At 70.0% G+C, this 56,379-nt stretch carries 54 protein-coding genes and 2 tRNA genes (1 of these 56 only partly in view); 27 read left to right on the forward strand and 29 right to left on the reverse strand.

Annotated features, from left to right (window positions below):
- Together AB0J39_RS05705 and AB0J39_RS05710 are read right to left on the reverse strand one after the other, a co-directional pair.
- Positions 1-2,301: transglycosylase domain-containing protein (locus AB0J39_RS05705; RefSeq protein ID WP_363462214.1), on the reverse strand; the 2,301-nt coding region annotated here is incomplete at its 3' end.
- 162 nt (positions 2,302-2,463) lie between these two features.
- The gene (locus tag AB0J39_RS05710) at positions 2,464-2,931 is read right to left on the reverse strand and encodes an Lrp/AsnC family transcriptional regulator (RefSeq protein ID WP_363462216.1); all 468 of its coding nucleotides are present in this window, start codon (positions 2,929-2,931) and stop codon (positions 2,464-2,466) included.
- A gap of 96 nt (positions 2,932-3,027) precedes the next feature.
- On the opposite strand from AB0J39_RS05710, the gene hppD reads away from it, so the two are divergent.
- From hppD to AB0J39_RS05725, 3 genes are all read left to right on the forward strand, one after another.
- Positions 3,028-4,131: a 4-hydroxyphenylpyruvate dioxygenase gene (hppD, locus tag AB0J39_RS05715; RefSeq protein WP_363462218.1), complete on the forward strand. Its 1,104-nt coding sequence runs from the start codon at positions 3,028-3,030 to the stop codon at positions 4,129-4,131.
- A 67-nt stretch (positions 4,132-4,198) separates the two neighbouring features.
- The gene (locus tag AB0J39_RS05720; protein WP_363462220.1) at positions 4,199-4,705 is read left to right on the forward strand and encodes an RDD family protein; all 507 of its coding nucleotides are present in this window, start codon (positions 4,199-4,201) and stop codon (positions 4,703-4,705) included.
- 122 nt (positions 4,706-4,827) lie between these two features.
- Entirely contained in the window at positions 4,828-6,321 is a 1,494-nt protein-coding gene (locus AB0J39_RS05725) for a M1 family metallopeptidase (RefSeq protein WP_363462222.1), read from the forward strand.
- An 18-nt stretch (positions 6,322-6,339) separates the two neighbouring features.
- Here the strand turns inward: AB0J39_RS05725 and ilvA are convergent, their stop codons facing one another.
- The 3 genes from ilvA to AB0J39_RS05740 are packed head-to-tail and all read right to left on the reverse strand — an operon-like array spanning position 6,340 to position 9,837.
- Positions 6,340-7,554, reverse strand: coding sequence for a threonine ammonia-lyase (gene ilvA, locus AB0J39_RS05730; protein ID WP_363462224.1), 1,215 nt, complete (start codon positions 7,552-7,554; stop codon positions 6,340-6,342).
- Positions 7,555-7,582: 28 nt separating this feature from the next.
- Complete coding sequence (locus tag AB0J39_RS05735) at positions 7,583-8,551, reverse strand: ROK family protein (protein WP_363462226.1); 969 nt, start codon at positions 8,549-8,551, stop codon at positions 7,583-7,585.
- Positions 8,548-9,837 (reverse strand): FIST N-terminal domain-containing protein, encoded by a 1,290-nt coding sequence (locus AB0J39_RS05740; RefSeq protein WP_363462228.1) that lies wholly within the window; start codon positions 9,835-9,837, stop codon positions 8,548-8,550. The genes AB0J39_RS05735 and AB0J39_RS05740 overlap by 4 nt, the downstream gene beginning before the upstream one ends.
- 196 nt (positions 9,838-10,033) lie before the next feature.
- On the opposite strand from AB0J39_RS05740, the gene AB0J39_RS05745 reads away from it, so the two are divergent.
- The 5 genes from AB0J39_RS05745 to AB0J39_RS05765 all read left to right on the forward strand — a co-directional run bounded on the left by AB0J39_RS05745 (position 10,034) and on the right by AB0J39_RS05765 (position 15,991).
- Positions 10,034-11,443, forward strand: a complete 1,410-nt coding sequence (locus AB0J39_RS05745) for a sigma 54-interacting transcriptional regulator (protein ID WP_363462230.1) — start codon at positions 10,034-10,036, stop codon at positions 11,441-11,443.
- On the forward strand, positions 11,440-13,383 hold the full coding sequence (locus tag AB0J39_RS05750) for a hypothetical protein (protein WP_363462232.1): 1,944 nt from the start codon (positions 11,440-11,442) through the stop codon (positions 13,381-13,383). Before AB0J39_RS05745 ends, AB0J39_RS05750 begins: the two co-directional genes overlap by 4 nt.
- A 60-nt stretch (positions 13,384-13,443) precedes the next feature.
- Positions 13,444-13,848: an SdpI family protein gene (locus AB0J39_RS05755; RefSeq protein ID WP_363462234.1), complete on the forward strand. Its 405-nt coding sequence runs from the start codon at positions 13,444-13,446 to the stop codon at positions 13,846-13,848.
- Positions 13,849-14,270: 422 nt separating this feature from the next.
- Positions 14,271-14,702 carry a hypothetical protein gene (locus AB0J39_RS05760; RefSeq protein WP_363462236.1) on the forward strand — a complete coding sequence of 144 codons (432 nt, stop codon included), beginning with the start codon at positions 14,271-14,273 and terminating at the stop codon, positions 14,700-14,702.
- Positions 14,703-14,773: 71 nt separating this feature from the next.
- The gene (locus AB0J39_RS05765) at positions 14,774-15,991 is read left to right on the forward strand and encodes an MFS transporter (RefSeq protein WP_363462238.1); all 1,218 of its coding nucleotides are present in this window, start codon (positions 14,774-14,776) and stop codon (positions 15,989-15,991) included.
- 123 nt (positions 15,992-16,114) lie between these two features.
- On the opposite strand, the gene AB0J39_RS05770 is transcribed toward AB0J39_RS05765, so the two are convergent.
- Both AB0J39_RS05770 and AB0J39_RS05775 read right to left on the reverse strand, forming a co-directional pair.
- Positions 16,115-17,254, reverse strand: a complete 1,140-nt coding sequence (locus AB0J39_RS05770; RefSeq protein WP_363462240.1) for a cystathionine gamma-synthase — start codon at positions 17,252-17,254, stop codon at positions 16,115-16,117.
- A 129-nt stretch (positions 17,255-17,383) separates the two neighbouring features.
- Positions 17,384-18,754 carry a cystathionine beta-synthase gene (locus AB0J39_RS05775; RefSeq protein WP_363462242.1) on the reverse strand — a complete coding sequence of 457 codons (1,371 nt, stop codon included), beginning with the start codon at positions 18,752-18,754 and terminating at the stop codon, positions 17,384-17,386.
- Between the two features lie 120 nt (positions 18,755-18,874).
- Between AB0J39_RS05775 and AB0J39_RS05780 the strand changes: the two genes are divergently transcribed.
- The 3 genes from AB0J39_RS05780 (at position 18,875) to AB0J39_RS05790 (ending at position 22,778) form a co-directional block, all read left to right on the forward strand.
- Positions 18,875-19,849 (forward strand): SGNH/GDSL hydrolase family protein, encoded by a 975-nt coding sequence (locus tag AB0J39_RS05780; protein ID WP_363462244.1) that lies wholly within the window; start codon positions 18,875-18,877, stop codon positions 19,847-19,849.
- 71 nt (positions 19,850-19,920) lie between these two features.
- Positions 19,921-21,261: a PQQ-binding-like beta-propeller repeat protein gene (locus AB0J39_RS05785; RefSeq protein ID WP_363462246.1), complete on the forward strand. Its 1,341-nt coding sequence runs from the start codon at positions 19,921-19,923 to the stop codon at positions 21,259-21,261.
- Between the two features lie 299 nt (positions 21,262-21,560).
- On the forward strand, positions 21,561-22,778 hold the full coding sequence (locus tag AB0J39_RS05790; RefSeq protein WP_363462248.1) for an acetyl-CoA C-acetyltransferase: 1,218 nt from the start codon (positions 21,561-21,563) through the stop codon (positions 22,776-22,778).
- A gap of 48 nt (positions 22,779-22,826) precedes the next feature.
- Here AB0J39_RS05790 and AB0J39_RS05795 read toward each other — a convergent pair whose 3' ends face one another.
- The 3 genes from AB0J39_RS05795 to AB0J39_RS05805 all read right to left on the reverse strand — a co-directional run bounded on the left by AB0J39_RS05795 (position 22,827) and on the right by AB0J39_RS05805 (position 24,586).
- On the reverse strand, positions 22,827-23,237 hold the full coding sequence (locus tag AB0J39_RS05795) for a PPOX class F420-dependent oxidoreductase (RefSeq protein WP_169983439.1): 411 nt from the start codon (positions 23,235-23,237) through the stop codon (positions 22,827-22,829).
- 158 nt (positions 23,238-23,395) lie between these two features.
- The gene (locus AB0J39_RS05800) at positions 23,396-23,614 is read right to left on the reverse strand and encodes a DUF4287 domain-containing protein (RefSeq protein ID WP_169983440.1); all 219 of its coding nucleotides are present in this window, start codon (positions 23,612-23,614) and stop codon (positions 23,396-23,398) included.
- Positions 23,615-23,800: 186 nt separating this feature from the next.
- Positions 23,801-24,586, reverse strand: a complete 786-nt coding sequence (locus AB0J39_RS05805; RefSeq protein WP_363462251.1) for a Bax inhibitor-1/YccA family protein — start codon at positions 24,584-24,586, stop codon at positions 23,801-23,803.
- Positions 24,587-24,992: 406 nt separating this feature from the next.
- On the opposite strand from AB0J39_RS05805, the gene AB0J39_RS05810 reads away from it, so the two are divergent.
- Positions 24,993-26,498, forward strand: a complete 1,506-nt coding sequence (locus AB0J39_RS05810) for a HAMP domain-containing sensor histidine kinase (RefSeq protein WP_363462253.1) — start codon at positions 24,993-24,995, stop codon at positions 26,496-26,498.
- A gap of 6 nt (positions 26,499-26,504) precedes the next feature.
- Here AB0J39_RS05810 and AB0J39_RS05815 read toward each other — a convergent pair whose 3' ends face one another.
- From AB0J39_RS05815 to AB0J39_RS05840, 6 genes are all read right to left on the reverse strand, one after another.
- Positions 26,505-27,476, reverse strand: coding sequence for an asparaginase (locus AB0J39_RS05815; RefSeq protein WP_363462255.1), 972 nt, complete (start codon positions 27,474-27,476; stop codon positions 26,505-26,507).
- Entirely contained in the window at positions 27,473-28,303 is an 831-nt protein-coding gene (locus AB0J39_RS05820) for a Clp protease N-terminal domain-containing protein (RefSeq protein ID WP_363462257.1), read from the reverse strand. The genes AB0J39_RS05815 and AB0J39_RS05820 overlap by 4 nt, the downstream gene beginning before the upstream one ends.
- Positions 28,304-28,357: 54 nt before the next feature.
- Positions 28,358-29,026, reverse strand: a complete 669-nt coding sequence (locus AB0J39_RS05825; protein ID WP_363462259.1) for a trypsin-like serine protease — start codon at positions 29,024-29,026, stop codon at positions 28,358-28,360.
- Between the two features lie 290 nt (positions 29,027-29,316).
- On the reverse strand, positions 29,317-29,925 hold the full coding sequence (locus AB0J39_RS05830) for a hypothetical protein (RefSeq protein ID WP_363462261.1): 609 nt from the start codon (positions 29,923-29,925) through the stop codon (positions 29,317-29,319).
- A gap of 376 nt (positions 29,926-30,301) precedes the next feature.
- Positions 30,302-30,383: transfer RNA gene (locus tag AB0J39_RS05835), tRNA-Leu, on the reverse strand.
- A gap of 84 nt (positions 30,384-30,467) precedes the next feature.
- Positions 30,468-30,752, reverse strand: a complete 285-nt coding sequence (locus AB0J39_RS05840; protein ID WP_363462263.1) for a winged helix-turn-helix domain-containing protein — start codon at positions 30,750-30,752, stop codon at positions 30,468-30,470.
- 601 nt (positions 30,753-31,353) lie between these two features.
- On the opposite strand from AB0J39_RS05840, the gene AB0J39_RS05845 reads away from it, so the two are divergent.
- From AB0J39_RS05845 to AB0J39_RS05855, 3 genes are read left to right on the forward strand one after another with little or no spacing between them, the layout of a single operon-like run.
- Positions 31,354-33,249 (forward strand): site-specific DNA-methyltransferase, encoded by a 1,896-nt coding sequence (locus tag AB0J39_RS05845; protein ID WP_363462265.1) that lies wholly within the window; start codon positions 31,354-31,356, stop codon positions 33,247-33,249.
- Positions 33,250-33,251: 2 nt separating this feature from the next.
- Positions 33,252-35,783 (forward strand): DEAD/DEAH box helicase family protein, encoded by a 2,532-nt coding sequence (locus AB0J39_RS05850; RefSeq protein ID WP_363462267.1) that lies wholly within the window; start codon positions 33,252-33,254, stop codon positions 35,781-35,783.
- Complete coding sequence (locus tag AB0J39_RS05855; RefSeq protein WP_363462269.1) at positions 35,780-36,109, forward strand: helix-turn-helix transcriptional regulator; 330 nt, start codon at positions 35,780-35,782, stop codon at positions 36,107-36,109. The genes AB0J39_RS05850 and AB0J39_RS05855 overlap by 4 nt, the downstream gene beginning before the upstream one ends.
- Before the next feature lie 597 nt (positions 36,110-36,706).
- Here the strand turns inward: AB0J39_RS05855 and AB0J39_RS05860 are convergent.
- Together AB0J39_RS05860 and AB0J39_RS05865 are read right to left on the reverse strand one after the other, a co-directional pair.
- A complete protein-coding gene (locus tag AB0J39_RS05860; protein ID WP_363462271.1) occupies positions 36,707-37,411 on the reverse strand; it encodes an HAD hydrolase-like protein in 705 nt (234 codons plus the stop codon).
- Positions 37,408-38,253: a GntR family transcriptional regulator gene (locus AB0J39_RS05865; protein ID WP_363462273.1), complete on the reverse strand. Its 846-nt coding sequence runs from the start codon at positions 38,251-38,253 to the stop codon at positions 37,408-37,410. The genes AB0J39_RS05860 and AB0J39_RS05865 overlap by 4 nt, the downstream gene beginning before the upstream one ends.
- A 133-nt stretch (positions 38,254-38,386) precedes the next feature.
- Here AB0J39_RS05865 and AB0J39_RS05870 point away from each other — a divergent pair, with 133 nt between their 5' ends.
- The 10 genes from AB0J39_RS05870 to AB0J39_RS05915 all read left to right on the forward strand — a co-directional run bounded on the left by AB0J39_RS05870 (position 38,387) and on the right by AB0J39_RS05915 (position 45,612).
- On the forward strand, positions 38,387-38,716 hold the full coding sequence (locus AB0J39_RS05870; RefSeq protein WP_363413527.1) for a hypothetical protein: 330 nt from the start codon (positions 38,387-38,389) through the stop codon (positions 38,714-38,716).
- Positions 38,717-38,813: 97 nt separating this feature from the next.
- Positions 38,814-40,211 carry an FtsK/SpoIIIE domain-containing protein gene (locus AB0J39_RS05875; RefSeq protein ID WP_363462275.1) on the forward strand — a complete coding sequence of 466 codons (1,398 nt, stop codon included), beginning with the start codon at positions 38,814-38,816 and terminating at the stop codon, positions 40,209-40,211.
- Positions 40,212-40,290: 79 nt separating this feature from the next.
- The gene (locus AB0J39_RS05880; RefSeq protein WP_363462277.1) at positions 40,291-41,016 is read left to right on the forward strand and encodes a DUF2637 domain-containing protein; all 726 of its coding nucleotides are present in this window, start codon (positions 40,291-40,293) and stop codon (positions 41,014-41,016) included.
- 53 nt (positions 41,017-41,069) lie between these two features.
- Positions 41,070-41,531 (forward strand): transcriptional regulator, encoded by a 462-nt coding sequence (locus tag AB0J39_RS05885; RefSeq protein WP_363462279.1) that lies wholly within the window; start codon positions 41,070-41,072, stop codon positions 41,529-41,531.
- 14 nt (positions 41,532-41,545) lie between these two features.
- On the forward strand, positions 41,546-42,016 hold the full coding sequence (locus tag AB0J39_RS05890; RefSeq protein WP_363462281.1) for a hypothetical protein: 471 nt from the start codon (positions 41,546-41,548) through the stop codon (positions 42,014-42,016).
- Between the two features lie 202 nt (positions 42,017-42,218).
- Positions 42,219-42,341 carry a hypothetical protein gene (locus AB0J39_RS05895; RefSeq protein WP_259400865.1) on the forward strand — a complete coding sequence of 41 codons (123 nt, stop codon included), beginning with the start codon at positions 42,219-42,221 and terminating at the stop codon, positions 42,339-42,341.
- A 115-nt stretch (positions 42,342-42,456) separates the two neighbouring features.
- The gene (locus AB0J39_RS05900; RefSeq protein WP_363462283.1) at positions 42,457-42,603 is read left to right on the forward strand and encodes a hypothetical protein; all 147 of its coding nucleotides are present in this window, start codon (positions 42,457-42,459) and stop codon (positions 42,601-42,603) included.
- Positions 42,600-44,048, forward strand: a complete 1,449-nt coding sequence (locus AB0J39_RS05905; RefSeq protein ID WP_363462285.1) for a replication initiator — start codon at positions 42,600-42,602, stop codon at positions 44,046-44,048. The genes AB0J39_RS05900 and AB0J39_RS05905 overlap by 4 nt, the downstream gene beginning before the upstream one ends.
- On the forward strand, positions 44,045-44,245 hold the full coding sequence (locus AB0J39_RS05910) for a helix-turn-helix domain-containing protein (RefSeq protein ID WP_363462287.1): 201 nt from the start codon (positions 44,045-44,047) through the stop codon (positions 44,243-44,245). The genes AB0J39_RS05905 and AB0J39_RS05910 overlap by 4 nt, the downstream gene beginning before the upstream one ends.
- The gene (locus AB0J39_RS05915) at positions 44,242-45,612 is read left to right on the forward strand and encodes a tyrosine-type recombinase/integrase (RefSeq protein ID WP_363462289.1); all 1,371 of its coding nucleotides are present in this window, start codon (positions 44,242-44,244) and stop codon (positions 45,610-45,612) included. Before AB0J39_RS05910 ends, AB0J39_RS05915 begins: the two co-directional genes overlap by 4 nt.
- 130 nt (positions 45,613-45,742) lie before the next feature.
- Here the strand turns inward: AB0J39_RS05915 and AB0J39_RS05920 are convergent.
- From AB0J39_RS05920 to AB0J39_RS05930, 3 genes are all read right to left on the reverse strand, one after another.
- Positions 45,743-45,815, reverse strand: a tRNA-Leu gene (locus tag AB0J39_RS05920).
- Positions 45,816-46,057: 242 nt separating this feature from the next.
- Positions 46,058-47,416: an NAD(P)/FAD-dependent oxidoreductase gene (locus tag AB0J39_RS05925; RefSeq protein WP_363462291.1), complete on the reverse strand. Its 1,359-nt coding sequence runs from the start codon at positions 47,414-47,416 to the stop codon at positions 46,058-46,060.
- Positions 47,417-47,567: 151 nt separating this feature from the next.
- Positions 47,568-48,365: a uracil-DNA glycosylase gene (locus tag AB0J39_RS05930; RefSeq protein WP_363462293.1), complete on the reverse strand. Its 798-nt coding sequence runs from the start codon at positions 48,363-48,365 to the stop codon at positions 47,568-47,570.
- A 163-nt stretch (positions 48,366-48,528) separates the two neighbouring features.
- Between AB0J39_RS05930 and AB0J39_RS05935 the strand changes: the two genes are divergently transcribed.
- Entirely contained in the window at positions 48,529-49,734 is a 1,206-nt protein-coding gene (locus AB0J39_RS05935) for a cytochrome P450 (RefSeq protein ID WP_363462295.1), read from the forward strand.
- Positions 49,735-49,795: 61 nt separating this feature from the next.
- Here the strand turns inward: AB0J39_RS05935 and AB0J39_RS05940 are convergent, their stop codons facing one another.
- The 3 genes from AB0J39_RS05940 to AB0J39_RS05950 form a co-directional block, all read right to left on the reverse strand.
- Positions 49,796-50,803, reverse strand: coding sequence for a hypothetical protein (locus AB0J39_RS05940; protein ID WP_363462297.1), 1,008 nt, complete (start codon positions 50,801-50,803; stop codon positions 49,796-49,798).
- Positions 50,800-51,129 carry a PadR family transcriptional regulator gene (locus tag AB0J39_RS05945; protein WP_346226905.1) on the reverse strand — a complete coding sequence of 110 codons (330 nt, stop codon included), beginning with the start codon at positions 51,127-51,129 and terminating at the stop codon, positions 50,800-50,802. The genes AB0J39_RS05940 and AB0J39_RS05945 overlap by 4 nt, the downstream gene beginning before the upstream one ends.
- A 69-nt stretch (positions 51,130-51,198) precedes the next feature.
- Positions 51,199-52,179 carry a zinc-binding dehydrogenase gene (locus AB0J39_RS05950; protein WP_363462299.1) on the reverse strand — a complete coding sequence of 327 codons (981 nt, stop codon included), beginning with the start codon at positions 52,177-52,179 and terminating at the stop codon, positions 51,199-51,201.
- A gap of 56 nt (positions 52,180-52,235) precedes the next feature.
- On the opposite strand from AB0J39_RS05950, the gene AB0J39_RS05955 reads away from it, so the two are divergent.
- Positions 52,236-52,607, forward strand: coding sequence for a helix-turn-helix domain-containing protein (locus AB0J39_RS05955; protein ID WP_363462301.1), 372 nt, complete (start codon positions 52,236-52,238; stop codon positions 52,605-52,607).
- A gap of 51 nt (positions 52,608-52,658) precedes the next feature.
- Here AB0J39_RS05955 and AB0J39_RS05960 read toward each other — a convergent pair whose 3' ends face one another.
- The 5 genes from AB0J39_RS05960 to AB0J39_RS05980 form a co-directional block, all read right to left on the reverse strand.
- Positions 52,659-53,591 carry a Ppx/GppA phosphatase family protein gene (locus tag AB0J39_RS05960; protein ID WP_363462303.1) on the reverse strand — a complete coding sequence of 311 codons (933 nt, stop codon included), beginning with the start codon at positions 53,589-53,591 and terminating at the stop codon, positions 52,659-52,661.
- A gap of 2 nt (positions 53,592-53,593) precedes the next feature.
- The gene (locus tag AB0J39_RS05965) at positions 53,594-54,190 is read right to left on the reverse strand and encodes a DUF501 domain-containing protein (protein ID WP_363462305.1); all 597 of its coding nucleotides are present in this window, start codon (positions 54,188-54,190) and stop codon (positions 53,594-53,596) included.
- Between the two features lie 10 nt (positions 54,191-54,200).
- Positions 54,201-54,653 carry a septum formation initiator family protein gene (locus tag AB0J39_RS05970; protein ID WP_363462307.1) on the reverse strand — a complete coding sequence of 151 codons (453 nt, stop codon included), beginning with the start codon at positions 54,651-54,653 and terminating at the stop codon, positions 54,201-54,203.
- Positions 54,654-54,803: 150 nt separating this feature from the next.
- Positions 54,804-56,084, reverse strand: coding sequence for a phosphopyruvate hydratase (gene eno, locus AB0J39_RS05975; protein WP_346226900.1), 1,281 nt, complete (start codon positions 56,082-56,084; stop codon positions 54,804-54,806).
- An 82-nt stretch (positions 56,085-56,166) separates the two neighbouring features.
- A protein-coding gene (locus AB0J39_RS05980; protein ID WP_363462309.1) for a MazG family protein crosses the window boundary here: on the reverse strand, positions 56,167-56,379 show its 3' portion. It continues 777 nt past the right edge of the window; only the last 213 of its 990 coding nucleotides appear in the window; the start codon falls outside the window, past its right edge — the gene reads right to left on this strand; the stop codon is at positions 56,167-56,169.

Here is a 56,379-nt window from a genome sequence, read left to right on the forward strand (position 1 = left end):
GCCCGTGGTGCCCGCGTCGGATCTGTCGTTCCCCGCCCCGGGGGCGGCGTCCGCGGCACCCGTGTCGCGGGCACGGGCCGCGCCGGCCGGGCCTGTCATCCCGTCGACTCCGTTCGCGCCGCCTCGCGGGCCGGTCTCGCGGTCCTGGCCGGTCGTGCCCTGCTGCTCCTCCTCCGCGTCCGTGGTCGCGCCGGGCACGTCCTGGCCCGGCACCCCCGCGCCCCCCGGTCCGTACGGCCCATGCGGGCCGTCGGCGCCGGGCGGACCTGACGGGTAGGGACCACCGGACGGGTAGGCGGTGGGAACGCCGCTCGGCTGGGGCATGGCCATGCCGTAGGTGTCCCAGTTGTAGGGATTCCATGTGACCGGGTCGGGGAACTCCCGGACCGGCTTGCCCTCCATGGCGGTGCTCATGAAGGTCTTCCAGATCTCGGCGGGCAGTGTGCCGCCGTACAGCTCGCCGTAGCCGGGAACGGTCACCGGTTTGTTGTCGTCGCGGAACATGTCGACCGCGACGGCCAGTTGGGGGACGTAGCCGGAGAACCAGACCGCGGCGGACTCGTCGGTGGTGCCGGTCTTGCCCGCCACCGGGCGGTCCCACAGCCCCGCGGCGCCGCCGGTGCCGCTGCGCACCACCTGCTCCAGCGCGTACGTCGTGTCGGCGGCGGTGTTCTCGCTGAAGGCCCGGGTGCCGGGCGGGGCGAACCTGCGGGTGAGTCCGGTGCCGTCGGTGACCGCCCGGATCACGTGCGGCTCGTGATGGATTCCCCCGGCGGCGAACGTGGCGAACCCGGAGGCCTGCTGCACGGCGCTCACCGACGCCACGCCGAGGGGCAGCGTGGCGGCGCCCTGGTGCGGGGCGAGTTGCGCCGCGGGAATCCCGGCGGCCCGCGCCGCGGCGACGACCTTGTCGATGCCGATCCGCTGGCCCAGGTCCACGAAGGCGGTGTTGACCGAGTACTGCGTCGCCTCGAGCAGCGTGATCGCCGAGCCGTACGACTTGCCGCCGGAGTTGGGGATGTCGGTGGAGCCGATACGGATGGGCGAGTTGCCGTAGACGAGCGCGTCGAGCCCGTAGCCGGCTTCGAGCGCGGCGGCCAGCGTGTAGGGCTTGAAGGTCGAGCCCGCCTGGACCTTGGCGGAGAAGGCGTTGTCGTACTGGTTGGTCTCGTACCGCCCGCCGTAGAAGGCGACGACCTCGCCGGTCGCGGGATCGACGGCCGCCAGGCCGGTGCGGACCTTCTTGGGGGTGTCGTCCGGCAGGACCGACTTGACCGCCTGCTGGGCCTGCGCCATCAGCTTCTTGTCGAACGTCGTGGTGACCTTCAGACCGCCGTGGTTGATGTCCTCGTCGGTGAAGCCGAGCCGGTTCAGCTCGGCGCGCACCTGCGCCAGCATGTAGCCGTTCTGGCCGCCGAGGGACAGCGGGGCGCGCTGCTTGGCGAGCGTGGGGAACACCAGCGCGCCGGCCTCCTCGCGGCTGATCGCGCCGATCTCGCGCATGCCCCGGACCACCGACGCCCATCTGGCCTTCACCGCGTCGAGCGCGGCCCCGGCCGGATTGGCGAAACGGGTGGGCTGCTGGATCACGGCGGCGAGGTAGGCGCCCTCTGCCGCCGTCAGGTTCTGCACGTCCTTGTCGAAGTAGGCCCGCGCGGCGGCCTGGACGCCGTACGCGCCCCGGCCGAAGTAGATGGTGTTGAGGTAGCGCTCCAGCACCCAGTCTTTCGTCTTGGATCGATCCACCTTCAGCGCGATCATGACCTCTTTGAGCTTGCGCGCGATGGAGCGTTCCTGACCGAGGCCGCTGTAGTAGTTGCGGACCATCTGCTGGGTGATGGTCGAGCCGCCCTGGAGCTGGCGGCCGGTGATCGTCGACCAGACGGCGCGGGCCGTACCGGACACGGAGACGCCCTGGTCCTGGTAGAACGTCCGGTTCTCCGCCGCGATCACCGCGCTTCTGACGACCTGCGGGACCTGCGCGAGCGGCACGTTCTTGCGGTTGACGCCCTCGTTGGCGAGCACGGTCCTGCCGTCCCGGTAGTAGATCACCGAGCCCTGGGCCGTCGCCAGTTCCTGGGTGCTGTCCGGGATGGGGGTCAGCGCCCACACCACGGCGAGGAACACGACGAGCCCGGCGATCGCGGTGGCCAGGCTCACGAGCAGGACGCGCGGCAGCCGTCTTCGCCGGCGAGGCTCCGGCGCGCGGCCGCCCTCGCCGCCTCCCCCGTTCGGGCCGCCGAGTGACGCCTGTGGCTCCACGGCGCCCTCCTCGATCGGGCCCTCCTCGGCGCTGTCCACGCTGTGACCCCCGATAAGTCCGATACCCCCGCTACGCCCGTTTGTGCCCCTGAGCTGGGCGGATAGGACCACGGTAAACGATGGCCATCGATGGTCCGGCACTTCCCGCGACGTCTGTGGAAAAGCCTGGCCCACGGCAGGACGTTGTGGATAACCGCCCGGTCAGCCCCCGGCCGCGCGGACGAGCGGAAGGGTCCGGTACGGCACCGGCGTGTCGAGCGCGATCACCGATTCGGTCCGTACGACCCCCTGCACGTCCACGATGCGGTCGATGACGCGCTGGAGGTCGGCGTTGCTGCGGGCGACCACGCGGCAGAACATGTCCCCGCCACCGGTGATCGTGTGGACCTCCAGGACCTCGGGGATGAGCGCGAGCTGGTCGGCCACCGGCACGTGCCCCGCGACCTGCCTGATGTGCAACGTCACGAACGCCGTCACGTCGAAGCCGAGCGCGGCCGGATCGATGTCCGGGCCGTAGCCGGTGATGACCCCCTTCGCGGCCATCCGGTCGAGCCGGGCCTGCACCGTGCCCCTGGCGACGTTCAGCCTGCGGGAGCACTCGAGCACGCCGATCCTGGGCTCGGCGGCCAGCAGGGCGACAAGACGGGCGTCGAGGTGGTCAATCGTCATAACGATTTCCCCTTGTACGAAGCGGAGACTGAGCACATTGTCCACCTGTTTGAGTCACTGTTGCACAAATTGGCCATGCGAACGGACGCTTGTCACATGAACGATGTCTTTCCGGTTCACGGCATGGACGCGGTGGTCTTCGCCGTCGGCAACGCGAAGCAGGCCGCCCACTACTACTCGACCGCCTTCGGGATGCGCCTGGTGGCTTACCGGGGGCCGGAGACGGGCAGCCGCGACGAGGTGGCGTACGTCCTCGCGTCGGGCTCGGCCCGGTTCGAGCTGCGCGGAGCCGTGCGGGCGGGCACGCCGCTCGCGCGGCACGTGGCCGAGCACGGCGACGGCGTCATCGACCTCGCGCTGGACGTGCCGGACGTGGAGACGGCCTACCGGCACGCGCTGGAGAGCGGGGCCCGGGGGCTGGAGGAGCCCCACGTGGTCGAGGACGAGCACGGCAAGGTCGTCGTCGCGGCCATCGCGACCTATGGCGAGACCCGGCACACGCTGATCGACCGCGCCAACTACGCCGGCGCCTACCTGCCGGGATACGTCGCGGCCGAGCCCATCGTCGCGCCGCCCGCGGTGAAGAACGGCCGGCTCTTCCAGGCGATCGACCACTGCGTCGGCAACGTCGAGCGCATGGAGGAGTGGGTGGAGTTCTACGAGAAGGTCATGGGCTTCACCAAGATGGCCGAGTTCATCGGCGACGACATCGCCACCGAGTACTCGGCGCTGATGTCCAAGGTCGTCGCGGACGGCACCCGCAAGGTCAAGTTCCCGCTGAACGAGCCCGCCGAGGGCAAGAAGAAGTCCCAGATCGAGGAGTTCCTGGAGTTCTACGGCGGCCCGGGCGTGCAGCACATCGCGCTCGCCACCAACGACATCCTCACGACCGTGGACGCCATGCGCGCGGCGGGGGTCGAGTTCCTCGACACGCCGGACTCCTACTACGACGACCCGGAGCTGCGCGCCCGCATCGGTGAGGTCCGCGTGCCGGTCGAGGAGCTGAAGAAGCGCCGGGTCCTCGTGGACCGCGACGAGGACGGCTACCTTCTGCAGATCTTCACCAAGCCGGTGGTGGACCGCCCGACCGTCTTCTTCGAGCTCATCGAGCGGCACGGGTCCCTCGGCTTCGGCAAGGGCAACTTCAAGGCGCTTTTCGAGGCCATCGAGCGCGAGCAGGCACGCCGCGGCACCCTCTGACACCCACTGACGCACCCTTTGCGCCTGCCCGGCTTTGCCCGAAGGGCGGCGGGGTGACCATTCAGCCATGGGAACACCGCCGCCTCCGGGAAGCCCGTACGAGGAACCGAGGACTCCCTGGACGCCCCCGCCCTTCGGGCTGACGGCGCCGCGGCTCGCCGGCCGCTGGCGCCGCCTGTTCGCCGGGATCCTGGACGCCGTGCTCATCGGCGTCGTCACCTCGCCGCTCACCTGGGACAACTGGCGGGTCGTGTCCGAGGGCACGACGGGGGCGGTGGCCCGGATTCCGGTCGGCAACGGTCTTCTGGTCGGGCTGATCGGGTTCCTCTACTACTGGCTGCTCCAGTCGTTCTGGAACGGCCAGACGGTGGGCAAGAGGCTGTTCGGCATGCGCGTGGTGCGGGAGACCGGGGAGCCCGCCGGTCCCGGGCCGATCGCCGTGCGGCAGGCTGTGGAGATCGTGCTGGGCTGGTTGTTCTGCCTCGGGCTGGTGAACCTCGCCTGGATCCTGTTCGACCGCAGGAAGCAGGCCCTGCACGACAAAGCCGCCCGGACGGTCGTCGTGGACGCCTGAGACGGCCGCTCCCAGGCGCGACCTGAGACGGCCGCCCCCCAGACGCAACCCCTGCGAGCAGGCAAAACACGCGGCCTCAGTACCCGGACCACCTCGCCTCCTCGCATAGAGTTGCCAGACATATGGCCACGCATCGTCTTCCTCCGTTCTCAGTGCCGACCAGGACGCCGACCAGGACGCCGATCACCGCCCTGATCTGTGCGGTGGCCGTCGGAACCGCCACGGCCTGCGCGCCGTCCCAGGGCGCGGTCGCGCCGTCCCCGGCCGCGGCCGCCGCCCCCGCGTCGGCGGGGGTGGGCACGTCGACGGGCACCATGGGCGCCCCGGGCATCGGCGACCCCGACTTCCCCAGCGACGGCAACGGCGGCTACGACGTCCGGCACTACGACCTCCGCCTGTCGTACGACCCGTCGTCCAGGAAGCTCGCGGGCAGCGCCACGATCGAGGCGAAGGCCGCGCAGGACCTCACGTCGTTCGACCTGGACCTGCACGGGCTCACCGTGAGCCGCGTGACGGTGGAGGGCGCGGCGGCCTCGTTCAGCCGCAGCGAGGACGAGCTCGTGATCGAGCCGGCCCGGCGGATCCGGAACGGCGACGGGTTCGCGGTCACGGTCGACTACTCCGGCGTGCCGGAACCGATGCACGACTCCGCCAACCTCGGCCGGTACGGCTTCATCGCCACCCCGGACGGCGCGTTCGTCACGTGCGAGCCGAACGGCGCGAAGACCTGGTTCCCGTCCAACGACCACCCCGCCGACAAGGCGACCTACGACTTCCGGATCACCGTGCCCGAGGGGCTGACCGCGATCGCCAACGGCGAGATGGCCGGGACGCCGCAGACCGCGGCGGGCAGGACGACCTTCGTCTGGCGGGAGAAGCACCCGATGGCGAGCTATCTCGCCACGATGACGACCGGCAAGTTCCAGGTCCGCACCGGCACGAGCGAGAAGGGCCTGCCGATCTACGCGGCCGTCGCCGACTCCTTCCGCGGCTCGCTCGACACCCTCTTCACGCAGACCGGGAAGATCACCGACTACTGGTCGAGCGTCTTCGGGCCGTACCCCTTCTCCTCCACCGGCGGCGTGATCGACGACTACGCGGCGGGGTACGCGCTGGAGAACCAGACCAAGCCCATCTACGGCGGCTTCTCGCCCGAGCCCGCGATCATCGCGCACGAGCTCGCCCACCAGTGGTTCGGCGACAGCCTGAGCATCGGCCGCTGGCGGGACCTGTGGCTGAACGAGGGCTTCGCGACGTACGCCGAATGGCTGTGGGCGGAGCACACCGGCCAGTACACGGCCGATTCGGCCTTCCGGCGCTACTACGAGAACGCGGCGGACCCGATGTGGGCCTATCCCCCGGGCGCGGCCCGCGCCGACGACCTGTTCAGCGCCGCCGTCTACAACCGCGGCGCCATGACGCTGCACGCGCTGCGCCGCGAGATCGGCGACCAGAAGTTCTTCCCGCTGATCAGGGCGTGGACCGACGCCCACAGGTACGGCAACGTCACCACCCAGGAGTTCATCACGCTGGCCGAGCGCGTCTCGGGCAAGGACCTCAAGGGACTGTTCGACGCCTGGCTGTTCCAGCCGAAGCGTCCCGCCCCGGCCACCTGATCGGCCGAGGCCGGTCGATCAGGAGAACAGCAGCTTGTAGCCGTCCCGCCGCAGCGCGCTCAGCACCTCGTCGCAGTGCGCGGGGCCGCGGGTCTCCAGCTGCAGCAGGACCTCGGCCTCCTCCAGGTGCAGCCGGGAGCCGAACCGCTCGTGCACCACGTCGAGCACGTTGGCCCCGAGGTCGGCGAGCCGGGCCAGCAGCGCGGCCAGCGCCCCCGGACGGTCGGTCAGCCGGATGCGGAAGGCGAGATAGCGGCCCGCCGCCGCGAGACCGTGCCGCAGCACCCTGGCCAGCAGCAGCGGATCGATGTTGCCGCCCGACAGCACGACGACGACCGGCGGCTCGAACGCGTGCGGCTGGTCGAGCAGCGCCGCGACCCCCGCCACCCCCGCCGGCTCCACCAGCAGCTTCGCGCGTTCGAGGCACAGCAGCAGGGCCCGCGACAGCGACTCCTCCGACACCGTGACGACGCTGTCGACCAGGTAGTGGATCAGCTCGAACGGCAGGTCGCCCGGCCGCCCGACCGCGATCCCGTCGGCCATCGTGGACGTGGGCTCGACCATGACCGGACGGCCCGCGGCCAGCGAGTCGGGGTAGGCGGCGGCCCGCTCGGCCTGCACGCCCACCACCTTGATGCCCGGGCGCTGGGACTTCACCGCGAGCGCGACCCCGGCCGCGAGACCGCCGCCGCCGATGGGCAGCACGATCGTGGCCGTGCCGGGAAGCTGCTCCAGGATCTCCAGGCCGACCGTGCCCTGCCCGGCGACCACGTCGGGGTGGTCGAACGGGTGGATGAACACCGCGCCGGTCCGGTCCGCGTGCTCCCTGGCCGCCTTCAGCGCCTCGTCGACCGTGTGCCCCGCGAAGACCACGTCCGCGCCGTACGCCCGGGTGGCCTCCACCTTCGGCAACGGCGCGCCCTCGGGCATGTAGACGGTCGACTTGGCCCCGACCAGCGACGATCCCAGTGCGACGCCCTGCGCGTGGTTGCCCGCGCTGGCCGCGACCACGCCCCGGGCCCGCTCCTCCTCGCTCAGGCGCGCGATCCGCACGTACGCCCCGCGAACCTTGAACGACCCGGCCCGCTGGAGATTCTCGCACTTCAGATGCACCGAGCCGCCGACGATCTCGGACAGCACCCGGGAATGCAGGACGGGCGTCAGCGCCGCCACGTCCGACAGCGACTCGCGTGCGGCGACGACGTCCTCGTACGTCACCTGTGGGACAGCCATGTGCCCATCATCACAGGTTCCGGCGCTCTCAGCGCTCCGGCGACCAGTACCTGTCGCCGGCCGCCACGAGCGCGGCGGCGCCGACGAGTCCGGCGTCCTGGCCGAGCGCGGCGGGCACGACCCGCACCCGCCCGGCGAACCCCATGCGGGTGTGCTCCCGCAACGCCTCCTCCAGCGGCGCGAACAGCAGGCCGCCCGCCTGGCTGAGCCCGCCACCGACGGTCACGAGGTCGAGGTCGCACAGGTTGACGGCGGAGGCGATCGCGACGCCCAGGGCGCGCCCGGCCCGGGCCATCGCGGCCAGCGCGATCGGGTCGCCGGCCGCGGCGTCGGAGGCGAGGCGGCGCGCGGTGGCCGTCCCCTCCTCCTGGTAGAGCTCCCCCTGGGTCACCGCGGCGTCCGGCGACCAGCCCTGCGCGAGCGCCCAGGCGGCGAGGCCGGGCCCGCGGGCGACCGCCTCCAGGCAGCCGTTGCCGCCGCAGCCGCACGCTGGGCCATCCGGGTCGACCACCACGTGGCCGATGTGACCCGCGTTGCCCGTCCCGCCGTCGATGAGCCTGCCGCCGAGGATCAGCCCGCCGCCGACGCCGGTCGACACCACCATCCCGAGCATGGCCGCGCTCCCCTGCCCGGCGCCGCGCCAGTGCTCCGCGACGGCCAGGCAGATCGCGTCGTTGTGGACGCGGACCGGGACGCCGGGAAACCGCCCGGCCAGCCTCCCGCGCAGCGGGAAGCCCCGCCAACCGCCCATGTTGAGAGGCGAGACCTCCCCCTCGGGCCAGGTCATCGGCCCGCCGCAGCCGACGCCCACGCCGGCGAGCGCGGCGGGCAGGTCCAGCCGGTCGAGCAGCGCGGTCAGCGTCTCCCACAGCGTCTCGGCGTCGCCGCCCTGCGGGGTGGCGACCCGCTCGGCGGCCACGACCCGCCCGTCCGGATCCACCAGGCCGGCCGCGAACTTCGTGCCGCCGATGTCGACGGCCAGGATGAGGTCGCTCACGCGCCCGCTCCCGCGTCCCCCGGGAAGCCCGTACCTCCGGGGAACCCCGTGCCGCCGCCGAAGCCGGTGCCGCCGGAGAAGCCCGTATCGCCGGACAATCCCGTGCCGCTGGACAGGTCCGTGCCGCTGGAGAAGACGAGCAGCGACGCGGTGAAGCCGTGGACGTGGTTGTGCCCGCCGACGGGCCCCACCTCGCCCGCGGCGAAGAACCCCGCCACCCCGATCGGCCCCAGCGTCTCGCGTACGGCGAGCGCGTCGTGGTCGGCCGAGTCGAACATGCCCGAGCCCCGGCCGTTGCAGGAGAACAGCAGCGCTCCCTCGATCCGGCCGGAGTGCTCCCGCAGGTGGTCGTCGAGCAGCTCGTAGAGGTCCTCGTCGGCGGCCTCGGCGTCCCTGACCTGGAACCGCACCGTCCTGCCGATCTCGATCACGTCGCCGACGGCCACCGCCTCGCGCTCGGGGTCGATCCCGATGACCCCCCGGATCAGGAAGTCGCCGCGCTCGTGGCGCTCGGCGTACTCGTCCATCGCGATGCCGATCTGTAAGCCGGCGGCGACCAGGTCGCGGTCCTCCTCGTCGAGGGCGCTGACGATGTCCTCCAGGCGCGCCAGGGCGGGCTGGCCCGCGAGTTCCAGCAGCACGTTGTCCTCGGCGCGGGTGACGACCATGGACGGCCCGATCGGCCGGCAGCCCTGGCTCACGACGGTGCCGACGTTCACCTGGCCGCCGATGACCACGCCGATCGCGCCGGAGTCGTGGACCTCCCCGTTGGCGAACAGCCGCACCGAGCCGCGGCCCTGGAGCCCGTTGGCCAGGCCGCCGACGATCGGCAGGCTGCCCAGCACCTCGTGCGAGTGCTCGATGAACGCGTCCGTGGGGAAGCTGTAGGGGTCGGCGAGCAGGATCGCCGCCCGGTCGTCGGGGACACGCTCCGGCAGCCCCACGACCACGAACCTGTCCTCCGTCCGGAGCGTCTCCAGGGCGAAGGTGTCGATCCTGGCCCCGCCGAGGGACGCCGCCCACGCGCTCACGGCGGGGGTCAGCTCCACGCCCTGGCCGTGCCCGATCACGCCGGTCGCGCTGCAGCCGATCACGTCGGCCCCGGACGCGACGGACATCGCCCGCCGGCCGGCTCTGGCCACGTCGTCGGGGTCGTCCCCGCAGATGAAGAAGCACACAAGATCTGGCGGACCCGACAGGCCGGCCAACGCCTGGCGTACGGCCGTCTCGGCCGCTTCCACCAGGTTCGGGCCCACGGCGAGACCGTCGGCGAAGCGGCTCGTCATTACCGCCATAGTCTCGCCCTCTCTTCCTCCGCGACTGTTTCCTTGGGCCGATTCTCCCCACTGAACGGAGGTCGACGCACGGGCCGCACGGCCAATTGGGTCGCGTCCCCGAGCCGTTTCCCTGAGCCGCGTCTCTCAACCGCGTCTCCGCAAACTCGGCTGCCGGATCATCCGATGGGGACGTAGGCTCGACTCCGTGCACAAATCGCCCACGCCTGCCCCCAGCACTCTGCGTGAACTGCGCGAGAGTGGACACCGATACCGAACGGTCAAGGCCGAGATCAGGGAGAACCTCCTGGCCCGGCTGCGGGCCGGCGAGGCCCGGTTCCCCGGCATCGTCGGCTTCGACGACACGGTCCTGCCCCACCTGGAGAGGGCGCTGATCGCGGGCCACGACCTCGTGCTCCTCGGCGAGCGCGGCCAGGGCAAGACCCGCCTGATCCGCACCATCACGGGCCTGCTCGACGAGTGGTCGCCCGTGGTCGAGGGCTGTGAGATCAACGACCACCCGTACGCGCCGGTCTGCGTCCGGTGCCGCCGGCTGGCCGCCGCGCACGGCGACGATCTGCCGGTCGCGTGGAAGCACCGCGAGGACCGGTACGGCGAGAAGCTGGCCACCCCGGACACCTCGGTCGGCGACCTCATCGGCGACGTCGACCCCATCAAGATCGCCGAGGGCCGCACGCTCGGCGACCCCGAAACCGTCCACTACGGCCTGGTTCCCCGGACAAACCGGGGCGTCTTCTCCGTCAACGAGCTGCCCGACCTGGCCGAGCGCATCCAGGTGGCGCTGCTCAACGTGCTGGAGGAGCGCGACATCCAGGTCCGCGGCTACAACCTGCGGCTCCCCCTCGACATCCTGCTGATCGCCAGCGCCAACCCCGAGGACTACACCAACCGCGGCCGGATCATCACCCCGCTGAAGGACCGGTTCGGCGCGGAGATCCGCACCCACTACCCCCGTACGGTCGAGGACGAGCTGGTCCTGATCCGTCAGGAGGCCGAGCTCGGCGCCCTGGGCGCGGACCTCCCCGACCACCTGGTGGAGGTGATCGCCCGGTTCACCCGCCTGGTCCGCGAGTCGACCGCGGTCGACTCCCGCTCGGGCGTGTCGGCCCGCTTCTCGATCGCGGCCGCCGAGACCGCCGCCGCCTCCGCCGTACGGCGGGCCGCGCTGACCGGGGAGGAGCGGCCCGTCACCCGCGTGTGCGACCTGCCCGGCGTGGTCCACACGCTGCGCGGCAAGGTGGAGTTCGAGGTCAGCGAGGAGGGGCGGGAGATCGAGGTGCTCGCCCACCTGCTGCGGCGCGCGACGGCCGAGACGTTCCGCGCCTCGCTCGGCGGCGCCGACCTCGCGCCGCTGCTGGACAGGTTCGGCGAGGGCGCGCAGGTGGAGTCGGGCGAGCTGGTCCCGGCCCACGAACTGCTGCGCAGGATCGGCCGCGTCGAGGGCCTGTCGAAGATCATGGCACGGCTCGGCATGGGCGAGGGCGACGAGTCGCCCGGCCACGCCGCCGCGGCGCTGGAGTTCACGCTGGAAGGGCTCTACCTGATGCGCAGGCTGTCCAAGGACGAGACCGACGGCGCCGCGGTGTACCGGACGTGAGCTACTTCTACCGGGAGTACCACGACGGGCCGGATCCGCTGGCTCCGCCGTACGACGTGCGATCGGCGCTGGACGAGATGGGCGACGCCGTCCTGTCCGGCTCGACGCCGCTCGACGCGCTGCGCGACCTGCTGCGGCGCGGGTTGCCGGGAGCCCCCGACCGCCGCGGCCTGGACGACCTGCTCCGCCAGGTGCGGCGGCGCCGCCGCGAGCTGCGGGACAACACCCGGCTCGACGGCACGCTGGAGCGCGTGCGCGCCCTGCTCGACAAGGCGATCGGCCAGGAGCGGGCCGAACTGTTCCCCGATCCCTCCGACGACGCCCGCTTCCGCGAGTCGGCGCTGGACGCGCTGCCCTCGGACACCTCACGGGCCGTCCAGGAGCTCGCCGAGTACGACTGGCGCTCGGCCGCCGCGCGGCAGACGTTCGAGGAGCTGCGCGACCTGCTGCGCAGGGAGGTCCTCGACAGCCAGTTCCGCGGCATGCGCGACGCGCTGGCCAACCCCGACCCGGCCGCCATGGAACGGGTCCGGCAGATGATGTCGGACCTCAACGACATGCTGGACCGTGACGCCCGGGGCGAGCACACCCAGGACGACTTTGACCGGTTCATGCAGAAATACGGGGACATGTTCCCCGAGAACCCGCGGAACCTGGACGAGCTGGTCGACCAGCTCGCCCGCCGCGCCGCCGCCGCGCAGCGGCTGCTCGCCTCGCTCACCCCGGAGCAGCGCGCGGAACTGGCCGGACTGATCGACCAGACGCTGGAGCAGGCGGGCCTGGCCGAGCAGATGCGGCGCCTCGGCGACTCCCTCCACGCCCGCCGTCCCGACCTCGCCTGGGGCGCCCCCGAACGCGTGTCCGGCGAGCAGCCGATGGGCATGGGCGACGCCGTGACGGCGCTGCAGGAGCTGGCCGACCTCGGCGACCTGGAGACCGCGCTGCGCCAGGACTACCCCGGCGCCCGGCTCGACGACATCGACGAGGCCGCGATCCGGCGGGCGCTCGGCCGCTCGGCCGTGGACGACCTGGAGGCGCTGCGACAGGTCGAACGCGAGTTGGAGGCCCAGGGCTACCTGCGGCGCAACCGCGGCAAGCTGGAGCTCACGCCCAAGGCCGTACGCCGCCTCGGGGAGACCGCCCTGCGCCGCGTCTTCGCCTCGCTCGACTCGGGCCGCCGCGGCGACCACGACCAGCGCGACGCGGGCACGGCCGGGGAGCCGACCGGCTCGACCCGCCCGTGGCGATTCGGGGACGAGCAGCCCATCGACGTCGTCCGTACGGTCGTCAACGGCGTACGGCGGGGTGGGGGCGCGCCCGTGACCCTGTCGGTGGACGACTTCGAGGTCGTGGAGACCGAGCGGCGCTCCGCGGCGGCCGTCTGCCTGCTGGTCGACCTGTCCTACTCGATGGCCCTGCGCGGCACCTGGGCCGCGGCCAAGCAGACCGCACTCGCCCTGCAGGCGCTGGTCGCCTCGAAGTTCCCCCAGGACGCGGTGCAGATCATCGGGTTCTCGAACTACGCCCGCGTGCTGCGGCCCGACGAGCTGGCCGGGCTCGAATGGGACATGGTCCAGGGCACGAACCTGCACCACGCGCTGCTGATCGCGGGCCGTCACCTCGACCGGCACCCGGACTTCGAGCCGGTCGTCCTGGTGGTCACCGACGGCGAGCCGACGGCGCACCTGATGCGCAACGGCGTGCCGCGCTTCGAGTGGCCTCCGTCGCAGGAGACGCTGACGCTGACGCTCGCCGAGGTCGACAAGATGTCCAGACGGCGCGCGACGATCAACGTCTTCATGCTGGCCGCCGACGACCGGCTGCGGGAGTTCGTGGACGAGGTCGCCCGGCGCAACGGCGGCCGCGTCTTCTCCGCCAGCGCCGACCGCCTCGGCGAGTACGTCGTCAGCGACTTCCTGCGCGCCCGCCGCACCCGCTGAGCGGCCGAGCCGGGGGCCGGCGGTCCACCTGAGTCACCCGCACGACCGGAGGGAGCACACGTGACAGCATCCGCCCTGGTCACCGCCGCCGTGGAAGCGCAGACCCCGTTCCTCGAACGGGTCTATCCGGCCGTGTGCCTCGTCGTCCTCGGCGCCGTGCTCGTGGCGATGGGCCGGATGGGAGCGCGCCGGACCCTGGCTCCCAACGCCCTCCTCGGCATCCGCACCAGGCGGACGATGGCCAGCGAACGGGTCTGGTACGACGTGCACGCCCTCACGGCGCCGTGGTCGCTCGCCGCCGGTCTCGTCGCGCTCATCGGGATCATCCCGGTCCTGCTGCTGGAGGGGCCCTTCTCCCCTCTCGCCATGCTCGCGTCCGTCGGAACCAGCATCGTCATCCTGGGCTTGGGGACCGTCCACGCGCTACGCCGGGTTCCCGCCGCCGAGCCGGAGGCGGACCGGTAGACGGTTCGTCGTCTGCCACGCGGGCATGGCTTAGCACATCGGCGCGGATCGGGGGCGCGTTCCGAAGCCGCAGGACCGGCGGGGACCGGAAGGCCCGGGCGGCGGGCGTGAGCGGGGAGACGGACGCCGCGGCCCGGGGATTCGATAATCGATTGCCGACCGGGCTGCAATCGGCGGACGATAGACAGGCATCCCCTGTTCGCGCTGGTCGTTCCACATGCCAGTGGAAGGAGCGCTCCCATGTTCGCAGCGGTCGGCCTCGTCGTCCTCATGGTCCTCACCACGGTGCTGTTCGAGATGGCGGTCCACAACCGCCCCCGTCGCCGGAAGTGACTCCCGCACGCCCCCGGCGTCCGACGCGCGGCGCGACGAGCGCGTCCGGGCGACTGCGGGGCCGATCAGTCAGGCGATAGCCTCTGCCCATGTCGCCTCTCGACCACCTGCTGCTGTGGCTGCACATAGGGTTCGCGATCTTCGCGCTCGGTCCGCTCACGGCGGTCACGAGCGTCACCCCGCGCTACATACGGGCGCGCGATCTGGGCGTGCTGCGATATCTGCACCGCGCGACCCGGCTCTTCGGCCTGCTCACGATCGGGGTCTTCCTGTTCGGCCTGTTGCTGGGCCGCAGCGCCCTCGGCGCGCCGTACCTGTCGGTGTCGATGACGTTGTTCGTCGTGGCGGCCGTCCTGCTGGTGATCGTCGAGCGTGACCAGCGTACGGCGATCGCGGCGCTGTCCAGCGAGTCGCCGGAGGACGACGCGAAGGTGCAGACCGGGCGGATCGCGGCGCTGGCCGGAATCAGCGCCCTGATCTGGCTCGTCGTCCTCTTCCTGATGGTCTTCTTCAACCCCTGAACAAAGATTCCCGCTTTTCCCCGAATGTCCGGTAGAACGTCTTTGGCCGGAAACGGGGGAAAGAGGAGCGGGTGCACCTTACGACGCAACGCCGTGCGGCGTGGGCGCTGGTCGCCCTCGCCGTCGGCGCCTTCACCTACGTCACCGCCGAGGTCCTGCCCATCGGGCTGCTCACGGTGATGGCGGCCGACCTGGACCGGTCGCCGTCCGAGACCGGCCTGCTCGTCACCGGATACGCCGCCGTCGTGGTGCTGGCCTCGCTGCCGCTCACCCGGCTGACCCAGCGGGTGCCGCGGCGCAGGCTGCTCACCGCCACGCTGGCCGTGTTCGTCGCGGGAATGCTGCTGACCGCCGTGGCGCCGAACTATCCGACGCTCCTGGCCGCACGGCTGCTGGTCGCGGCCACCCAGGCGCTGTTCTGGTCGGTCGCGACCCCGGCCGCGGCGGCGATGTTCCCCCCGGAGATCCGGGGACGCGCGATCGCCCGGATGTCGATCGGCAGCTCCCTCGGGCCCGTCCTCGGCGTCCCGGCCGGCACCTGGCTGGGCCAGCAGGTCGGCTGGCGGGCCGCCTTCGCCCTGGCCGCCGCCGTCGGCCTGGTCACGTGCATCACAGTGGCGGCGCTGATGCCCGGCCGCCGGCAGGCGGGCGGCGGCTCCGACGGCCACGAGCCGGGCCGCGGCGCGACCCCGGACGCCCGCCGCTACGCGCTTCTGATCGTCGCCACCGTGATCGGGGTGGGCGGCTACCTGACCGCGTACACCTACATCACGCCGTTCCTGCTGGAGTTCGGCGGGTTCGCCCCGGCCGCGCTCAGCCCGCTGCTCCTCGCGTCCGGGATCGCCGGGGTCACGGGGACGATCGTGGTCGGCCGGCTGCTCGACAGCCGGCCGAGGACCGCCCTCGTCGGGCCGCTGGCCCTCATCACGTGCGCGCTGCTGGGTCTGTACGCCTTCGGCGCCGTGCACGCGGTGGCGGTGGTGGCCCTCTGCCTGACGGGCATGTCGTTCAGCGCACTGGCCGCGGCCATCGCGAGCCGCGCGCTACAGGTGGCCCCGGGCAGCACCGACATCGCCTCGGCCGGCAGCGGCTCGGCCTTCAACATCGGCATCGCGGGCGGTTCACTGCTCGGCGGCGCGCTCATCGACCACTCCGGCGTCCGCAGCGTGACCGTGGCCGGCGCCCTGCTGACGGCCACGGCGCTCGCCGCCCTGCTGTGCGAACGGTGGGTTGCTCCCGCCCGCCGCTCCGCGCCGGAGCCCGCGGCCCCGGCGCGAAGCGCCCCTTAGACAGAGCGCGAAGCGCCCCTTGAACAGAGGGCGAAGCGCCCCTTAGACAGAGCGCGGAGCGCCCCTTAGACAGGGCCCGGAGCGCGCGTCGGACAGAGCGCGGAGCGGGCGCGGAGACCTCACTCAGCCGAGGGCCTCGGAGAGGTCGGCCAGGAGGTCGTCGACGGTCTCGATGCCGACCGACAGACGGACCAGGTCGGCGGGGACCTCCAGCGGCGACCCGGCTGCCGACGCGTGAGTCATCCGGCCGGGGTGCTCGATCAGCGACTCGACGCCGCCGAGGGACTCCCCGAGCGTGAACAGCTTGGCGCGGTTGCAGATCTCGACGGCGGCCTCCTCGCCGCCCTCGACGCGGAACGACACCATCCCGCCGAAACGCCGCATCTGCTTGGCCGCGACCTCGTGGCCGGGGTGCTCGGGCAGGCCCGGATAGAGCACCCGGACGACCTTCGGGTGCGACAGCAGCAGGTCGACCACGCGCTCGGCGTTGTCGCAGTGCCGGTCCATCCGCACGCCCAGCGTCTTGAGGCCGCGCAGCGTGAGCCAGGCGTCGAACGGCCCGGCCACCGCGCCCATCGCGTTCTGGTGGTAGGCCAGCCGCTCGCCGAGATCGGCGGACCGGGTCACCAGCGCGCCGCCGACCACATCGGAGTGGCCACCGACGTACTTGGTCGTCGAGTGGACGACGACGTCCGCGCCCAGGCTGAGCGGCTGCTGCAGGTAGGGCGAGGCGAAGGTGTTGTCCACCACGAGCACCGCGCTCCCGTCGTGCGCGACGTTCGCCAGCGCGGCGATGTCCGCGACGTTCAGCAAGGGGTTCGTGGGCGTCTCCACCCAGATCGCCTTCGTCTCCGGCCGTACGGCGGCGCGCACCGCGTCCAAATCGCCGAGCGGCACCGGGTCGAAGGTGACCCCCCATTCCTGGAGCACCCGGGAGAACAGCCGGTAGGTGCCGCCGTACGCGTCGTCGGGGATCACCACGTGGTCACCGGGCTTGCAGACCGTGCGCAGCAGCGTGTCCTCGGCGGCGAGGCCTGACGCGAAGGCCAGCCCGCGCACACCGCCCTCGACGGCGGCCAGCGCCTCCTCAAGGGCGGTCCTGGTCGGGTTGGCCGACCGGCTGTACTCGTATCCCGCCCGCAGGCCGCCCACGCCGTCCTGCTTGTAGGTGGACACGGCGTATATGGGAGGAACGACGGCGCCCGTGTGCGGGTCCGCCTCCTGGCCCGCGTGGATGGCCAGCGTCTCGAAACCATGGTTCATGGCGTCGAGCGTAGCCGCCCGGCCGGCCTGGTCCCGGTGGCGGCGCGTCAGCCGCCGGCCAGTGGCGGCCCAGTGATCGGCCCAGTGATCGGCTCGGTGATCGGCCCAGTGATCGGCTCGGTGATCGGCTCAGTGGTTGGCGAGGAAGGCCAGCAGGTCCTGGCGGGTGACCATGCCCACCGGCTTGCCGTCGTCCAGCACCACGGCGGCGTCGGCCTTCTCCAGCGCCTCGACCGCCCGGGCCACCGGCTCACCGGACCCGATCATGGGCAGCGGCGCGGACATGTGGGCGCCGATCTCGTCCTCGGACCGCACCCGGCCGCGGTAGAGGCCCTCCAGCAGGTCGCGCTCCACGATCGAGCCGATGACCTCGGCCGCCATGACCGGCGGCTCTTCCTTCATGACCGGCAGCTGGGAGACGTTGTACTCCCGCATGATCGAGATGGCGGTGCCGACCGACTCGTGCGGGTGGACGTGGACGAACTCGGGCAGCCCCGGCGTCTTGCGTCCCAGCACGTCGCCGACCAGGCCTTCCTCGCTCGACGTGGTGAGGAAGCCGTAGTCGGCCATCCACTCGTCGTTGAAGATCTTCGACAGGTAGCCGCGGCCGCCGTCGGGCAGCAGCACGACCACGACGTCGTCGGGCCCGGCCGCCTGGGCCACCCGTACGGCCGCCACCACGGCCATGCCGCACGAGCCGCCGACGAGCAGCGCCTCCTCGCGGGCGAGCCTGCGCGTCATGCCGAACGAGTCCTTGTCGGAGACCGCGATGATCTCGTCGCAGATTCCGGTGTCGTACGTGGCGGGCCAGATGTCCTCGCCCACGCCCTCGACGAGGTACGGACGGCCGGTGCCGCCGGAGTAGACCGAGCCGACCGGGTCGGCGCCGATGACCTTCACCCGGCCGCCGGAGACCTCCTTGAGGTACTTCCCGGTCCCGCTGATCGTGCCGCCGGTCCCGATTCCGGCGACGAAGTGGGTGATCCTGCCCTCGGTCTGCTCCCAGATCTCCGGGCCGGTCGAGTGGTAGTGGCTCGCCGGGTTCTCGGGGTTGGAGTACTGGTCGGGCTTCCAGGCGTTCGGGATCTCACGGGCCAGCCGGTCCGACACCGAGTAGTACGAGTCGGGGTGGTCGGGCGAGACGGCGGTCGGGCAGACCACGACCTCCGCGCCGTACGCGCGGAGCACGTTGATCTTGTCCTGGGCGACCTTGTCGGGGCAGACGAACAGGCAGCGGTAGCCCTTCTCCTGCGCCACGATGGCCAGGCCCACGCCGGTGTTGCCGGAGGTCGGCTCGACGATCGTGCCGCCGGGCTTGAGCTCGCCGCTCCGTTCGGCCGCCTCGATCATCCGCACCGCGATGCGGTCCTTCACCGAACCGCCGGGGTTGAAGTACTCCACCTTCGCGAAGACCTGGGCGGGCGCGCCCGCCGTGACCTTGCGCAGCCGGACGAGCGGGGTGTTGCCCATCAGCTCCACCAGCGAGTCGTGTACGCGCACCGCGATGACCACCTTGTTTGCCGAAGCTTGTCAGCCTGCCGTCAGCCGGGGTTCCGGTAGGGGTGGCCGGAACTCGGCTAATTTCTCCCTCAAACCGTACCGTGAGCATGGGGAGGACGGGTGGTCCGGACGTCCGGCGCGGTGCGTGCCGCCCGCCGCATCGCCACCGCCGCCGCCGTGGGCGGAGGCGGGCTCACGGCCCTGGGAGCCGTGACGTACGGCCTGCTGATGGCCGAGGCCGTCCTGGCCCGGCGGATCGTGGGACAGCCGCACGGTCTCGACGGCCCTCGGGCCGACGGCGTATACGGCGCCTTCCCCGGCGAGCCCATCCGGATGGCCGTGCTCGGCGACTCCACCTCGGTCGGCCTCGGCATGACCCGCCCCGAGGACACCCCGGCCGTCCGGATCGCGTACGGCCTCGCGGCCGTGGCCGAGCGCCCGGTCAGCCTCACCGTGGCCGGCCAGTCCGGCGCGGCGTCGGTGGACCTCGGCGTCCAGGTGGACCGCGTGCTGGAGGATCGGCCGGAGATCGCGGTCGTCTTCGTGGGGGCCAACGACGTGACCACCGCCACCCTGCCGGCCCGGGCCGTACGGCACCTGCAGAAGGCGGTGCGCCGGCTGCGCGAGGCCGGCGCGGAGGTGGTCGTGGGGACCTGTCCCGACCTGGGCACCGTCCGCCCGATCGCCCAGCCGCTCCGGTGGGTCACCCGGCGCTGGTCGCGGCAGCTCGCCGCGGCCCAGACGGTCGCCGTCATCGAGGCGGGCGGGCGGACCGTGGCGTTCGCCGACCTGCTCGGGCCGGAATTCGACGCGAACCCGGCCGAGATGTTCGGACCTGATCGTTTTCATCCATCTGCCCGAGGTTACCTACAAGCCGCGTACGCAGTGCTACCGTCTGTATGCGCCGCGTTGGGGTTGTGGCCCGAGCCGGAACCCGTGCGCGTCGAAGGATCGCAATACCTCTTGGCCGCAATGGCCGTGGAGGAACCCGGCACCGAGGTCACCGCGACCCGTGTCGCCGGCCGGGCTGTCGGCCCCCACGGACGGTGGGCGGCGCTGCTCCGCCGGAGACCCGGGCCGCTTCCGAACGCCTAGAGCCGGTCACCTTCCGCGGCCGGGCCATCACCCCCTGTAGGAGCGAAATGATCCGGCCCCAGGTGAACCACGTGAAACCCGCTCTGGCCCTCGCCGCGACCGCCCTGCTGACCGGCGGCGCCCTCACCGGCTGCTCCGGCGGCGACGAGGCCGCCAAGGACTACCCGGCCTGGCACAACACGCAGGTGAACGCGGTCAGCCGGGCCACCACGGGCGGCGGCGTCGCGGCGACCACCTCGATGCGGTCCGACGGCTCCCTGGAGACCGTCGCGCTCGACCTCGCCACCGGCCGCCGTCTGTGGGCGCACCCCGCGACGATGGTGGGCCGCCTTCCCGGAATGGGGGTGCAGGCTCCCGCGACCGTGGAGACCGGCGGCGGGCAGGCCGCAGTGGTCGCGCTCGACCCCGCCGCCGACCGCAAGGGCGCCACGCTGGTGGCCAGGGACGCCCGCACCGGGCAGCAGAAGTGGGTCCGGCCCGTGCGGTCCACCTTCGGGCCGCAGCGCTGCGGGCCGTACGTCTGCGTCTCGGAGGACACCGCGCTCTCGTCCGCCCGCGTCGTGGTCCTCGACCCCCGTGACGGGGCCGTGAAGTGGCGCCTGCCCGGCATCGCCGAGGTCGAGTGGTCCGACCCGACCAAGGTCGTCCTGCTGAGACTCGCGTCCCACCCGGTGCTGGAGGCCCGCACGATCAAGGACGGCAAGACCGTCTGGCAGCTGCCGATCGAGCAGGCCCTCGGCCCGGGCGTCGACCTGAGCGGAGGCTGGGCCTTCGGCGCGACGGACGACAAGATCATCGGATACGTCGCGCCGTACACCAACCCCCAGACCAAGGAGACCTCGACGTTCGGCCTGTTCTCCGCGCGTCTCACCGACGGCGCCGTCGACTGGATGCGGCCGTCCGTCGTCCGCGTCTACCCCAGCGGCAACCCGGCGTACGCGCCGGTCGTCCGGCCGGTCGACGAGCAGGGCCAGTACGGCGGCTTCGCCCGGCTCGACGCCGAGACCGGACGGGTCCTGGGACAAATCACGCCCACGCAGGTCCCCGGCACCGGCTGGTGGCTGGCCTTCCCGCCCGAGATGAACAAGCTCGGCTTCCTCAAGCGCGACGCGCCCGGCTCGGTCTTCGACCTCAGCACCGGCGAGCCGACCCCGGTGAGCGGCGCGACCGGGTGGTCGTTCTGCGTGACCGACCCGAAGCCGCTGCCGCTGCGCGGCATGACCCCGGGGTTCTACTCGATCGCGGCGCTGTGCGAGTTCGACCTGGCCACGGGCAAGCGCAAGGACTCCTCCTCCGCGCCGCCCTCCTGGTTCACCGGCGGCCAGAACGGCTGGCGCCTGTGGCGCGACGAGAAGGGCGCCCTCCACGCCGTCAACGACGGCACCGCCACCACCCCCGGCATGTACGGCTGAGCGGGAAACACGAGCCCCCCAGCGCCCCGACGAGCGAGCGGGAAACACCGAGCGAGCCGGAGGGGCGCGCCGGCGGTCTGGACTGAGGAACGCGCGCAGCGAGGAACGAGCGAGCACGTGACGAGGGAAGACGCCGGGAGTGAGCGCCCCGACGAGCGAGCGGGAAACACTGTGCATTAGTACAAAGTTCTGGTGAGTGGGGCCCAGAGCGTGGCGGGCGGCGTACCGAGGGGTAACCTCCGGGGAGGAGGCCCCCCGAACCCTGGGTGGAGGGGCCCGAGATCAGGCAGGAGAGTCACATGCCCGAGGCAGTCATCGTGGCGACCGCGCGGTCACCGATCGGCCGCGCCTTCAAGGGGTCACTCAAGGACATCCGCCCGGATGACCTGACCGCGCAGATGATCCGCGCCGCGCTGGCGAAGGTGCCGCAGCTCGACCCGAACGACGTTGACGACCTGATGCTGGGCTGTGGGCTCCCCGGCGGCGAGCAGGGCCACAACCTGGGGCGTGTGGTGTCCGTGCTGCTCGGGCTCGACAACGTGCCGGGCACCACCGTGACCCGTTACTGTTCCTCCTCCCTGCAGACGACCCGGATGGCGTTCCACGCCATCAAGGCGGGCGAGGGCGACGTCTTCATCTCGGCCGGCGTGGAGACCGTCTCCCGCTTCGTGCACGGCAGCTCCGACATGCCGCAGGCGCAGAACCCGCTGTTCGACGAGGCGAAGGCGCGGACGGAGGAGACCGCGAAGGGCGGGGCCCCCGTGTGGCACGACCCGCGCGAGGACGGCGTGCTGCCGGACGTCTACATCGCCATGGGCCAGACGGCCGAGAACGTCGCGGCGCTGAGGGGCGTCTCGCGGCGCGAGCAGGACGAGTTCGGCGTGCGCTCGCAGAACCTCGCGGAGAAGGCCATCGCGAACGGTTTCTGGGAGAGCGACATCACCCCGGTGACGCTCCCCGACGGCAGCGTGGTGAGCAAGGACGACGGCCCCAGGGCCGGCACGACGTACGAGGCGGTCTCGCAGCTCAAGCCGGTCTTCCGGCCGGACGGCACGGTGACGGCGGGCAACTGCTGCCCGCTGAACGACGGCGCCGCCGCGGTGATCGTCATGAGCGACACCAAGGCCGCCGAGCTGGGCATCACGCCGCTCGCCCGGATCGTGTCGACCGGTGTCACCGGCCTGTCCCCCGAGATCATGGGGCTGGGCCCGATCGAGGCGTCACGGCAGGCCCTCGCCCGCGGGGGCATGTCGATCGGCGACGTGGACCTGGTCGAGATCAACGAGGCGTTCGCCGCCCAGGTGATCCCCTCCTACCAGGAGCTGGGCATCGACATCGAGCGGCTCAACGTCAACGGAGGGGCGATCGCGGTGGGCCACCCGTTCGGCATGACCGGCGCCCGCATCACCTCCACGCTGGTCAACAGCCTCCGGTTCCACGACAAGTCGATCGGGCTTGAGACCATGTGCGTCGGCGGCGGCCAGGGCATGGCGATGGTGCTGGAGCGGCTGTCCTGAGCGACGGCGTCGACGCCGGTCCCGGCCCGCGCCGGGACCGGCGTCACGTCAGCCGTGGTAGTCGGGGCCGGCGCGGGTGGGCTCGACCTGGATGATCACCCGCTTGTCCCGGATCATCACGGCGCGGTAGTCGTCCCAGTCCGGGTGTTCGCCGCTGATGTCGCGGTAGTACTGCACCAAATGCTCCATCGCGTCCGGCAGCGAGATGATCCGAGCGGTGCCCTCGATCTGCATCCACTCGCCGTAGAAGGCGTCGGTCATCACGGTGAGCACGACCTGGGGGTTCTCCCGCAGGTTGCGGGTCTTGACGGCCGTCTCGCGACTGCTGATCACGATGTGGCCGTCCTTGTCGCAGCCAACGGTCACCGGGGAAGTCTGCGGTCGCCCGTCCGGATACCGGGTCAGCATGACTGCTCGGTGGTTCTTCCTGACGAACTCACGCGCCTTGTCGAGATCCATAGAACAATGATGCGCCCGCACCGGACCGGTGCGGGCGCTCAGTGTTTCTTGAGGTCGCGTGCTGCTCGAGGTTGAGAGCCGGGCTCTGTTGCCCGGCGGGTCGCTGCTGGTGCTGTGTGCGCGGGACGGCACTGCCCCCTCCCGCGCTCCGGTGTTCGCTAGAAGCGGCGACGCCGCTCGTGCTCGAGGACGATCGCGGCGGCGTAGCCGTGGCTCAGCCCGTGCTCGTCGGCGAGCCAGTTGGCCCGCTCGTCACAGCGCAGGAACGACGGGCCGTTGTCGATGGCTTCGAACCACTCTGGGAGTTCTCGCCCGGTTATGGACGGGACACGGGCGATCAGCTTGTTCTGGGTCTCCGGTGAGTGGTTCAACGACATGGGCACCTCCACGGAAAAGGCGGCTTTGTGTCACAGTGCATCACCGGTCCGCGATTGACAAGCCCTCAGCGGCATAGATTTGTTACAAGATGTTGATCGAAAGTTACGGTGCGGATCACCGGATCCTGCTATAGCACGACAAAGGCGCCGCTCCCGAAGGAACGGCGCCCCGTTTCGCCCGTACGGCTAGTCGTTGCTTGTGAAGTAGCTGATGAAGCGGAGGATCTCCAGGTAGAGCCAGACGAGGCTCAGGGTCAGGCCGAACGCCATCAGCCACGAGTAACGCTCCGGCACGCCGGCCCGCACCCCCTGCTCGATCTCACTGAAGTCGAGCAGCAGGAAGAAGCAGCCCAGCAGGATCATCGCGACGCTGAAGATCCAGCCGATGGGGCTGTCGGTGCGCAGGCCGAACCCTCCCGAGAGGAAGAGGCTCCCGATCCAGTTGAGCAGCATGAGGCCGACCGCGGCGAACCCGGCGGCGATCACGAACTTGGCGAACTTCGGCGTCGGCCGGAAGATCTTCAGCGTGTACACCGCGAGCGTGCCGCCGAAGGCGACCATCGTGCCGAGCACGGCCTGCAGGACGATGCCGTCGGTGGCCTCGTTGTACATGTGGCTCAGCACGCCGATGGCGATGCCGTAGCACACCGAGTAGCCGAGGATCAGCGCCGGGTTCGTGCTCTGCTTGAACGACACGATGAGCCCGAGGATCAGGCCCACGATCATCGCCGGCGCCGCGAGCCCCCAGCCGAGGTTGAGGTACCAGGCCAGGGCCGCCGACACGATGAGCGTGCCAAGGGTCATGAAGCCGCGCACCACGACGTCGTCGATCGTCATGGTCCGCGCTCCCGGGGGAGCGTACGAGGGCGTGGCGTACATCTGATTCAGCTGCTGCACGCTGGGCGTCGGACCGGCCCACGCCTGCTGACCAGCCGCCCCGCGCCGACTGAATATGGGGTTCTTACTCTCCATTCGCTTCCTCCAGGACGCGACTCACTGATCAGCCGCTGCGCGGCCTAGTGGGGATGGTGCCCGAGGAGCGGTGCCCCTACAAGTGGGAGCGCCACTCCACCACAGTGGGAACGATCAGGGTTTCGCGCGAGTTCCCGCCGACGCCCACGGAAATTGGCCCGTCCCCGCCAAGCAGAGTACAAACTTGAACACTTCCTTTACTTGATGGCTTCAAGTCTAGTGTTACCGTGGTGCGGAGCCGAGAAGTAGCGGCCTGACCAGGCAGAACCCTAGTGACCACTCCGCCTGCCGTTGCGAGCCTCTCATTCCGAAACAGACAGGCACAGCACGCCGTCGGGACGGCCACGTCGATCACACGGAGGCGACCGCCCGCCGCGAGTGCGCAGTCATCGCAAGGAGGACGGCGATGAACGCCAGCGGCCCACCGTTACTGCGGAGGTTCCGGCCTCATTCCATCCGAGGGCGGATCACCGTCCTCGTCACGGCTCTCGCCACCCTGCTGCTGATCCCCACCGGGTTCCTGGGCAGCGTGCTGGCCCGGCAGGCGTTCGCCACCGCGGTCTGGCTCGACGCGCGGCAGGAGGCCGCGCTCACGGCCGCCGCGTGGCGTAGCGGTCATCTGCGGGACATCATCACCCCGCAGGTGGCCGGGATCAGTCTGGTCCAGGTGGTGGCTCCGAACCGGCGGGTGCTCGCCGCGTCGCCCGCCGCCCGGGGGATAGCCCCGATCAGCTCCTTCTGGCCGTCGCAGCAGGATCCGATGCAGGACCTGCAGGCCTGCGTGCACGACGGGATCGGCTGCCTGCGCCTGTCGGCGCTCCGGGTGGCGCCCGGGCCCGACTCCCCCGTCGTCTACGCGGGACGCCCGATCGACGGCTTCACCCCCGTCGCGATGTTCGACCTGCTCTTCACCGTGGAGGTGGCCGTGCTCGTCCTGCTCACCGCATGGGCCACCTGGGTGGTCGCCGGACGCACCCTGCGGCCCGTGGAGGCCATCCGCAGCGACCTGGCCGCCGTCAACGTGCACGACCTGGACACCCGGGTGCCCGTACCGACCGGGGACGACGAGATCGCGCGGCTCGCCCGCACCGTGAACAGCACGCTCGCCCGCATCGAACAGGCGAAGCTGACCACGGAGCGGGCGTTGCGGCGGCAGCGCGAGTTCGCCGCGGACGCCTCGCACGAACTGCGCACTCCGCTCGCCGGCCTGCGCACCCAACTCGAGGAGGCGCAGCTGCATCCCGACGAGACCGATCTGCGGTCGCTGCTCCGGGACGCGCTTTCCGACGTGGAGCGGCTGGAAGGGATCATCGACGACCTGCTCCTGCTGGCGAAGGTGGGGGCGACCGCCCCGGACCGCAAACCCGTGGACGTCTCGGCGCTTGTCAGGGACGAGGTCGCCCGCCGGACGGACCGCATCCCCGTGCGCCTCCAGCTGGCGGACGGGGTCAGGATGCACGCCGCGCCGCGTCACCTCGCCCGCCTGCTGACCAACCTGCTCGACAACGCGCAGCGGCACGCCCGGAGCGTGGTCGAGGTCGGGCTCCGGCGTGACGAGGGCTACGTCGAGTTGTGGGTCGGCGACGACGGCCCGGGCGTCCCGGCGCGCGAACGGGAGAGGATCTTCGAGCGGTTCGCCAGGTCGGACACGGCGCGCAGCCGGGGTCATGGGGGCACCGGACTCGGCCTGGCCATCGCCCGCGACATCGCCCGCGCCCACTGCGGCACGCTCGTGGCCGCCGAGTCGCCGTACGGCGGCGCCATGTTCGTGCTGTGCCTGCCGGTCTCCGGCTGCCCGCCGAACACCGACACCACGGCCGCGCACGCCGGGAGCCGCCGCGCCCCCAGCCCGTACGCGGAGACCGCGCAGCTGGAGCTGGCGCCGGGACCGGCGAACGAAGGGCACGCCTGACAGCGGTCAGAGGCGGGCGAACCAGTCCCGAACGGCCTGCCGCCCGCCTCCGCCGAGCGCCACCATCAGGGCGGACCGGGCCTTCACTGCGGCCAGCCCGCGTGCCCCGATGGCGCCGACCTTCGCGGCCAGCCCCAGCCCCAGCGGCAGGTCCTCCAGCGCGACCGGCCGGGTCCGGCACCGCGAGGCGACCACCACGGGGATGTCCCACTCCGCCAGTTCGCCGATGGTCGCGAACAGGGTGACCGGGACGTTCCCGGCGCCGGTGCCCTCCAGGACGACACCCCTGGCGCCGGCGTCCACGACGGACGTGAGGAGCACGGGGTCCATCTCCGGGTACGTCTTGATCAGTGCGACGTGCGTCTCGGGCTCCCCCGGTGCGGCCGGGGGCCGTGGCGGCGGCGTGGCCGTCAGCTCGGCCCGCCCGTCCACCACCCGCCCGAGGATCGGCGCGGGCGCGGAGGACATGGTCGCCACGCCCGTCGCGTCGGTCATCGTGACCCAGCGGGCCGCGTGCAGTTCGTCGTTGACGCAGACCACCGCGCCGGTGCCGCGGAGAGCGGGATCGGCGGCGGCGACCAGTGACGACGCCAGGTTGCGCGGGCCGTCGCTCGACAGCTCGTCGAGCCCGCGGACGGCCCCGGTCAGCACGATGCCGCCGCGCAGTGCGGCGGGCCCGGCGAGCAGGTCCGCGAGAAAGGCCGTCTCCTCGATCGTGTCCAGGCCGTGAGTGACGACCACGCCGTCGAACCCCTCGTCGAGCAGGGCCGCGCGGGCCCGGCGGGCCAGCCGCAGCATCGTGGCGGGCGAGGTGTCCCAGCTCGGCTCGGCCTGGACGTCCTCCGTCACCACCTCCACGCCGAGGTCGCCCGGTACGGCCGCGAGCAGGTCCGCGGCCGTCGCGAGCCCGGGACGGCTCGTCCGGCGGGCGTACGCCATGACGTCGCCCGTGGCGACCAGCAGCACGCGTCCGCTCACGAGGCGCCGTCCTCGGTGGGCGCGGCGACCCCCGCGTGCCGCTCGAGCCGCTCGACGCGCCGCAGCAGCGGAGCGATCTCCTGCCGGACGACCGCCGCCACGATCTGCGCGGCGTTCTGCGGCACGTTCTGGGTGGCGCTCTGCGAGATGTTCTGAGAGGTGTCCTGGCCCTGGGCCCGTAGGTGGACGTAGCCGGCGAGCGCGGCGCTGACCGCGCGCCGCGTGAGGCGGGGCTCGGCGCCCCTGGCCCGCAGCACCTGCCCGGCGACCCCGTCGGGCTCCGCTACCAGGCCGAGCAGCAGGTGCTCGCACCCGATGTAGTTGTGCCCCAGCGCGTGGGCCTCGGTGACCGTCAGTTCGAGGGCGTTGGCCGCCGCCATGTCGAAGCGGCGCGGACCGTCCTCCCGTGCTCCCCCGTCCCCGGCCGCCTGCTCGGGGCCCGCCGCGCCGGCGGGGGCGGGCGACCGGCCGCTCGCGAGGTCGCGTTCGAGCAGGGCGGGCTCGATCTCGATGGCGCGCAGGACGTGGAGGGCGAGGTTCTGCCCCTCGGCCAGCATCGCGGCGAGCAGATGCTCGGTGCCGATTCCGGAGGCGCCCTCGGCCCTGGCCCGCTCCAGCGCGAGCCGGAGGACCGCGCGGGTCCTGGACGTGAAGTGCGACAGGCGGGGGTCGTCGATCTCGAATTCGCCGAGGACGCTCTCCCGGATGGCGGCCACCCGGCGGACCGCCTGTTCCAGTGCGCGCTGGCAGATCGCGGACACCGGCAGCGCCGCCTCCTTGACCGCCTCCGCGAGATCGTCCGGCAGGTAGACGTTGATCTTAGGCATGCCCTATTCATACCCCCAGTGGGGGCATATGTCTATAACCCCACTGCGGCGGCCTCAGGGGAGCGCGACGTACTCGCCGAGGAACTTCCGGGCCGATGCCGTGTCCAGGCGGTAGTCGAGGTTGGTGAACCGGCAGGCGTCGTCCACTCCGCTGATCGTCGTGGCCACGAGCAGCTTGGAGTCGGAGCCTCCGAGGTAGTTGGGGCCGCCCGAGTCGCCGTAACAGGTCCCGCCCTCCTTGCCCCAGGGGTCCGGCGCCAGTTCGAGCCACCTGCCGCGAAGGCGCTTGAAGGAGATGGTCGTCTGGCTGCGCGTGTCGGTGTAGTGGAACCGCCACCCGTGCGCCTTCTTCGTGGGGTCCACCGAGCCGTACCCGACCGGCGTGAACCGGGCGGCACCCAGACTGCCGTCGGCCTTGAGCCGGTCGAGCAGGCCCAGGGAAGGCAGCGTGGCCGGCGTGATACCGGGGACGGGGTCGGAGAAGACGACGACCGCCATGTCGTAGAGCCCGCTCTTGCGGCTGTAGCGCGGATCGGGCACGTAGCGCCCGGTGTAGAGCGTGTCCCCGGCCCGGTAGCGGCCGGCGAAGGAGACCCGCGCGGTCTTCTGCCCCTCATGTCCGCAGTGGGCGGCAGTGAGGAAGACGGTCGGCGAGATGAGAGTGCCGGTGCAGTACGCCCAGGTGCCGTCGCGTTCCGGCTTGTCGCCGATGAGGGCGCCCACTTCCGGGTGATCCGCATGATCGACCGAGCCGTGGGTGATGGCCGATGCCGGCGAGGCGGTACCCACCACCAAACCAGCAAGAACCATAACAAAAGGGACAAAACGCATGCACAAATGTATCCGAGCATGGGTTCCGCATGGCAAATGTCAGAAGAAGATCTACGCATGCCCGTCAGGGCCCGGGCCACCTGCGTCACCGGCCGCCCGGTCGCGGATCAACGGAAACTCGTACACCGCTCCCGTAGACGCAACCGAGGCCGGCTACTAGCAGTGCGAGCAACGGTTTCGAGCTATCCCTGACTCTTCAACCACGCCACCCACTGGCTGCTCTTGGGCGTCGGCAGTTCCGGATGATCGAGCAACCACAGGAGATAGCGCGCACGTAAACGGATCTTCTCGTGGCCGTCCCCGGCGATCTCAGCCAGCAGCGGCCTCAGCCGCCCGCCGCCTACAGCCCTGGCGAGAATGGCGTATCGCATGTCCTCCACGCGGTGCTCACGGCGTACCGCCAGAGACACCAGGCGCGCAAGCTGATCAACTATCTCGTCCGGCAGGTACGGCAGAGCCCTGGTTAGATCGCGCAAGCCTCCGCCCTTGGTTCCCCAGCTCTTGGCATTGGCCATCCACTCGTCCGGATAACGGGACTCCCACTCCAGATAGAGCAGGAGGTACTTCAGTCCGCCCCACTGCGCGTACGACTCGACGGGGACGTACTCCCAGAGCGCATCGGGAAGCCTTCTGTCCCGCTCAGCACACCACCGGAACAGCACCTCGGAACCTGCCGATTCCCCGTGCTGCCAGACCTCATTGAACTCCGCCAATGCCTTGGCACGCCGCTCGTCGGAACCCTGTAGATACTGCAGCGCCCGCCTTCGCCGGGCTGGGTCTTCCGAGATCAACTCGACGGCCCACCCAAGACACCGATCCCACTCCTCCGCCGACCGCACAGCTCTAATGATGACGGAGGCTGCGGCTTCTGAAGTTGGACGCTTCTCTCACACCTCCTGGGTATCGACGGCGCCTGCAAACTGACCCTCAGACGATGCGCGGGTTCTAGTGTTTGTCGCAACACACCTGATCATGATGGGCGTGGAGCTGGCTGTTCGCGGACCCAAGCGGCGACTCGAACTCGAGTCGGACTACTGGCGGCTAATCCTCTCCGGGGCAGGCACGGTTGAGGCGCGCAAGCAGTCGGCATCTCTCGGCCGGACCGGGCAGATCAGCCGGTGGCCGGACTCGTGCTGGCCGCCGGCTTTTCGTGCTGGAAGGGGATAGTGCCCCCGGTGGGACTCGAACCCACACCACAGCCCTTTTAAGGGGTCCCGCTACCCCGCCTCGGCGCACCCTCTGAGCTGGCGCAACCGCTCTCCGCTGCGCCTCTTGTTGTCATCGTGGGCATGCATGGGGCACAGTCGCGCACTGCCGACCTCTCCGGCCGGGCTCACTCGTCCGTGACGGCAGCTTCCGTGGCCGGCGGCGCCTGTACGTAGGTGCCCTTGCCGTGGACGCTGCGGATGAGGCTTCGTTCCCGCAGCTCCTTCATGGCTCGCCTGATGGTCATCCGTGCCACTCCGTACTGCTCGGAGAGATCCAGCTCCGAAGGTAGCCGCTGCCCCGGCTTGAGGTCGCCTCGCTCGATCCGGCCCGCGATGTGGTCGGCCACGACCATGTAGACGAGCTCCGGGCCGTCGCGGTCGATCTCTGGGAAGTCGCTCTCCTCCGCCACGGCGACCAACCATAGATGCCTCCTGACCTCCAAAAACACCTAGGTACCTCTAGTAAGGTCTATAGAGGTCTATGCTGAGTCTATGGAGCCTGCCGCCCTCCCCCAGGACGACGAAGCTGACTGGGACTGCCCCGGGATCGCCCTACACCTCGGCCGGGCTCTTCCGAACCGCGTGAAGTTGCTCTGGTCTTCAGAGCCGCGGAGCCGTCGGCACCGGGTCGTGGAGTACACCTGCGCTTGCGAGGCCGTGGTCTACGAACTGGTCTCCTGCGGCGGTCTCTACATGATTCACAAGGTCATTCAGTCCGAACCACCAGAGCACGCCTACACGGGCGGCTGGCGCCATACAGAGGCTCACCTCTGGTGGCATCGCCTCATCACCGGTCGGGTCCGGTAGTCCAGCCAGCGCACGGCCGGTGGCATGCGTCAATAGCATCGGTCTCCGTTGCGGTGGTGTCTCACTTGCCGCGCTGGCTGATGCAACCGCCCAGAGCGAGGGCCGTGAGCCGCAAAGAGCTCCCCAGGCGGGAACTGCTAACTTTGCCGACTCACTTCGGCGCAACCGGTGCACGTGCTTACTGGGTTACGGCAAGATCAGCGCATGCACACCGTCGCCCCCCACGGTCAGCTAACTACTGTCCACACGCATGCAAACTCTCGATCCAGTGCGATGCGAGGCGACGAGCAGGCTAAGAACGTCCGGCTAGAGCTCACGTGGCCCCAGAAGGACAGGTTCCTACTAATCCCCCGGGACGATTCAGGCAAGCCCGTATGGGTCGATCGTGATCACCCATCCGCTTCTGAGGTAAGACTGGCAGATTTCACCGGCTCCTACGGGCAGGTCAACGACACCAACCCGTATGCGGACAACCTGCTCTTCACCGGAGACTCGCTGGATGTACTCCGGATTCTCTGCGAAGTACCCGAGTTCCGTCGCGAGTACAGAGGCAAGATCAAGCTGGTCTACCTCGATCCGCCGTTCAACACTGGGCAGGCGTTCGCGCACTATGACGACTGGATGGAGCACTCCACCTGGCTCTCATTCATGCGGGACCGGCTACTGCTGATCAAGGAGCTACTCGCACCTGACGGTTCGGTCTGGGTCCACCTCGACAACGCCGAGGTTCACCGGATGCGCTGCCTGATGGACGAGATCATGGGCGCAGGAACGTTCCTAAATCAGGTCGTTTGGAGACGGACCCAAGGCAAGTCCTCTGCCCGCCGAGGCCTAGGAACGATGTGCGACACGATCCTGGTCTACGGCAGAACCGAGCGAAGCAGCCTGCGGCCAGTGTTGCTGCCACTTACTGATAAGCACCTGGCCACGGAGTACCGCTACTCCGACGAGCGCGGGCGCTACATGCTCGGCGACTTGACTGCTCCGGGTGCTCGCACTGGCGACTCAGGTGACTTATGGAGGGGGCGCAAGCCCCCTGGAAGGAACCGGCACTGGGCAGCACCAACCGTTGAAGGTGTCACCGACGGCGAGGCCGAAACGCTCCCCACCCGCCAGCGTCTGGATCTGCTAGACACAGCTGGCTACATCCACTGGCCGCCCGGGGAAAACAGCGTGCCCAAATTCAAGCGTTACCTACGCGAGGACAGTGGGGTCGCGGTGGGAGATCTATGGGACGACATCCCCCGGGTCGCGAACTCTTCGAAGGAACGTCGCGGGTACGACACGCAGAAGCCCGAAGCCCTGCTACAGCGCATCCTGACTATGGGAACAGAGCGGGGAGACGTAGCCCTGGACGTGTTCGGCGGATCCGGTACCACCGCCGCTGTCGCTCACAAGATGGGGCGCCGTTGGATCACCGCCGACATCAGTCCCATGAGTGTCTCTCAGTACATGACCAGTCGGCTGCGTGAGGTTGTTGACGGAGCTGACGATGCAGGAATCAGCCAACAAGTCACCGAAGTTGCGGCTACGGCAGAGCTACCGGCCGGAACTACAGCCGATGACTTCGCGACGGCAGCCAAGTCGCTCAAGGCCGCTGCCGATGCTGGCCTGTTCAAGCTCGACTCTCCCGAATTAGGGGACTGTCTGAAGCTCATCGAACGGCTCGGGCGGAAAGTAAAGCAGACGCAGGTGCTTTGGTCGGGGGGCGGAGGGTTCCGGTCGGTCACTGTGAGTCCCTCGATTTATGAGGTCAGCCCCTACGGCGTGCTACTGGCTGATTGGGCGACCAACGGAACCTTCGCCCGCGCCGTGGCCGGCCAGTTGGGCTTCGACTGGCAGCCCGACGCTGCTCCGTTTTGCGGGATACGTGGCCGAATGCGTCTCGCAGTGATTGATGGCGCAGTGGGATCGGAGGAGCTCCGGCACATTATTGCCGCGCTCGGAGAGAAAGAGCGGGTCACCGTAGTAGCGAAAATCGTTCTACCTGGCGCGGAACAACTCCTTACCGAGTTGTCCCGGGGGTCCCGTCTTTGCAAGGCCCCAAGGGATCTGTTGTTGGATGGCGTTCGCCGAGTGCTGCGCCGAGAGGGGGTTTGACCGTGACCATTGCCTATGACCCTAGTCTCGTAGAGCGGGTCGTGCATACGCTTGATCTTCGGGCCCCTAATCAGGCGGCCCTCGACGCGATCGCACAGGCGCTTGATGCCGCCGAGAACGGTATTGAGCTGATCACGGATCTGGCTACTGGCGTCGGCAAAACCTACATCGCAGGCGGACTGCTCGACTACCTGTACGAGTGCGGCGTGCGCAACGTCGTCATCGTGACTCCCGGCTCAACAATTCAGAAGAAGACGGTTGCCAACCTCACTCCTGGCCATCCGAAGTATCTGCGCGGGCTGCAATCGAACCCCCTCGTTATCACTCTTGACACCTTGGAGCGCGGCGAGGTCGCGACGGCACTGGATGATCCCAACCGGTTCAAGGTGTTCGTGTTCACCGTTCAGTCCTTGCTGCGGCCGGACACGAAGGACGCGCGCCGAGCCCACCGACAGCACGAGACACTTGGCCAGGCTCTCTACGGCTATCTGCAGGCCGCAGATGACCTCGTCGTTATCGCAGACGAGCATCACGTCTACTTCTCAGGCAACGCCAAGAAATTCCAATCGGCGATCTCCGAGATGCATCCACTGGCTTTGATCGGGCTGACCGCCACCCCGCACGAGGCTAGCAAAGACAAGATTATTTACCACTATCCGCTATCCGAGGCGATCGCCGATGGGTACGTGAAGATTCCCGTCCTTGTCTCTCGTCAAGACCGAATCAGTGACCTACGGACTCAGATGGCGGACGGGGTCGCACTTCTCGACGTCAAAGCCAAAGCAATGCGGGCGTACTGCACACAGACAAAGCAGCCTTACATCGAGCCGATCATGTTCGTCGTCGCCCAAACTATTGAGGAAGCCGCTGGGTTGCGCGATATCCTGTCCGGACCCGACATGCTCGGCTCCTCCAAGCAAGTTCTCCTGGTCACGAGTGAGGAACCGGACAAGACCCTGGCACTGCTCGACACCCTGGAGGAACCAGGTTCTCCTATCCGCGCGGTTGTGTCGGTTTCCATGCTCAAAGAGGGCTGGGACGTGCGGAACATCTATGTCATCGCAGCAGTCCGCGCCATGGAGTCCCAACTGCTCACCGAGCAGATCCTTGGGCGGGGGCTGCGACTGCCGTTCGGTACACGAACCGGAAATCCTATGCTCGACACGGTCGAGGTCTTATCTCACCGTTCATTCGCGGACCTGCTTAAGCAGGCCAAGGCCTTGCTACAGCAGACCCTCGGTGAGCGCTCCGCAGATGCCACCGCTGTAGTCAATCCCACGCCAGGTAAGAGCTCCCCCGGCCTACCCGTGACCGTAGACGGCGGCATATCCGCAGGCGATCTCAGCGAGGCCAGCGCGGTCGAGATCCGGCTACCCGGGAATGCTGCGGCTGACCAATACCAGCTCGGACTGTTCGATCAGGAACCGGGAACGGCCGGCGAGAGCCACGTCGGCATCGGATTGGCGACCGTGGACAACCGGCTCACGACGGGAGAAACGTCCACAACGACGCTAACGAGGACCTTCACGCCGCGGACGCCTGGCGGGGTGAAGATACCGCTGTTCCTGCCCAGGGTGACGACCCGGTGGGAACGGGACCCCTTCTCCCTCACGCAGCTCAACCTCACAGATGTGGAGGCGTTAGGGCGGCAGTTCTCCCATGACAATGCCCCCACGCTTCGCCGCAAGGCCCTGGATGCGCAGCGCAACAGCCAAGGGCAGGCCGAGCTCGTCATTACAGATCAAGTCGAAGCGGTCTTCGCAACGCAGATCGCCATGCCGTTCCAGACTATTGAGCAAGACTTAGTGCGGCGGCTGATGGTGACCAATGGCGTCGCCGCAACCGTTAGTGAGCAGAACGCGGCCATTGCTGTTGCACGTGCGTTTCTGGCCGGGGCTGAGGTAAGCGAGCGCACCCCCTGGAGACCCGAGCACGGAAGGCTCGCAACCGCCCGACTAACTGAGTGGATCTCCACCAAGCAGACCTCCAGCCCCGCGCGAGAAGTCAAGGAAGTCACTCAGGTGCGGTGGCCCGAACCGCCGGACCGGTGGGAGACTCGCCCACCGGCAGATCGGCACGTCGTCACCAGCAGCAAAGACTTCACCCGCGGCTACCCCTACCAAGGGTGGACACGGTCGGTGTACGAAATCAACGCGTTCGATGCGTACTCCACTGAGTTCCGACTGGCGTCGCTGTTCGAAACCAGTACGGGAGTCAAGGCGTGGATACGAATCAACGAGACGGTTCCTCTCCGCATCACATACCTGACGGGCGCGGTTCAGCGCCAATATGCGCCGGACTTCATTGTGATCGACGACGCCGGAATCTACTGGATCATCGAAGGCAAAGCCGACGCGGAAATGACCAGCGCCCTGGTTATTGCGAAGCGAGAAGCGGCCCGCGCTTGGATCTCCACCGTGAACGCCAGCGACAATGTTCACGACAGGTGGGGCTACCTGCTCGCGAGTGAGTCCGTCATCGCCAGTGCAAGCACCTGGGAAAGCCTCAAGAACGGTGCACAAACGTTTACATGACCGAACTGATCGTCCCACCTCTAGGAAACAGCTTGCTATTCGCCGATGAGATCTATAAGCGCAGAACCGCTCTTCGAAAGACGCAACAACAACTTGCAATCGCAGTCGGTGTATCAGGTGCACACATATCTAACATCGAGACAGAAAAAGCTGAACTGACCAGAGATCTCGCCGTGAAGATTGAGCTTCAACTCCGAGAGTGGGAGGGGAGAATTCATCCTGCCTCCCACTCTGCTTTTCAAGTTGGGGTGCGATGGTCGAAGCTCACTGATCGCGAAGCTGCTGAAATCCTGATCTTCATGGAGGAGCAACAGCGTACGACCTAGCACAAACGTCGGCCCGCCCTGATCACCTCGTACGCCGTCGACCCACCGCGGAGCGGCAGCAGGCCGGGGACGGAGGGGCAAGGCCGGCCTCGCGTGTACGTCAACCTGGTCGCGGTTCCTCGGTCATCGGATGCCATCGGTCACGGCCGGCCTTGAGCCGGAGGAGCCGGTCTGCTGGGCTTGCCTGGGTCGATGGCGGGCGAGGCGATCAGGGCCCCCCAGCCACCCATGAACCTCGGCCTGCGCGCCGTGATCACCTCGGGGCCGGAGATCCCCCGCCGGAGGCAAAGAAAGACCTCAGCCAACTGCGGCGCGTCCGCATGGTCGTGGCGGCTGGCGTCGAGCAGCTCGTCCTGGTGGTCGCGCCTCCCCGGGGCGTCATGCATCTGCCTGGGATCGGGCGCGGCTGGCGTCGGCGCGGACGGGACCGGCCCGAAGAGGCCGCACGCCCGGCCGCGTCCGGACGCGCCGCGCCACCGCCGCCCGGCACGGGCGGCGGCTTGATTCCGTAAGGGAACTTGTAACCACGTCTGGCTGTCGCCCGGTAGTGTCGATCTTCTCGGACCTTGTACGACAGCGCCGCGCACCTTGTAGCGGCTACAGGTCGCCGACGCAATTCAGTGCTGTTGCGAGCTCTTCCATGCTGCTGATGAGAGCTTCGGCGCCCGCGTTCCTGAGGGCAATCGCCTTGGCAGGCGAATCGGCTAGGCCCACTGAGCGACTCCCGGCCTTCCCTGCAGCCTGCATGTCGAAGTCGGAGTCTCCGATCAGAACGGCGACCTTCGGCGTGGTTTCGGCGATCTCACATGCCAGGAGAACCGGCCTCGGGTGCGGCTTCATCAACGCTGGGTCGCCCATAGGTCGGCCGACGATGCCCGAGAGTTGGGCGCTGAACCCGGCACGATCGCATACGGCCTTGATCGCGGGCTCGGAGTTGTTGCTGACGATCACCACGCGGCGGCCGGTCGCTACGGATTCGGCGATCACATCGTGAATCCCCTGGGTCAGTTCAGCGACCTCGGCCGCCTCCAGTTCGGCGGCCATCAGGGCGGCTTCGATCATGTCGGCCTGATCAGGGGCGAACTCTGCTGTCCTACGGAAGACCTTGAGTGGGTCATCAAGCGCGGCCACCTCGGCTGGAAGGTGCGTACCACGCGCGATCAGTAGTGACTTGAGCCGCTCCGCAACGACCGGAGCTGGCAGGCCCGCGAAGATGCTGCAGACAGGGCCGTCGAAGTCGAGCAATATGAGCCGGGCCGCGTCGATGATTTCGATCAGGTGAGCCCGATCGTCGGAGGTCATAGCTCGACCTCGCGGCTGATGCTGGACCACACGCTGTCGAACCAGTCCTGTGATTGGGCGACAAACTGCGAGGACGTTGAGTCCTGGTCCTCCGTGATCGAGTAGTGAAACAGGACGGCGTCCTTACCCATCACGTCGTACAGCTCATGTGGCTCGCCCTTGATACGGACGGTGTGCTTGACCACGGGGTAGAAGCCGAAGAAGACCTGGCCGCGGTTGATGATGTAGAGCTTGAAGGTCGGCGCGGCCTGATGAGCACGAACCTCGACCGAGGTCGTTTTGACGAGGCCGAGGTCGCCGAGCTCGTGAACGGCGTCCGCGATGGCGCCGACGCTGCGACGCATGATGCGGTTCGCTCGCTCCCTGATGGCTGGGTCGTCCTGGAGGTCTTCCACACGCCGTGGAAGGGCCAAGGGCTGAGTCATGTCCGGGACCAGGATTCGGATGGCGATCGACTCGGGCCGTAGCCGGCCGATGCGAATCTTGTCGAGCGGCTCCTGAAGCATGCCGTTCAGGGTCTCGCCGGAGAACCCGGCGAAGTCGAGCGTGACGTTCGCCTCCTCGAAGGCCTGCTCGACGTGCGGACGCAGCTCGACCGGTCGCTCGGTCCGCTCCCGGACGAAGACGCCGCTCCCCTGCCTGGACACGACCAGGTTCTCGTCTCGCAGAACACGGATGGCCTGCTGAACGGTCATGCGCGCGACGCCGTACTTCTTGGCCAGCTCAGTCCCAGACGGCAACTTCTCGCCCGGCTGGAGCTTCTTGGTGAGGATCGCCGCCCGCAGTGCATTGGCCACCTGCTGATAGGGCGGCCGCGGGTCGTCCGGATCGAGGCTCATCATGCGGGTCAGCCTAGTTCTTCTAGGTCGCCTAGGCGAGTTTTCCAGTAGCGCTTGACATGGCTAGGCAACCCAGCCAACATGAAGTCGTCCGGAAGTTGCCTAGGCAGCTTAGACAAGTCGAAGGAGTCGGAACATGCGCAACATCCCCGTGGACCTGTCGGCCCTGTCGTTCACCGTCGCGGGCGAGCCCGAGCCGAAGATCGTGGACCGGGCGACGGGCGAGATCAAGAAGGACGCGGAGGGGCGGGACCTGTACACGATCCCGCTGCTGCCCAAGCCGAACGACGACCGGCGTAACCCGGTGATCGTCGTGACGTTTCCCTCGGAGACCTTCCCCACCATCCCGGAGGGGGTGCAGGTCCGGCCGGTGGGTCTGTCGGCGTTCTTCTGGCAGATGAACGGCCGGTCCGGGCTCGGCTTTCGGGCCGAGGCGATCGTCCCCGCTGCCGTCAAGGCCGCCTGACCGGCGGTCGCGTGTGGTGCCCCGGGAGTGGCCCTAAGCCTGCCAGCTCCGCCGCTCCCGGGGCGTTCCCTTCGCTCACCGAAGAGAGGTCTCCAGTATGACCGCTGACGCGCTCGTCTACCTCATCCCGTGCCTGTTCACCCTCGCCGTGATCCTGGGCCTGGTGACGTGGAACCGGCTGCACCCGGTCTCGTTCTGGCTGGTGGTCGGCTACCCACGCAAAGCCGTCTCGGTCTACCTGACGTGGGGGAACGTCGCGGCCGGGTGCAGCCTGACGACCAAGCGGCGCCGCTGGCGGTGGACCTTCGACGGCGTCCCCGCGCTCGGGTCGGCCCTGCATGCCGGCGCCGCTCTGTCCCACGACCGCAAGCTGCGGCGGGTGGCGGTCGACAAGCCGCCCCGGCTGGGGTTCATCCGCCCCCTGCCGAACGGGTTCCGCGTGAACGTGGGTCTGGCGGACGGGCAGACGCCGGAGGACTACACGGCCAAGCTGCCCAACCTCGCCCACGCCTGGCGGGTCCACTCCGTCCGCGTGCTCGATTGGCGGCCCGGCCGGGTCACCTTGCAGGCCACCCGCCGCGACCCCCTCACCAACATCGGCGTCCCGGTGCTGGCCGATGGGCTGCTGCGGGTCCGTGTCGGGTTGCTGGAGACCGCCGCCCCGTGGGTCATCGACTTTCGCACCGTGCCGCACTGGCTGATCACCGGGGCGACCCAGTCGGGCAAGTCGACCCTGTTGAACGCGCTGATCTGCGGGCTGGCCCCGCAGCCGGTCGCGCTGATCGGGTTCGACCTCAAAGGCGGCGTTGAACTGACCCCCTACAGCGAGCGCATGACCGAGCTGGCCACCGAACGCGCCGAATGCGTCCAGGTCCTCAATGACCTGGTGGCCGAGATCAAACGCCGCATGGCATTGTGCAAGCAGTATCGGGTCCGCAACATCTGGAAGCTCCCCGAGCACCTGCGGCCGGTGCCGGTCGTGGTCCTGGTCGACGAGGTCGCCGAGCTGTTCTTGATGGCGGACAAGTCGGAGAAGGACGAGATCGCCACGACCGCTGTGCAGTTGATCCGCCTGGCCCAGCTCGGCCGCGCGTTCGGGCTGTATCTGCTGGTGTGCGGGCAGCGGGTCGGCTCCGACCTCGGCCCCGGCGTCACCGCCCTACGCGCCCAGCTGTCGGGGCGGATCTGCCACCGGGTCAACGACCCGGAGACCGCGAACATGACCCTGGGCGACATGGACCCCGCCGCGCTCCAGGCCGCCCGGCTCATCCCCGCCAACCAGCCCGGCGTGGCCGTCTTGGCCGCCGACGACGGCCGCTGGTATCGCGTCCGCTCCGCCTACGTCAGCGAGGAGCAGGCCGAGCAGGCCGCTGCTGCGTACGCGCACATGCGCCCCTCCTGGGCGGACATGACCTCGGTCACCGTCGCCCCGGTCAGCGACGCGGAGTTCGCCGACTACGTGGCCGACCCGGCGTCGGAGTCCGACCCCGTCTGACCCTGCCTCGTAGGTACGGCTCGACCGATGAGCCATGTCCCTACCCGGCCCATGCCGAAATCCCGGAAGGAGGTACGCGATGCGTGCCCGTCGCTCCAGCCGTGTCCGGTCCGCGGTGGTGGACTCCGGCCCGGTGATCGTGCTCGCGGCCATCGCCGCCGTGGGGTCGTTCACCCACATCAGTCACCTGGCCGCTCGTCACGGGCAGCAGGGCTGGCAAGCGTGGGCGGTCGCGGTCTGCATCGACCTGATGTGCGTCATGGCCGCCCGCGAGCTGCAGCGCGACAAGCGCACCGGCCGCCGCCGTCGCGGGCTGATCTCCTGGCCCGGCCTGGTCCTGGCGGGCGGGATCGTGCTGACCCTCGCGGCCAACCTCGCCCAGGCCGAACCCTCCCCCTGGGGCTGGATCACCGCCGCGACTCCCGCCGTGGCCTTCCTCGTCGCCGTGTCCATGCTCGAACGCCGCGCCTCCCACCGCCCCGAGCTGGTGCCCGAGGTTGAGCCCGCCTCCGCTCTTGAGCTTGTCGAGACGGCTCCGGCCGCCCCCGATGCGGTTGAGCCTGCGGCCGACTTGGTCCCTGTTGCGGCCGATCTCGTCTCCGCTCCGGCAGTCGCGCCGTCCCCGGTGCCGGCCACCGGTCCGGCTGACGCGCTTGTGGCCTACGCCCGCCGCATCGCCACCGAGCACGCCACCGTGCACGGCTCCCCGATCACCCGGGACGCACTGCGGCAGCGCCTTCGCGTCTCTCCCGAGCTCGCCGCCGACCTGCTCACCCAGATTCAGACCGCACCCGAACCCGCCTGAGCAAAAGAACCTGACCACTGACCACCCTTCCCCCGTCCTGCAAGGAGTCCTTCGTGTTGTCGTCTGCTGCGGCGTTCGCCGCCGTCTTCGCGGCCCTGTTCGCCGCCCATAGCTTCGGTGACCACTGGTGGGGCCAGACCCACACCCAGGCCCTCGGCAAGGGCGCCAGAACCACACGGGGCCGCTGGCACTGCGCGGGCCACGTGCTGCTGCTGGCCGCGCACAAGGCCGCGTTCCTCTTGCTCATGCAGGCGGTCACCGGCCTGCACCTGTCCCCGGTCCTGCTGAGCGCCGGGCTGCTCGTCGACGCCGTGTCGCACTACTGGGCCGACCGGCGCTTCACCCTCGCCGCCCTGGCCCAGGCCACCGGCAAGGGCGAGTTCTACCGGCTCGGGACCGACACCGTCACCGCCGACGGCACCCCGGCCGTCCACCTCGGCACCGGCGCCTACGCCCTGGACCAGTCCTGGCACATCGGCTGGCTGTTCATCGCCGCCCTGATCATCACCGCCTGAGAGGGAGAGCGCTGATGCTGACCTTGACCGATCCGGCCGGGCTGTTCGCCGAACTCACCCGCTTGGCCCTGCCCACCGGCTTCTACGTCATCTGCGGGTCGGCCGCTCTGTACGTGCGCGGCCTGCGCGCCCGCCTGGGCGACCTGGACGTGCTGGCCACCGGCCCCGCCTGGGACATCGCCACCACCCTGGGCACCCCGCGCCGGGCCCCCTCCGGGCACGGCCTGGTCATCCACCACCCCACCGTGGCGATCGAGTTCGTGGACCGGTGGACCCCCGGATGGCCGACCGACCGCCTGATCGACACCGCCGACATCATCGACGGCCTGCCCTTCATGCGCCTGGGCGAGGTCCTGGCCTGGAAACAGGCCGCCCGCCGCCCCAAGGACCTGCCCGACATCGCCGCCGTCCACCAGCTCCACCAGCTCTGGCATGGCCAGCCGCACCAGGACTGCGACCACTCACGAGAGGAGGTGACCCGGTGATCCCGCACTACCGCTGCTGCACCTGCGGCGGCACCGGCCTGGTCAACGACGACCACGGCCAAGCCGCCACCTGCCGCGACTGCGACGGCTCCGGCATCGACAACCACGGCGCATAGACGCCCCTCACGTGCGGCCACGCCTGCCAGCTCCCGGCCGCCACCACTCACCGCAATCCGCATCGCTCACCACGAGGAGAACCACGATGAAGCGCTTTCGTCTGCTGCGACGCCGCCCCTGCCACATGTGCGGCGGCCACGGAACCATCGCCTACGGCACGACCCGCGGCACCTGCGGCGTCTGCAACGGCTCCGGCTACCTCAACTAACCGCCGGCCACTCCCCTTGACCTGAACCCCTCGGCGCGGGGCGGTCCACGCCTGCCAGCTCCACCGCCCCGCCCGCCTGCTCGCTCATCCCGTACCGCTCACCAGGAGACCCGTCATGTCCAAGGACACTGCTCCCTGCTGCCGCAACTGCGGCGGCCGCGGCTCCGTCGTCGTCCGCCAGGCCGACAACCGCACCGGCACCTACACCCTGACCACCGTCACCTGCCCCGCCTGCTCCGGCACCGGAACGGAGGCCCGGTGACCCAAGCCCCCGAGCTTCCCGCTCACATCGGCGACCTGGTCGGCCCCGTCATCCGCGACCTGACCCGCCGCTCCGGCCACGACCTGAACCGCTGGATCCAGCAGGTCCACCGCCTCGGCGGCTGCCGCGAACCCATCCGCCTGACCGGACACATCCACACCCTTGACACCCACACCGGCGAGATCCTCGGCCACTACAGCACCCGCGCGGAACCACACGGACAGCTGCTCATCCGCTGCGGCAACCGCCGCGCCACCCGCTGCCCCGCCTGCGCCGAGGTCTACCGCCGCGACACCTTCCATCTCATCCGCAGCGGCCTGCTCGGCGGAGACAAGGGCGTCCCCGAAACGGTACGGACTCACCCACGCGTCCTGGCGACCTTCACCGCCCCGTCCTTCGGTGCCGTGCACCGTGGTCCCGGCAAGGATGGCCAGGCCGTGCCCTGCCACCCACGGCGCACCGGCCCGGCCTGCTTTGAACGGCACGCTGCGGGTGATCCGTGCATCGGCCAACCCCTCGACCCGGACGCGTACGACTATGTGGGACAGGTGCTGTGGAACGCCCACGCCGGAGACCTCTGGCGCCGCTTCACCATCTACCTGCGCCGCCACCTGGCGGCCTCGGCCGGGCTGACCCGCAAGGCATTCAACGAAGCCGTTCGTCTCTCTTTCGCCAAGGTGGCTGAGTACCAAGCCCGAGGCGTCGTGCACTTCCACGCGATCATTCGCCTGGACGGCCGCACTTCGGATGGCGTCCTCACCCCTGCCCCAGACTGGGCGACGGTCGACATGCTCAGCAGCGCGATTCACTCGGCGGCAAAGGCCGTACGGCTCGATGGTGCGGACTTCGGCCAACCGGGTCGGGAGTTGACGTGGGGGGATCAGGTCGACGTCGTACCGATCAGTCCTCGTGATCTCGGCCATAGCCTGGCCCTCAGCGAACACGCCGTCGCCGGTTACGTTGCCAAGTACGCCACCAAGGCCGCGGAAGTCTCGGGCACCCTCGACAGACCGGTCAAGACTCGGGAGCTCAACAGCCTGGAAGCTCAAGGCGTGCCGGAACACGCGGCCCGGCTGATCCGCACCGCATGGGAACTCGGTGATCCCGTCACCCATCCCGAACTCGTCGGCCTTCGGTTGCGGAACTGGGCGCACATGCTCGGGTTCCGCGGCCACTTCTCCACGAAGAGCCGCTCCTACTCGACCACCCTGACCAAGCTGCGCCAGGCCCGTACCGACTTCCGTCTGCGTATCGCCCAGACCCGGAGGCCGTACGACCCGGACAGCACACTCATCCTCGGCTCCTGGACGTACGCCGGCCAGGGCTTCACCCCGGGCGAGGCAGCTCTGACCGCGCAGCTCGCGGACGATCCACCGTCCATTGCGGGTCCAGGCTCGACGCCGGTTTCACCACCAGCTCGTTGCGCGGAGGGAGTCAGCCAGTGACGACGGCCATCAAGACCAAGTCGATGCTCACGGTGGCCGAGGTCTGCGCTGAACTGCAAATCTCCCGGTCCACCTTCTACGAGTGGCGCGCCAAGAGACGAGCTCCGCGATGCGTCACCCTCCCCAACGGCAGTCTTCGCGTTCGCCGTGCCGACCTCGATCGCTGGCTCGATGCGCACGAGGACGGCGCCCGGTGAAGGACATCTCCTACAGCGTGCGCATCTACAAGCTGGAGACGCGCAAGCGGGCCAACACCACGAACTACCGAGTTCGCTGGAGTGTCGACGGGCGGATCTACCGCGAGCCGTTCGCCACGGTCGCTCATGCCGAGAGCTACCGGTCCGATCTGCTGTCGGCCGCTCGCCGAGGAGAGGCGTTCAGCACGGTCACCGGGCTTCCGGTCTCCTGGGGGCGCGAGGAGCGCGCGATGAGCTGGTTCGACTTCGCCTGCGCCTATGTCGACATGAAGTGGCCCGGCCTGGCCGGGCACTCGCGCCGCATCACGGCCGGTGCGCTCCGCGACGCGACGCCGGCCTTGCTCACCGGCACGCGGGGCCGCCCAGACGACGAGACGCTCCGTCGCGCCCTTCTGGAGTGGGCCTTCAACTCGTCTCGCAGGAAGGGTGGTACTCCGCCGGAGGACCTCCGAAAGGCGCTGGAATGGCTCAAGCAGAACACACGACCGGTGGGAGACCTCGACGACCCTGCCGTAGCCAGAAAGGTCCTGGAGGCTCTCTCGCTCCGGCGAGACGGCAAGCGAATGGCCGCCAGTACCGTGCAGCGGACTCGTGGCGTTCTCGTCAACGCGATGGAGTACGCGATCGAGCTTCGGTTGCTGTCCCGTAATGCGATCAAGGACCTGCCGTGGAAGTCCACCAAGTCGGTCCGTCAGGTGGACAAGCGCGTCGTCGTCAATCCGGCCCAGGCCCGGAACCTCCTGGAGGCGGTTCGCGCCCAGAAGCCGAGCGGGCCGCGGCTGGTCGCGTTCTTCGCCGTCATGTACTACGCCGGGCTGCGGCCCGAGGAGGCGGTCAACCTCTTCAAGCGCAACCTCCTGATCTCCGACGAAGGATGGGGGGAACTGATCGTGGAGGAGGCCAGTCCTGCGCCTGGAGCCGCCTGGTCGAACAGCGGGCAGCGACGCGACCCGGGGCCTCTTAAGCATCGCGAGAAGGGCGAAAGCCGGGTCGTGCCCTGCCCGCCCGAGCTGACGCGGATTCTCCATGCGCATCTCGAGAATCCTGGGCCTAGCCCGGATGGCCGGCTGTTCCGTGCGCTGCGGGACGGCGGGGACCTCCAGGAGAGCACCTATCACCGGGTCTGGCGCAAGGCCCGGCATGCCGCCTTGTCTCCAGAGGAGTTCGCCTCACCGCTCGCCAAGCGGCCCTACGATCTCCGGCACGCCGCCGTCTCCACGTGGCTCAACGCCGGAGTGCCCGCGACCCAGGTCGCCGAATGGGCGGGGCACAGCGTCGCCGTGCTGCTGCACGTTTACGCCAAGTGCATTGCCGGTCAGGAAGAACAAGCGCGGAAGAGAATCTCCGACGCCCTCGGTGAGTTCTGATATCGGGGGCACGCCGGGGGCAAGACCCGCCGTAGTCGATCGCTGTCAGTCGTAGACAGCCGGACTGGGTAGATCAGCCGGTGGCCTGGATCACGCAGGTCACCGGCTTTCTGTTGCTGGGAGGCGCCAGTGCCCCCGGTGGGACTCGAACCCACACCACAGCCCTTTTAAGGGGCTTGCCTCTGCCATTGGGCTACGGGGGCGCCGCGATCATATGTCACGGATCACTCCTCTGTAAGCAAGTTACGTCTTACGCGGCTTGTCCCCCTTTCCACTGCGGGCGAACGGCGCGGGTGGCCGCCACCCGGTCAAGGTTCGGGGAGACCGTCCGTACCTTCTCCCCCGTCCACCACACCAGCATGGCAGAGCCGCGGGAAGACGGAACGACCCGGCGGCGGGCGCCGCCGGGTCGTCCGGTGTCCTGGGGTCCTGCCACTGCGAGGGGTCAGCGCCTGCGGCCGCTCTCCGCGGCCGCCCTGAACTCGTCACGCGGGTGCTCGATCTCGCCAAGGGAGATCGTCTCGCGCTTGAAGAACAGCGACAGCGTCCAGTCCATCACCACGCGGACCTTCCGGTTGACCGTGGGGACCCGCGACAGGTGGTAGGTGCGGTGCATGAACCAGGCGGGAAGACCGCGCAGCTTCACGCCGTAGACGTTGGCGACGCCCCGGTACAGGCCGAGTCCGGCGACCGAGCCGGCGTACTTGTGCCGGTAGTCCTTCAGCTTCTCCCCGCGCAGGTACGCGGCGACGTTGTCACCGAGAACCTTCGACTGCCGTACGGCGTGCTGGGCGTTGGGCGCGCAGTACTGGCCAGGGTTGGTCACGTCGGGGACGCCCGCGATGTCGCCGGCGGCGAAGGCGCCCTTGACGCCCGCGACCGTCAGTCGCGTCGTGGTCTTGATCCGGCCCCGCTCGTCGAGCGGCAGGTCGGTGGAGTTGACGATCGGGCTCGGCTTGACGCCGGCGGTCCAGACGATCGTGGCCGACTCGAACTCGTCGCCGTCCGAGGTCTTGACCAGGCCGCCCTCGCACGACTGCAGGAACGTCTCCATCTTGAGCTCGATGCCGCGCTCGCGCAGCTGCTCGGCGGTCCACTCGCCCATCTCGGGGCCGACCTCGGGCAGGATCCGGTTGGACGCCTCGATGAGCACCCAGCGCAGGTCCTTCTTCTCGATGCTCGGGTAGTACCTGATCGCGTCCTCGGTCATGTCCTCGAGCTCGGCGAGGGCCTCGATGCCCGCGAAGCCGCCGCCGACCACGACGAAGGTCAGCGCCCGGCGGCGCACGTCCTCGTCGTCGCTCGACTCGGCCCGGTCGAGGAGGGCGATCACCCGGTTGCGCAGCGCGATGGCCTCACCGACGGTCTTGAAGCCGATGGCCGCGTCCTCCAGGCCGGGGATCGGCAGCGTACGCGAGATCGAACCGGCCGCCATGACGACGACGTCGTACTCCATCTCGCGGGACTGGCCGGCGCCGGGCTCGAAGGTCAGGGTGCGCGCCTCGTGGTGCACCTTGGAGACCTTGCCGTTGAGGATGCGCACCTTCGGCAGCACCCGGCGCAGCGGGGCCACGACGTGGCGCGGCGAGATGTTGCCGGCCGCCGCCTCGGGGAGGAACGGCTGGTAGGTCATGTACGACTGCGGGTCGATGAGCGTGATCCGCACGCTGCCGTCGCGCAGCTCACGGCGGAGCGTGCGCTGAAGACGAAGAGCCGTGTAAAGGCCCACGTACCCACCGCCGACGATGACGACGTGCTTCCAGTTGCGGTCTGCCACGATGCCCTCCCAAGCTTGTGAAAGCATTCACAAGCCTACGTCACGAGATGGCAACCGCACCAATCCACTAGGGCCGAAGGTCTAGTGATTTTCCCCACTTAGTCATCTTGCAGTGACATTTCTCGGGAAAATTCCCGCAATCTTCCCTCAGTGACCGACTTCACACTCGTGAAAGCGTTCACAAGGTCCCCAGGGCCGCGGCGCGGGCGAAGACCGCGTCGAGCATGTCCGCGGTGACCCGGCCGGTGAAGGTGTTCTGCTGACTGGGGTGGTAACAGCCGATGAGCGTGACCGGGGCGGCGCCGTACGAGATGGACACCTCCACGCCGTGCCCGAAGGGCGGCCTGCGGGACGGCAGCGTGAACCCGGCCGCGCGCAGCGCGGGCCACACGGCCTGCCAGGCGAAGCCGCCCAGCGCGACGATCACCCGCGTCGTGCCCGCCACCAGCGCGAGCTCCCTGGCGAGCCAGGGGAAACACGTGTCGCGCTCCTCCGGCGTCGGCTTGTTGGCGGGTGGCGCGCACCGCACCGCCGCCATCATGCGCGCGCCGATCAGCCGCTGTCCGTCGTCCGCGCGCACGCTGGTCTCCTGTGCGGCGAGCCCGGTGCGGTACAGCGACGCGAACAACCAGTCGCCGCTGCGGTCGCCGGTGAAGATCCGGCCGGTCCGGTTGCCGCCGTGCGCGGCGGGGGCCAGGCCCACGATGAGCGTGTGCGGCTCCTCGTCGCCCCAGCCCGCGATCGGCCGGCCCCAGTAGGTCTCGTCCGCGAACGCCCGCCGCTTGACGTCGGCGACCTCCTCCCGCCACTCCACCAGACGCGGGCAGGCGCGGCACACCGACTGCCGGGCCGTCAGTTCGGCCGGCGTACGGCTCTCGGCCGCGAGTTTGGCGACCTCACGGGCGCTCTGGGCGACGGGGGTGTCCGGGGCCGCGGGGTCGCCCGGCCAGCCGGAACCGGGAGGAACGGAGCTCATGACACCGATCGTGCCAGGTCAAAGGGGATGCGTCGGCCGGAAACGGGATCTCCCCCGCCACGGCACCCCCGCAGCGGATGTGCGGGCATCCGGGTGTCATGAGAGGTCCCACCGAGGAAGATTCCAATCTTTCCGCCGTAAGGAAGGTGGGTACGTACGGCCCGTGTCCATCGACTCATGCCCCCCGCTGTTCGGCCCGGCGTTCGACGCCGACCCCTACCCCGCCTACGACTGGCTGCGCCGCAACGCGCCGGTGACCCGCGTGCCGCTGCCCGGCTGCGAGGCGTGGCTGGTCACGCGGTACGAGGACGCCGTGACCGCGCTCACCCATCCCGCGCTCGCCAAGGACCCGGCGGCGGGCTCGCCCGAGTGGCGGGCCGCCAATCTGGGCCTGCCCCTGGACCACCGGCCGGGGCTCGCCCGCCACATGATCAACGCCGACGGCGCCGACCATGCGCGCCTGCGGCGGCTCGTGAGCGCGGCCTTCACGCCCCGGCGGATGGCGGGGCTGCGCGCCCGGGCCCTGGAGGTGACCGACGCGCTGCTCGACCGCCTCGACGGTCCGGAGGCGGACCTGGTCTCCGCCCTCGCCTATCCCCTGCCGATCACGATCATCTGCGACCTGCTCGGCGTGCCGGAGGAGGACCGGGACACCTTCCACCGCCACGCCTCCGTGATCGACTCGGCGGCGGCGTCCGAGGTGGAGGAGATCAAACGCGCCACGGACGCCCTGGAGAGCTTCCTGGCCGACCTGGTCGAGCTCAAGCGCTCCCGGCCGGGCAACGACATGCTCACCGACCTCGTACGGCGGTCCAACCAGGGCGAGATCGACAAGAACGAGCTGACCTCGACCGCGTTCCTGCTGCTCATCGCGGGTCACGAGACGACCGTGGCGCTGATCGGCAACGGCCTGCTCGCGCTGCTGCGGCATCCCGGCCAGGCGGCGGCCCTGCGCGCCGACCCCAAGCGGCTGCCGGACTTCATCGACGAGATGCTGCGCTACGACGGTCCCGTACGGAACGCGACCTGGCGCTTTCCCACCGAGCCCGTGGTCATCGGCGGCCAGGAGATGCTGCCCGGGGAGCCCATCCTCGTCTCGCTGCTGGCCGCCAACCGGGACCCGGCGGCGTTCGCCGACCCGGACGCGTTCACCCCCGGCCGGATCGGCGAGCCGCACCTCGCCTTCGGCCGGGGCCCGCACTACTGCATCGGCGCCGCGCTGGCCAAGGTGGAGGGCGAGGCCGCGATCGGCCGGGTGCTCGAACGGTTCCCCGGCTTGGCCCTGGCCGTCGACCCGGCCACGCTGACGTGGTGGCCGAGCGCGATCATGCGCGGCCTGTTCTCGCTGCCCGTCCGCCTGCACGGCTGACGTCCCGCCTCCGGCTCCGTCCACAGCGCGGAGCCGGAGTGTGCACGCTCTGCCGCCGGCGTCAGCGCGTCGGCGTGGCGGAGGCCGACGGGGAGCCGGACGGCTCGGCGGAGGGCGTGGACGACGGTGAGGACGAGAGCGCGGACGAGGGCGTGGGCGTCAGGGTGGCGGGCGCGCAGGTCGCCTCCGGTTCGGTGGGATCGGCGCGGCGCTCCACGGGCTTCAGCGGCAGCGGGTAGGCGTTGCGGATGGGCGGCTCCCCGTCGCAGGGGATGACGAGCTCCTGGTCGAAGCCCTGCTCCAGCATGATCGGGTTGCCGTCCTGGTCGTAGAGCCGGACGTCGTGCAACGGCGTGCCGTCCTCGGCGTACGGGAAGATGTTGGAGACGTTCCCGCCCAGCGAGGACACGCTTTCCACCCGTACGCCCAGCGCGTGCATCGCCGGCCGGGGGCCGTAGTCGAACGCGACGCTCCGCGACGACGTGCTGGGGACGTCGGCCATCGTCCCCAGCACGAGGACCACGGCCAGCAGGTTGGCCCCGAGCAGCAGCACCCGGCCCCAGCGCGACGCCCCCGTACGGCCGCGCCGGCCCAGCCACACCGACCCCCAAACGACCGCCAGCGTGAACACCAACGCGGGGATGTCACCGGGGACCAGCCCCGGGGCGCTGATGGGCGCGAGCACGGCCAGCGCGATGGCGTAGCCCCGCAGCACCCACCACGCGGGACGCAGCTCGGGCGCGAAGACGGCCGCCTGGCGGTAGGGCGGCAGCACGAGCAGCCGCGTGTGCGCGCGGCGGACGGCTCCGGTCACCCGCTCGCGCAGCCGCCCGGCCAGCGAGGAGTCGTCTCCGCCCTGCGGCCTCCCGCCGTAGGCGGCCCGCAGCTCGGCGGCGTACGCCTCGGGGCTGCCGAGGCGTTCCTCCAGCGACATGCCCGGCTCGGCGGCGACCTCGGCGAGATGCTCGTCCAGGTCCTCCAGCAACGTCTCCCTGTCGCGGGCGGGGAGATCGGCGAGCGCCTCGCGTACGGCGGCGGCGTAGTCCTGGGGCGTCATCGGGGGGTTCATCCTGGGTCGACCTCCTTGAGCAGGTCGTTCATGGTGGCGGCGAAGGACGTCCACGTCTTCGCCGAGGTCTGCAGGAGCGAGCGGCCCACGTCGTTCAGGCCGTAGTACTTGCGGTGCGGCCCCTCTTCGGAGGCGACCACGTAGGAGGTGAGCGCTCCGGCCTTGTAGAGCCGGCGCAGCGTCCCGTACACCGAGGCGTCGCCGACGTCCTCCAGTCCGGCCTCACGCAGCCGGCGCACGACGTCGTATCCGTAGCTGTCGCGCTCAGCGAGCACCGCGAGGACCGCCAGGTCGAGGACCCCTTTGAGGAGCTGACTACCGTCCACGCACCGCACAGTACTACGTATTGCACAATAGTGCCAAGATCTCGTGTGACGCTTTCCCGGCGACGCGCGTCAGACCCGGACGACGTACTTGCCGGCGCCGCGGCCGCCGGCGAGCAGTTGGTGCACGTCCGGCACCCCGTCGAGGGAGCCGACCTCGGTCACCGGGACGTCCAGCCGGCCCTCCGCGATCAGGTCGAGAACCCGGCGCAGGCCCCGGGCGACCCGGTGCGGCGCGGTGGCCGTGAGAGCGCTGACGCTGAAGCCGACGATCCCCACGTTGCCGCGCATCAGGCGAGGGTGCGGCGGGAGCGGGGGCACCTCGCCACCCCCCGCGTTGCCGAACAGCACGATCCGGCCGCCGGGGCTGGCGACCTCCAGGTCCAGTTCGAGCAGCTCGACGCCGAGCGGGTCGAGGACGACGTCCACGCCGCCGGGCACCGCGTCCCTGATGGCCGCCTCCGCCCCCTCACCACGGACGATCACCGTGTCGTAGCCGGCGGACCGGGCCGCCTCGACCTTGTCCGGCCGTCCGACGGTGCCGACGAGCCGTCCTCCGCCCAGCGCCGGCGCCAGGCGCGCCACGGCCGACCCGACGCCGCCGCTCGCGGAGTGCACGAGCACGTTCTCGCCGGCGCCGAGCCTGGCCGCGTCGGTGAGCAGCAGCAGCGCGCTCGTCAACATCAGCGGGGCGGCCGCGGCGAGACGGGACGGCACGTCGTCCGGCAGCGGCACGGCCAGGGCGGCGGGCGCCACCGCCACCTCGGCCAGGCCGCCGGACGGGGTGAACGCGGCCACCCGCTGCCCCGGCACCAGGCCGGAGACCCCCGGGCCCACCCGGCGGACGGTTCCCGCCACCTCCTTGCCCGGCACGAACGGCCAGGCGGTGACGTAGCCCGGGTCTCCCCTGCGTGCCATCACATCGATGAAGTTGACACCCGCGTGGGAGACGTCGACGGACACCTCCCCCTCGCCGGGCTCGGGGACCGGTATGTCCCCGACCTCGGTCAGGTCCGGCCCGTGCGACGGTCCCGTCATCACCAACGCCCGCATGTCCCGCTCCTCTTTCGACGTTCGTCGTACGACGAAAGTCGTACCACAGTTGTACGATGATTGTCGAAAGAGAGGTGGAGATGCCCCGATCCCAACGCCGCCGAGCGACGCTCACGCACCCGGACACCGCCGAGATCGACCTGCTCGACGTGTTGCACGCGCTGTCCGACCCCACGCGTATGACGATCGTGCGGACGTTGCGCGCCGATCCGGAACGGGCCTGCGGCACGTTCCCGGTGGACGTGGCGCCGTCCACGCTCACGCACCACTTCCGGGTGCTGAGGGAGGCCGGAGTCATCCGCCAGCGGGAGGACGGCAACCGCCGGTGGACCGCGCTACGGCTGTCCGACCTCGACGACCGCTTCCCGGGGCTCCTCGACTCGATCCTCGACGCCTACGAGGCGCACGCCGAGGCCGTCGCTCCCTGAAGCGGTCTTCTTTCCGGGCTCAGGGAAGCAGGCTCAGGCGAGGGACCAGGCTCAGGCGAGGGACCAGGCGATGCCGTCGAGGATGTCGTGCTCGCTCACCACGACCTCGGAGAAGCCGTAGCGGCGGACGATGCGGTCGAGGATGAGCGCGCCCGCGCCGATGACGTCCACCCGGCCCGGGTGCATCACCGGAATGGCCGCCCGCTCGTCGTGCGTCATCTCCAGAAGCCGCGCGGACACCTCGTGGACCCGCTCGGCGGGGATGCGCGAGTGGTGGATGCGCGCCGGATCGTAGGCGGGCAGGCCGAGCGCGATCCCGGCGACCGTGGTGACCGAGCCCGCCAGGCCGACCAGCGTGCGCGCCGTGCGCACGGGGACGCTCTCCTCGACCCGGTCCATCGCGGCCTCGATGTCGGCGACAGCGGCCTCCACGTCCCCGGTGGCCGGCGGGTCGTCGCGCAGATGGCGCTCGGTCAGCCGTACGCAGCCGATGTCCACCGACAGGGCGCCCTCGACGGACCGGGAGCCGACGACGAACTCCGTGGAGCCGCCCCCGATGTCCACCACGAGAAAGGGCGTCTCGGCGGCGGCTCCGGCGAGGCCCCGGGTGGCGCCGGTGAAGGACAGCCGCGCCTCCTCGTCGCCGGTCACCACCTCCGGCTCCACGCCGAAGATGTCCCGTACGCCGGAGACGAAGTCGGCCCGGTTGGCGGCGTCGCGCGTCGCCGACGTGGCGACCACACGGATCGGCACGGGGCCGTCCGGGGAGTGCTCCCTGATCAGCTTGGCGTACCCGCGCATGGCACTGAAGGTCCGCTCCAGGGCCTCCGGCGCGAGCCGTCCCGTACGGTCGACGTCCTGGCCGAGCCGGACGATCTCCATCCGCCGCTCGACGTCGGTGAGGTCGTCCCCCGAGATGTCCGCGATGAGCAGCCGGACCGAGTTGGTCCCGCAGTCGATGGCCGCGACCCGCTTCGTCTCCACGCTCATCCCTCCCGGCCCCCGATCGCCTCTTCCGGCTTCTCCACCTCGACGCAGGGGCCGTCGGCCCACCAGTCGGGCAGCGCGTCCAGGGCCTCCCGGCCGAACGGGTTGACCCCCGGCGCGGCCAGCTCGTGGGCGACCAGCGCGTGCAGGCACTTGACCCGGTCCGGCATGCCGCCGGCGCTCTGCATGTCGCGCGGCAGCGGCTCCAGGCCCTCCTCGCCGGCCGCGCGGTCGCGGCGGGCGACGTAGTCCTCGTGGGCCGCCCGGTACGCCTCGGCCAGCTCGGGATCCTCGGCGAGCCGTGCCTGCATCCGCCGCATCAGCCCGGACGATTCCAGCGTGCCGATCGCCGAGGCCGCTTTGGGACAGGTCAGGTAGAACAAGGTCGGGAACGGCGCGCCGTCGGGCAGCCGGGGCGCGGTCTCCAGCACGTCGGGCAGCCCGCAGGGGCACCGGTGGGCGACCGCCCGCACCCCGCGCGGCTGCCGCCCGAGCTGCGCCCGCGCCGCCTCCAGGTCCGCCTGGTCCACGGCGCCCACCTGGTCGTCCGCCACGTCGATCTCCTCGCCCTTCACGATGCCCGCCGCGGTCCTCATCCCGCCGTCCTCAGCCCGCCGCCGGGGACGGAGTCGCCGTCGGCGCCGGGCTCCGCTGCCCCTGCCGGGGTACGGCGGGCCGCCCCTTGTCGGCCGCCTCGAACGACCGCCAGAGCGTGACGTACCAGGCGGGCCGCTCCGGCGGCTTCGTCCCGGCCTTGGCGGCGGCGGCGCCGGCCTGCTCCTCGTCGAGCACCTGGTAACAGTCCGCGCCCGGCTCGCAGTAGAACAGCCGCTCCTTGGCCAGGCGCTTGATGTATTCCGGGTCCTCCAGCCGCCGGCGCCGCTCCTCCAGGTTCTGGAGCTTGCGCAGCGCGTTCGCCTGCTGCTGCTCCAGCTGGGCGATCTGCCGGCGCTGGGCGACGTACTCCCGCACGGGGTAGGCCAGGCTCATGGCGATGGCGCACACGACGACCGCGAGGATCGCCGCGCGCCCGGTGAGCTGCGGCCGCTTCGCCGCCACGAAACCACCCCTCCCGGTCGGTCAGCGCATGGCCCGATCGACGGCCACCCTAACCGCCCGTCCCGGCCGTCCACGCCCCACATCGCGTGGGCGCTCGCCGCACCGCGTGTGCGGGGGCATGTCCAGCCGGGCTACCCGCGTGTGCCGCCGCTATCCCTGGAAGCGCGGGAAGGCGGCGCGACCGGCGTACCGCGCCGAGTCGTCGAGCAGCTCCTCGATGCGCAGGAGCTGGTTGTACTTGGCCACCCGGTCCGAGCGGGCCGGGGCGCCGGTCTTGATCTGGCCGCAGTTGGTGGCCACGGCGAGGTCGGCGATCGTGGTGTCCTCGGTCTCGCCGGAGCGGTGGCTCATCATGCAGCGGTAGCCGCTGCGGTGGGCCAGGTCGACCGCGTCGAGGGTCTCCGACAGCGTGCCGATCTGGTTCACCTTCACCAGCAGCGCGTTGGCGGCGCCCTCGGCGATGCCGCGGCCGAGCCGCTCGGGGTTGGTGACGAACAGGTCGTCGCCCACCAGCTGGACCTTGGCGCCGAGGGAGGTGGTGATGGCCTTCCAGCCCTCCCAGTCCTCCTCGTTCAGCGGGTCCTCGATGGACACCAGCGGGTAGGAGCGGACCAGGTCCTCGTAGAAGGCGATCAGCTCGGCGGACGACACGCCCTTGCCGTCGATCGTGTAGACGCCGTCGTTGTGGAACTCGCTGGCCGCGACGTCGAGCGCGAGCGCGATGTCCTGACCCGGCGTGTAGCCGGCCTTCTCGATGGCGACCAGGATCAGGTCGAGCGCGTCGCGGTTCGACGGCAGGTTCGGCGCGAAGCCGCCCTCGTCGCCGAGGCCGGTGGCGTAGCCCTTCTCCTTCAGCACGCTCTTGAGCGTGTGGTAGGTCTCCGCGCCCATGCGCAGCGCCTCGGAGAACGTCTCGGCGCCGATCGGCGCGATCATGAACTCCTGGATGTCCACGTTGGTGTCGGCGTGCGCGCCGCCGTTCAGGATGTTCATCATCGGCACGGGCAGGATGTGCGCGTTCGGCCCGCCGACGTAGCGGAACAGGGGCAGGTCGGCGCTGTCGGCGGCGGCCTTGGCGACGGCCAGCGAGATGCCGAGGAGCGCGTTGGCCCCGAGGCGGGCCTTGTTGGGCGTGCCGTCCAGATCGATCATCGTCTGGTCGATGAGACGCTGCTCCTCGGCGTCGAAGCCGATCAGCTCGTCGGCGATCTCGTCGGTCACGCCGAGGACGGCCTTCTCGACACCCTTGCCGAGATAGCGCTTCTTGTCGCCGTCGCGCAGCTCGACGGCCTCGAACTGGCCGGTGGAGGCGCCACTCGGAACGGCGGCGCGGCCGGTGCTGTAGTCGTCCAGCAGTACCTCGACCTCGACCGTGGGGTTCCCACGGGAATCGAGAATCTCGCGGGCGGTGATGGCCTCGATGGCAGCCACGAACGCTCCTAGCAAAATGGCGGGCGGTTTGCCTCCCGAGCCTATCGGTCCCTACTACTCGGTACGGCGGAGGGCCACCCGTTCACGGCGTGTCCGGCGGCGTCACCCGGCGATCGTCCTCCCACTCCTCCACGCGCCGCCGGTATTCCCTGGCCGCCGCCCTCAGCTCGGCCTCGGGGTCGAGCCCCGCGTCCTGGATCTCCCGTACGAGCGCGAACAGGCGGGCGCCGACGGGCGTGGCGAGGTCCTCGGCGAGCACTGCGGGCGCCCCGGCGCGGCCGGCCCGGCGCAGGAG

Origin of the sequence: Microbispora sp. NPDC049633, from assembly GCF_040675265.1 — a bacterium.
In the GTDB taxonomy this organism is placed as follows: domain Bacteria; phylum Actinomycetota; class Actinomycetes; order Streptosporangiales; family Streptosporangiaceae; genus Microbispora; species Microbispora maris.

Bases quoted from the DNA above. Each gene is read 5' to 3' on its own strand.
- AB0J39_RS05865 (WP_363462273.1), bottom strand. From the start codon at position 38,253: ATGATGAGCCTCGATCCGGACGACCCGCGGCCGCCCTATCAGCAGGTG.
- AB0J39_RS05720 (WP_363462220.1), top strand. From the start codon at position 4,199: ATGGGAACACCGCCGCCTCCGGGAAGCCCGTACGAGGAACCGAGGACT.
- AB0J39_RS05925 (WP_363462291.1), bottom strand. From the start codon at position 47,416: ATGCTTTCACAAGCTTGGGAGGGCATCGTGGCAGACCGCAACTGGAAG.
- AB0J39_RS05900 (WP_363462283.1), top strand. From the start codon at position 42,457: ATGTCCAAGGACACTGCTCCCTGCTGCCGCAACTGCGGCGGCCGCGGC.
- AB0J39_RS05710 (WP_363462216.1), bottom strand. From the start codon at position 2,931: ATGACGATTGACCACCTCGACGCCCGTCTTGTCGCCCTGCTGGCCGCC.
- AB0J39_RS05740 (WP_363462228.1), bottom strand. From the start codon at position 9,837: ATGACGAGCCGCTTCGCCGACGGTCTCGCCGTGGGCCCGAACCTGGTG.
- AB0J39_RS05895 (WP_259400865.1), top strand. From the start codon at position 42,219: ATGAAGCGCTTTCGTCTGCTGCGACGCCGCCCCTGCCACATGTGCGGC.
- AB0J39_RS05890 (WP_363462281.1), top strand. From the start codon at position 41,546: ATGCTGACCTTGACCGATCCGGCCGGGCTGTTCGCCGAACTCACCCGC.
- AB0J39_RS05805 (WP_363462251.1), bottom strand. From the start codon at position 24,586: ATGGAGAGTAAGAACCCCATATTCAGTCGGCGCGGGGCGGCTGGTCAG.
- AB0J39_RS05845 (WP_363462265.1), top strand. From the start codon at position 31,354: ATGCACACCGTCGCCCCCCACGGTCAGCTAACTACTGTCCACACGCAT.
- AB0J39_RS05870 (WP_363413527.1), top strand. From the start codon at position 38,387: ATGCGCAACATCCCCGTGGACCTGTCGGCCCTGTCGTTCACCGTCGCG.
- AB0J39_RS05725 (WP_363462222.1), top strand. From the start codon at position 4,828: ATGGCCACGCATCGTCTTCCTCCGTTCTCAGTGCCGACCAGGACGCCG.
- hppD (WP_363462218.1), top strand. From the start codon at position 3,028: ATGAACGATGTCTTTCCGGTTCACGGCATGGACGCGGTGGTCTTCGCC.
- AB0J39_RS05950 (WP_363462299.1), bottom strand. From the start codon at position 52,179: ATGCGGGCGTTGGTGATGACGGGACCGTCGCACGGGCCGGACCTGACC.
- AB0J39_RS05760 (WP_363462236.1), top strand. From the start codon at position 14,271: ATGTCGCCTCTCGACCACCTGCTGCTGTGGCTGCACATAGGGTTCGCG.
- AB0J39_RS05795 (WP_169983439.1), bottom strand. From the start codon at position 23,237: ATGGATCTCGACAAGGCGCGTGAGTTCGTCAGGAAGAACCACCGAGCA.
- AB0J39_RS05880 (WP_363462277.1), top strand. From the start codon at position 40,291: ATGCGTGCCCGTCGCTCCAGCCGTGTCCGGTCCGCGGTGGTGGACTCC.
- AB0J39_RS05790 (WP_363462248.1), top strand. From the start codon at position 21,561: ATGCCCGAGGCAGTCATCGTGGCGACCGCGCGGTCACCGATCGGCCGC.
- AB0J39_RS05940 (WP_363462297.1), bottom strand. From the start codon at position 50,803: ATGAACCCCCCGATGACGCCCCAGGACTACGCCGCCGCCGTACGCGAG.
- AB0J39_RS05965 (WP_363462305.1), bottom strand. From the start codon at position 54,190: ATGAGGACCGCGGCGGGCATCGTGAAGGGCGAGGAGATCGACGTGGCG.
- AB0J39_RS05875 (WP_363462275.1), top strand. From the start codon at position 38,814: ATGACCGCTGACGCGCTCGTCTACCTCATCCCGTGCCTGTTCACCCTC.
- AB0J39_RS05855 (WP_363462269.1), top strand. From the start codon at position 35,780: ATGACCGAACTGATCGTCCCACCTCTAGGAAACAGCTTGCTATTCGCC.
- AB0J39_RS05770 (WP_363462240.1), bottom strand. From the start codon at position 17,254: ATGAACCATGGTTTCGAGACGCTGGCCATCCACGCGGGCCAGGAGGCG.
- AB0J39_RS05860 (WP_363462271.1), bottom strand. From the start codon at position 37,411: ATGACCTCCGACGATCGGGCTCACCTGATCGAAATCATCGACGCGGCC.
- ilvA (WP_363462224.1), bottom strand. From the start codon at position 7,554: ATGGCTGTCCCACAGGTGACGTACGAGGACGTCGTCGCCGCACGCGAG.
- AB0J39_RS05930 (WP_363462293.1), bottom strand. From the start codon at position 48,365: ATGAGCTCCGTTCCTCCCGGTTCCGGCTGGCCGGGCGACCCCGCGGCC.
- AB0J39_RS05800 (WP_169983440.1), bottom strand. From the start codon at position 23,614: ATGTCGTTGAACCACTCACCGGAGACCCAGAACAAGCTGATCGCCCGT.
- AB0J39_RS05955 (WP_363462301.1), top strand. From the start codon at position 52,236: ATGATTGTCGAAAGAGAGGTGGAGATGCCCCGATCCCAACGCCGCCGA.
- AB0J39_RS05810 (WP_363462253.1), top strand. From the start codon at position 24,993: ATGAACGCCAGCGGCCCACCGTTACTGCGGAGGTTCCGGCCTCATTCC.
- AB0J39_RS05820 (WP_363462257.1), bottom strand. From the start codon at position 28,303: ATGCCTAAGATCAACGTCTACCTGCCGGACGATCTCGCGGAGGCGGTC.